Origin of the sequence: Bartonella sp. MR30HLJHH, assembly GCF_042194195.1 — a bacterium.
GTDB lineage: Bacteria > Pseudomonadota > Alphaproteobacteria > Rhizobiales > Rhizobiaceae > Bartonella > Bartonella grahamii.
Genome location: NZ_JBHIMO010000004.1, coordinates 1 through 57671 on the forward strand (window position 1 = coordinate 1; position 57671 = coordinate 57671).

Consider the following 57671-nt stretch of genomic DNA (forward strand, 5'->3'; position numbering starts at 1 on the left):
CTCTACCGTATTAAAGCATTAAAAGATTTTGCTGATATCAAAGCAGGTACCTTAGGCGGCTTTATTGAAAAGGAAGATAACCTCTCTCATGAGGGAAATTGCTAGGTGTATGATGAGGCTCTTGTGTTTAAAAATGGTCACGTTTATGAACATGCAAGGGTTTTTGGCAAGGCTGTCACTTGTGGTCATATCTATGGTCATGCGCGGGTTTATGACAATGCTATCGTTGCTGGCTATGTTTATGATAATGCCTATGTTTATGACAATGCTAGGGTTTATGAAAACGCTCGTATAGCAAATAACGTACATGTTTATGAAAATGCCAATATTCATGGAATTGCTGTTATTCGTGAAAATGTCGGCGGGTCTACTAAAATAAAAACCTATACTGAACGTCTCTCTCCTTATGGTGAATTAGAGATTGTCTGGGTCTAATCTAAAGCAGTGTAAATGAAAGCACGGGCGCGGCGGAGGCGCCCCTCTTTCAAATTTTCCCATTCCAAATTTTAGCAAACGTTTATCACATTAGATTGTGAGGATCTTCTATGTGCAAAAAATACGAATTAACCAGTGAAATCAAAAAAATCAAACATGCTCTTACTCGAAATATTATAAACCTTTATCGCATTAAAGCTTTAAAAGATTTCGATGATATAAAGGCAGGGTCTTTAGGCGGCTTTATTGAAAAGGAAGTTAACCTATCCCATGATGGCAATTGCTGGGTCTATGATGAGGCTTGTGTCTACGGTCATGCAAGAGTGTATGATGATGCAAAAATACGCCATTTTTCTCAAGTCTGTGGTCAAGTTTATGGCAATGCTGAAGTCTATGGAAAAGCTTTTATCTCTCAATATGCTAAAGTTTATGACCATGCTTTTGTCTATGGCAATGCTCATGTTTATGGCAATATTTATGGGTATGCTCATGTGAATGGTAGTGCCCGCGTTCTTGCTGATGCTCATATTTATGACCATGCGCATGTTTCTTATGATGCTACGGTTTTTAGTTATGCACGCGTTTATGGTCATGCCAAGGTTTCTGGCTTGGCCTGTATTTATAGCCATGCAAAAATTTATAATTATGCTGTTATTAATGGTCGTGCAAAAATTTATGGCAAGGTTTATGGGAATGCTTGTGTGAGTGGCTCTTGTGAGATTTATGGCTCTGTTTATGGCAATGCTAAAATCTCATATTGTGCAACGATCTGGGGGCGTGCTTATGGCAATGCAAAAATCAATAAAAAAAGCAAAGTAAGGTTGGTTCCAAAAAATTGTGAGGTGTATGAAGGCGATAAGCTTGTCAATATACCTGATAAAACAGAATAAAAACACGCATGGGGCGTGCCTTCTTTATGGTTATAAACGCATATAAAATGCATTGCTATAAACATATCATAAAAGAGAGAGTAAAATAAAAGAAAGCCGTGCCAAGTGATATGACGCGGCTTTCAAATGTCTATTCTAATGATTAAAATGAATCATCCACATGGAGTAATGAATACATATATACAAAACGTATCATATTGCAAGCGCTCTATGAGAGATATGAAAACTTATCAAAAGAAACGTAAATAAAGCAAATGTGTATTAAGTGAAAGTTTGTAACAAAGTCCATTTTTACATTTACGAGCATTGGTTTTCAAAACAATCTCTCATAAGAAAAATAAACAAACGCTTTTATAAAATGTAAGGTTTTCAAAATTTTTCTCTGCTGTGAAAGCTAAATCTTAGTTTTTTCATAAATGAAACGTTCTTAAGAGCAAATGATAACTAAGTTATAGCTGTTATAAAAAAGTTTTAAACACTTATAAAGATCTCATTTTATGTTTCAAACGTTTAAACGTTCATTTAAAGAGATTCTTATAAGTATCTTTTCATTTTGCTCTAAATATAACTTCTTTATAAATTAGCCGGCTCAAATTTGGGCCCGCTAAAATCAACCGGTCCATATTTGGACTCGTTAACTTTAAAATAGAGCCTTCTTTAAACATTGTCGCTTTTCACTCAAAATTTAGAAAAATTCTATGCCTTATGATGTTACAATGATTTTAAATTTTGCTTGCTTATCTTTGTCTCAATAGCTGCCCCCAATTTTGGGGTGAGTAAATCACTCAGTCCATATTTGGGCTCTGTGCTTTTAAACGGTAACTTTCAAAACGTTTTTTAGTACCATATCTAAGTAGATAGTATTCTACTGCTATTGCATTGTTCGTTTCCATTTTTTTGTGGAAGCGAATACAGTTTCATTTTTTAAAATTAGCATAGCTGTTGTGATGATACTATATTTATGCTTCTTACTTATCGTTCTAAATTTTTAGAAAGCGTTTTTAAAAGCGATCTTGTCTTTAAAATATATTATCCAATAAAATTAATATAGATTATAGAAATATTATTTATTAGATCAATTTTTTATTATAATTACAGCTTGCAATAAATACATATTGACATTTTTAATAATTTTATTTATATACCATAATTAATATTATTCTATATTAAAATAAAACTAAATGAAGCTTATAAATTTACGTTTTATGCTAATGTGGGAAAGAAGTAATTAATATGTTATATTTTTATATATAGGAGGGAAAAATGCTCACAGCATTATTTATATCTATTTTTTCTATATCAACAGTTGTTTTACCTTTAATATCAGCGCTTGTTCCTTTTTATCCATAGAATGAGCTTTTAATAAAATAAGTAAAAGATGTATGCAATGTTATTAGTGTTTTTTTTGTGTTTATTATTATTAAGATTTTTGCGTTAAATATTATTGTAGTTACTGAGTATTTTCTGTGATTTTATAGAGGAGCTTTTTGATCTTTTCTATTTAACTTTAACTGTCAACATATTTGTAAAATATATAATTATGCTCCTCTATAAAAAGACTTTCTTTTTCTGAAAGCAGTATAGCATATTGCTTTCATTGCTTAAAAACATCTATATTTACTAAACTCTTGCGTGTAATATCTTTGATTGTCTGAGTACCGGTCAGTGTCATAGCTACCCGCATTTCATTGGCAAAAAGATCAAGGAGATGCATAACACCTTTCTTACCTGCTGCTGCAAGCGCATAAACAAAAGCACGGCCAATCATAACAGCATCCGCACCTTGTGCTATCATGCGTACAACATCAAGACCAGAACGAACACCTGAGTCCGCTAAAATAGTCAAATGATCCTTTACAGCATCCGCAATAGCAGGCAACGCTCGTGTTGTTGATAATACACCATCAAGCTGACGTCCGCCGTGATTAGAAACAACAATACCATCCGCACCAAATTTTACTGCTTCTCGTGCATCTTCTGGATCAAGAATACCTTTCAAAATCATTTTTCCTTTCCAAAAATCGCGAATCCATTGTAAATCATGCCAACCAATTGATGGATCAAAATTTGCACCAAGCCAACCAACGTAATCATCCAATGCAATTTTCTTTTTGAGATAAGTGGAGACATTTCCAAGATCATGGGGGCGCCCCATAACACCAACGTTCCAAGCCCAATATGGATGAGTAAACGCTTGTAAAAAACGACGTAATCCAGCATAAGGACCAGACATCCCCGAATGCGAATCACGATAACGTGCACCAGGAACTGGCATATCAACTGTAAAAACCAACGTGCGTACACCAGCTAACCAAGCCCGTTCTAGTGCATCACGCATGAAACCGCGATCTTTGAGAACATAAAGTTGAAACCAAAATGCACCTCCAACCGCTTCTTGCACTTCCGCAATGGGACAAACTGAAACAGAGGATAGAGTAAAAGGAATCCCTTTTGCCGCTGCGGCACGCGCTGCTTTTACCTCTCCACGACGTGTATACATGCCCGTTAGCCCAACAGGTGCAAGTACAATCGGTAAATCAAGTGTCTGATCAAAAAGCTTGATTGAAAGATCAACTTCACCAACTTGCCTTAGAATCCTTTGACGCAGTACAAGAGCTTGAAGATCTGTACAGTTACGTCGCATCGTTTCTTCAGCATAAGCCCCACCATCAATATAGTGAAAAAGAAAGGGAGGAAGACGACGCTTTGCCGCCTTACGATAATCAAGTGTTGAAGAAATAATCATTGATGGCACCATTGTTCCTAAATAAAAAGAGAAGACATACTAAAACGCATAAAAACGAACCCGTGTACCTTCCTACTCGATATTCTCCCAAAACGCTCTATTGAATAGATAGAAGCAACAGAGATTGCAACTTTCTAAAAAAACTAATTGATAAAAACAATGTCTTTATTTCTCCTATCCAAATTTAAAATCTCACAGTATGGGGTATCATTAATAACGTATCCTCTCATATATTGTTCATGTACAACTGAAACTTTCTTTAAACGAATACCTCTTCGAAAGCGATTGCTCCGCAGCTTAATTAGTTATAATTTAAAGTCGTTTCTCCCTCCAAAGATCCTTAAATTATCGGTTATAAGAATATAAATCCTGTAGTCATTAAGTATAAAACATAATCTCCCCCAAAAGATAAAAAAATACTTTATTAATACTGGAAATAAAGCTGTCGCATACATCCAGAAATCTTCTTATATCAATACTCAAAACTGAGACCTGTTACTTATTCATGAAAGTTTATAAAAATATACAGTGCCTAATTCACATAAAGCATAAAAAATTTTTTTTAATGTTCATACTAGTAGAAGCTTTCCATATTGAATTGAATAATTTTCTAGCAATATTTTATATCTTGAAGCTATAAATGAGTTACTAAAAGTAGAACAATGTTTATTAAAAAAATTGTTACTAAACTGTAGTGCAAAACTTCTTTATTGGCTCTTAAGGATAATTTTTATACGAAATAAAATATACTGGTCATTCAAGCTCTAGAAAAATGGAGCAATAGCAGCATCCAATCTCGCATGTTTACTTTGAAAAACAAATACGTTACTGTTATATTGAATATTAGTAACTTATTGATTTATTATATTCAATAAATACGAATAACATATTGAATATAGTAAAATTCTTTCATTTTAGATTTTTTCATGATGAAATAATCAAAACTATTCTTTTGCACATCATAAACGAAGTTCGTATAGATAAAACCTCTTGAAAAAAGAAGTAAAAATGCCTCTCAAATGCAAGGGATGCAATAACTTTGGAAACTAAAAATAGAATGAATAGCGCCAATTTTGCGAAGAACAAAATTTTCTTTTATCCAAAATACACTTTCTGCATACATGTTATCAAAACTCGTAGTTTCCAACTCATTTAAAATGCTTGGACAACTTTAAACCCTGTGCTTGATAATGTGATCCAACATCATGTCCATAAAGGGTTGATGGTCGATTAAGCATATGCTCATAGACCAAACGGCCAATCATTTGACCATGCTCTAAGATAAAAGGAACTTCATGGCTCCGCACTTCTAAAACCGCTCTTGCTCCTTTTCCACCCGCTTCCATATGCCCAAATCCTGGATCAAAAAAGCCTGCATAATGCACCCTAAACTCACCAACTAAAGGATCAAAAGGAGTCATTTCGGCGGCATAAAGCGGAGGCACATGAACAGACTCTCGTGAAACTAAAATATAAAATTCATCAGGATCAAGAACCAACTCCCTTTGACCACGATCAAAAAGAGGTTCCCAAAAATCTAAAACGTGGGCAACAGCACGTTTATCAATATCAATAACACTTGTATGATGTTTACCACGATAACCTATAAGCCCTTTTTCGTCTCCCTTTAAATTAATGGAAAGACCAATACCACCAGCGCTAATATTAGGAAGATCCTCCGATATCAATGTTTCTTGCTTTTGCAAAGTATGTAACTCAACTTCATTCAAATAACTTTGCCCTTTTCTAAACCGAAGCTGTGATAAATGTGAGCCTTTATGCACCAAAATTGGAAATGTGCGTGGACTAATTTCCAAATAAAGTGGACCATGATAACCAGCACAAATTTTATCAAACTCCTGAGCATTATCCGTAATGACACGCGTAAAAATATCTAATCGGCCTGTAGAACTTTTGGGATTGGCAACAGCAGATAAAAATTTTGGTAAAGCTAAACTTTCCAAAAGAGGAACAATATAAACACACCCCGTTTCCAAAACGGCTCCATCTTGTAAATCAAACTCATGCAACTTTAACCGTTCAAGCTTATCCAAAACTTTTGTATCAGGGCCTGGCATAAAAGAAGCACGTATACGATAAGCTTTCTCCCCTAAACGAAGATCAAGGCTTGCTGGTTGTATTTGAAATCTATCAAATGGATACTGAGCCTTGAGAAAGTTATTCTCAATCAAAGCTTGTATATCACTATCTGCTAAAATACCGCTTATACGCGCCATATATATTGCCTTTCCTTTTTACATTATTTCTTTTTTGACCTAGATGATAAATTGGTGCAAGCTATTTTAAGGTGATAAAAACTATTTTTTCTGTTTTTTCCAACCGATTTGTTAACATAAAATAAAATAGGAGGTATTGTAAAAATAATACCTTCCATTCTCTCTTATTCTTGAATGTTGCGCAAATGATGTTATCATAATTTTCTATAGAAGCCTTAAGATTCCTGTTAGAATTTATTATGATTATACGCCATCTTAGCGAAAATATTATTAATCAAATCGCCGCTGGTGAAGTTATTGAACGGCCAGCAAATGTTGTCAAAGAACTTGTTGAAAATGCTATTGATGCTGGTGCAACACGCATCGAAATTATTACAGCAAATGGTGGAAAAAATTTTATAAAGGTGAGTGATAATGGTTATGGAATTCCTGCAGATCAGTTAACTTTAGCAGTTTCTCGCCATTGTACCTCAAAGATTACCGATGACGTACACAATATCTGCTTCCTTGGGTTTAGAGGAGAAGCCCTCCCCTCTATTGGTTCTGTTGCTAAACTTAAACTCATTTCACGAACAAAAGATGCTGAGAGCGCTGCTGAAATTTCCGTTACTGCAGGAAAAATTGTAGGACCCAAACCAGCTGCTGCAAACCTTGGAACAATTGTTGAAGTTCGTGATCTTTTCTTTGTCACGCCGGCACGATTAAAATTTATGAAAACTGATCGAGCTGAAACAAATGCTATTAGCGATATGATTAAGCGAATTGCTATCGCATTTCCACATATCCGCTTTTCTCTTTCAGGACTAGACAGAACATCTATGGAACTGTCCGCTACAGAAAATAATATTCAAGGGCAATTACAACGTATTACGCAAATTATGGGAAAAGAATTTGCCCCTAATAGCATCGCACTGAATGCTGAACGCGAAGCAGTGCGCTTAACGGGTTTTGCCTGTTTGCCATCTTTCAACCGAAATAATAGTCTTCATCAATTTGCTTATGTTAATGGGCGTCCTGTGCGTGATAAATTTCTATGGGGCGCTATCCGAGGCGCTTATGCTGATGTCATAACACGAGATCGTTATCCTGTCGCTATTCTTTTTATTGATCTTCCACCTGCTGAGGTAGACGTTAATGTACATCCAGCCAAAGCTGATGTACGATTCCGTGATCCAGGATTAATTCGTGGTTTGATCGTTGGAGCTATTCGTGAGGCATTACAGCAATCTGGTATTCGTCCTACTTCAACCCGTTCTGAAGCAACGCTAGCTGCATTTCAAATACAAAAACCATTGGTACAACAACCGTTAGGCAATTTTAAAAACACGCACCAGTCCGCTTCTTATAGCCCACAACCTCATCATTTTGCCGCTACTTCAATGGTTCACAAACCATTGGATATTACTAGTTCTTTTGGTTTAAAAGAAGATGCTACTCCTATTATGGAGGGCTTAAATATACCAAGTGGGGATACATACATTCCAAACACTACATCTTCATCAGAAGAGTTATCTTATCCTTTAGGAGCGGCCAGAGCACAAATCCATAAAAACTATATTATCGCCCAAACACAAGATAGTTTGATCATTGTCGACCAGCATGCAGCTCACGAACGATTGGTTTATGAAGCACTCAAAAATGCACTTTATTCCAAACCGCTTCCTTCACAGTTATTACTTATTCCTGAAATTGTAGAACTCTCTGAAGAGGATGCAACATGCCTTTTAACGCATAAAGATGCTTTGCAAAAATTTGGATTAGGAATAGAACCATTTGGACCAGGAGCAATTGTTGTGCGTGAAACACCTTCCATGTTAGGAGAGATCAACGTCCAAGCCCTTATTAAAGATCTTGCAGATGAAGCCGCTGAGTATGATACAACAAACAATTTAAAAGCAATGCTTGATTATGTTGCAGCAACGATGGCTTGTCACGGTTCAATACGGTCAGGGCGCCTTTTACGCCCCGAAGAAATGAACACACTGTTACGACAAATGGAGGCAATACCCAATACAAGTACATGTAATCATGGACGCCCTACTTATATTGAACTCAAATTGGCAGATATAGAACGGCTATTTGGCAGAAAATAAACTCTTAACTATTTTGACAAGAAAAATATTTTTAAATTAACTCTCGACTCTATAATATATCTTATGGCACTTTTCTTGAATCTCTTGTATCAGTAAAAAGGAATTATAATGTTTTCCGATAGTGAACGCGAAGCAAAAATTCATTATTCTAATAATGGATATGACATTATAGAATATGGTTCCTATACCATTTGTGCTGTTAGCGGACAAAAAATCCCTATAGATGATTTAAAATATTGGAATCATCACCGTCAAGAAGCATATGCTAGTTGTGAAATCTCCTATCAACGCGAACTTGAGTGCAACCCATATCTCAAGCAATTGTTAAAAACAAAAGAAAAATAAACCCTCGAAAGCTATAAATTTAGCCTTTACCTTTTAGACAAGAAAATTCAAGGGAACGTTTTCTAAAGCGGGTCATGACCTCCTCAAGGACCATACGACAGAAATCTTTTTGAACAAAATCAACATTCACATCAAAGACAATAAGATTTTTCAAATCTTTTTGCGTGTGAATTGTCTGTATACGGATATAATCTTTAGCTGTTGTTGCTAGCCATAAATTGTGCATTTTAGCCTTTTGTATAAGGCTTTTTAAATTTTTATCTGTGAAAAAATAGTGGTCTGGATACATGTAAGTTTGCACCACATGACCAGATAATTCTTTAATAGATTTAAAAAATTTATCTGGATTGCCAATACCGGCAAATGCCAAAAATGATTTCCCTGAAACCTCATCAGAGGCAATGGCTTTAAGATGAGCACGATATAAAGGCTTTCCAGTACGAGAAACAAGAAAAAAAACATTATCAGGTGCATCGGAATGACCAATCAATAAAACACTATCCATAAAAGAAAACTGCGTTTTTAATGGTACGCGCAAAGGTCCTGCTGGAAAGACAGCTCCATTACCAAAACCGCGCATCGCATCAACAACGAGTAACGTATAATCCATATAAAGACGGCGACTTTGAAATCCGTCATCCATTAAAATAAGATTACATCCCTCTTGCTTAAGCCGTTGTGCCGCTGCATAACGATTAGGTGATACAGCTACAAAAGCATGCCGTGCAAGTAAAAGTGCCTCATCTCCAACATTGTGTGGAGTATCATATTTCTCATTTACAAGATGTACCCCTTTAACTGATCCACCATAACCACGTGATACAATACCAGGTACGAAACCAAGTTCTTTAGCCACTTTGGTAAAAGCAATAACAACCGGCGTTTTACCCGCACCGCCACATGTAAAATTTCCAATACACAAAACTGGCAAATCAATCACGGGAGGCTGTCTTGCCATAAAACGACTTGAAAAATAACCATACCCCCATGAAACTGGAGCTAATACAAAACGCAAAAAGCTTTTATTTTTCCACCAAAAATGGGGGGCGCTAATATGCATATCTACCCTGACGCTGACGTAAACCCGTTTGTATTACAAGGGGTTGTAAAAATGGATCTAAAGTCTTTAATGTGCGCTCAAGTGCACCTGCCATATCTGTCGCCACTTCATGAGCCTTATCAACCATTTCTTGTCGCAATGTTTCATTTGTTAAAAGCTTATACACCTGAATAGCAAGCTGTTTTGTATCTTGAACTATATATGCTGCATCATGCATTAAAAATTGTTCGAACATCTCTTGAAAATTTGAAACATGGGGCCCTGTCAAAATAGCGGAACCAAGCAAAGCCAATTCCAATGGATTGTGTCCACCATTTCCACATAACGACTTACCAACGAAAGAAACTTTCGATAAGCGAAGAAAAAGCCCCATTTCTCCAATTGTATCTCCCCATAAAATATCGGTATTCATGTTTGGAACAGCATCTCTACTCCTCCGAATAAAACGCAACCCCTTATTATCGCATTTTCGGATAAGATCTTCTGAACGTTCAGGATGACGAGGCACAATAATTGTTAATAAATCTGGCAAATAATTTTTAACAATCTTATGGACCTCAAAAGCAATCTCCTCTTCCCCTTCATGCGTTGAAACAGCTGCCCAAACTGGGCGATTGCCGATTGCATTACGATAACGTGCAAGTAATGCTTGATTTTCAACCAGAACAACATCAGCCTTGAGATTACCAGAAAACGTAACAGATTTTACGCCAAGTGTATGGTAATAAGCTACATCTCTTTCGTTTTGACCAATCGCCAAATCAATATCCTTAAAAATATGTTTGGCAAGAACGCGTCGTTTTTGCCAAGCTTTAAAAGAATGTTCAGACATATGGGCATTAACCAAAATCTGCGGAATACGCATTTTTGCAAGTTCTTTAATACGAAGAGGCCAAATTTCTGATTCACAAATCAAGGCGAGATCAGGCTTCCAATGACTAATAAAACGGCGCACTGCAAAATCTAAATCCAAAGGAGCATATTGATGAATCAACCTATTACCAAAATGTTTTTTCACAAGAGTAGAAGATGTCACAGTCCCTGTCGTCATTAATACATTGATTTTCAATGATAAAATATAATTTATAAGTGGAACAAGTGCAAGTGTTTCTCCAACACTTGCTGCATGCAACCAAACTAACGAACCTTGGGGGCGTACATGAGAACTTTTACCTAAACGCTCTTTTTTGCGACACCACTCTTCTTTTCCACGAATAGCACGAAAGAACAAATAAAAAGGAATAATAGGACATAAGCAAAAACCAATCATCCGATAGCTTAAAAGAGCCGTATGTGCCTTTAATTCTACCATTTAAATCACCTCATCCAGCTATTTTAAGATATCTATATGCTTATTTTGTTAAAAAATTCATACTATTAGTTGCATCCATATTTTTTTAATATCATCCATATATTAAATAAAAAACGCTTCACCCATGAGAAAATTCAATACATAAAGGACAAAAAAACGTAATTTTATCGCCATATTTTTTAAAAAATTTTCCTATAAAGATAACATATACACGTTATTTAAATCTCTTTTAATGAAATTTTGTCACTTATATTGATTTTATCACTTCATTCTGCACCCTATAAAAAATCTTACTCAAAAAATAACAAAGCTACATTTCAGTCGATTATAATTTTGAAAATATAAATGATAAATATCATACAACCTATAACATAGATTGTATCAATTTTTTTAAGCTCACTGAATAAATACTTCTTATGATTTTAGTAAAACTTTGAATTTTGCACGTTGGTATTTTAGAGAAAAAACTTATTTTTACATATATTATGTATTATCAATTTTTCAAAAAATAATCCATATAAATATTACAACCTATATAAATACAACAAATAAAATATGTTTAAAAGAAAGCCCAATCTCTATGATTTCATTTCAATAAAATGAATATGTAAAACTAATCTTAAAAAACTTTTGAACGGTATAAAGTTCTCATTTAAAATTGTGATATAATCTCTTAAAGGTAATCCAGAAAAATCTAACCTTGTTTAATAGAAAATTTCTTAAAAGACTTAAAGCAATTTAAATAAGAGTTTTCAAAATTCTAAATCCTCTCTTTTCAGGAGATCGCATAGTATATTATTCCTTTTAAGAGTGTATATAATCAACACAAAATGATTAATTTATAGATTGTAGTTTTAAACGAATACTCAAGAACCCCTTATGAGGTAAGTTAACTTCATCAATCTATTCAGTTTCTCTAAACTTCTAATTTTGGTAAGTTTCTAGCGACTTTCATGGTTTCTAAGCTTATAGTGATAACTTGTTGAAAACAATTCCAATAGATAAGTAGGGAGTGCTAATAATTTCAACGGAGTAGTAATTGGTATCATTAATAATGCTACTCTTTTTATTAATCTTAACGCATTAATGTCTCATACGCCATTCAAGAGAAGAGTGACTATTCACAATATAGTCATAAACTTCGAGTGATCGCTCGTCATGATCATATTGCTGTTGCAAATAGGTTGATAGAACTGTCTTGCATTTTTATTAAGCGTAAAGATGGTGATGCAACAATGGATTTTATACCTTGTACGGACACCATTATGAAATGGGCTTTAGTGCCTTGAGAGATGTTTTCTTAAGAAAACATATGAATTTTAAACAACAAGCATACTCTTTTTTACGGCATTCTATTTTACCCGAAGAACGTACCTATGAAAAGGGACGACGAAACAAAAGCGTGAAGCAATCTACAGGCTATAATGACCAAATATTCAAGCTTTATTCTGCATCGCCTAACTCAGCTTCAAGAAACTGATGCAAATCTACAATGTAATAACGTTGTAATGCATTATCTACACTGCTTTGTGCTTTTGCCTGCCATGCTTCTTGCGCCGATTGATAATCTGGGAAAATACCAACCACATCTAAAGCATCAGGATTCTTAAATTGATTACTGTTAAGATTTTTTAATTCCCCACCAAATACAAGATGTAAATATTGTTTTTTTTCGTTGGTTTCAGTCATATGTGCCTCCATATCATTTAGATTATTTTAGCGCGCTTTTACGTGATTAAACTAACTTTGTTTGACGAACAACATCTATCATATCTTGACAGCAATTATTTTTACCAGCAATTAAAAGTCCATATTGATAAGGTTCAATTCCATAAGATAGTAAAGGGGCATCAAGCGATAAAAAACACCCTCCACACTCCTGCAAAATAAGATCAGCAGCGGCAATATCCCATTCATGACAATTCGGACGAACTAATACGATATCAATTTCATCTTGAGCAACAAGAACAATACGATAAGCAAGAGAAGGAAGATAATGGTAAAGACTGACTCGATTGAGAAAATCCTCTGGTAATTTTTGTGCGAGCGATTTATCAAGCGAAATTTTATATTTTCGATGCCCCCCCGAGGCTAAACGAGGAAGTTTTATCCCATTTAATGTTGCCCCTCCATCCGTTACAGCTGCATAAATATCTCCTTGAGCCGGACATTGTAAAACGCCCACAATAGGACGCCCATTCTCAATAATGGCAACCGAAATACACCAATAAGGACTGCCAGAAAGAAAACCTCGTGTTCCATCAATAGGATCAACCACAAAGGAGCGTTTATAATCTTGTTGTTTTCGATTATCTTTTGTTTCTTCTGAAATCCATCCATAATTTGGACGCGCTCCAAGAAGCTTCTCTTTCAAAAAATGATCAACAGCAAAATCAGCCTCACTGACCGGTGAATTACCCTCTTTAATCCAAACATCCAACGTGCATCCAAAATACCGCATTGCTAAATTTCCTGCCTCTCGACAAACATCCCGCAAAAGATTTAAATCAGAAGAATGATGCGTGTTATTTTCCTGCAAGTGTCATCCCTTCAATTAACAATGTTGGAGCCGCCGTACCATAACGCCGATCAATATCATTGGCAGGTGTTAAATGTGCTAACATATGAAGCAAATCAGAACCTAGCGTTACTTCACTCACCGGATAAGCAATTTCACCATTTTCAATCCAAAAACCGGAAGCCCCACGACTATACTGACCAGTAATAAAATCAATGCCGTGACCGAATAATTCGGTCACATAAAATCCATTTCGCAAATCTTTTATCATATCGCAAGGCGATACTAAACCCGGTTCAATTGCAAAATTTGTACTTGTCGGCTGCACTAATGATGCCGAACGCACACCGTGTCCATTTGTTTTAAGTCCCAATTCACGTGCTGTAGATGATGAAAGAAGCCAATTTTTTAAAATACCATTTTCAATAATATTGAGTGTTTGCCCCTCTACCCCTTCTCCATCAAAAGGATGAGAAGCATTTCCACGTAATCGCAAAGGTTGATCGGTTACATTAACATTAGGCTTCATCACTTCCTTGCCTAGGAAATCCTGTAAAAGACTCGTTTTACGAGCCACAGAGGCTCCATTGACCATAGATGCGATATGCCCTGCAATTCCGCGAGCCGTACGCGGATTAAAAATAACATCAACGCCCCCAGTCGCCGCACGAACTGCACCCAAACGTCGAACAGCACCAAACCCTGCATTCTTTCCAACAGTTTCTGCTGCCTCTAAATCAGAAAAATGTAAGGCTGTTGTATAATCATAATCCCTCTCCATCTGTGTTCCTTCACCTGCAAGAGCACTACAAGAACGTGAAAAGCAACTGGAGCGATAGGCTCCACAAAAACCATCGCTGGTCACAAGAATAAACCCACTCCGGCCATAAGCTGTTGCAGCGCCACCAGAATTACTTACACCTTTAACATCAAGAGCTGCTGCCTCCGTTTTTAAAGCATCTTCTGTTAAAAAATGACTGCTTGGCACAAAATCATCAAAAAGATCAAGATCTTTAGGAGACTTAACCAAACACTCTTTATCTGCCAAACCTTCAAATAAACTATCGGGAGAAGCTTTAGCCATTGCAACAGCACGTTCCGCAAGTTCTTGCGGATAAGACGCTAAATTAGCAGAAACACTTGCTACTTTTTTTCCAACAAAAACCCTTAGAGTAAAATCATTGCTCTCTGCTGATTCTGTTGATTCGACTTTCCCAAAACGAACTGATACACTGGTAGAATGAGCATGAACAATAACGGCATCAGCAGCATCTGCTCCAGAACGCCTTGCTGCTTCAACCAGTGAAACAGCTTTCTCAATCTGGTTTTTGTCAGTCATTATAGACTCCCTGAAATATTTTATTATTTACATTGATAAGCACTCTGACAAATTTATATAAATCAGAATATAACTCTTGTATGTTTATTCATAAAATTACGCACATTTCATGCATTTTTTCTTTTAATGCATCGAATAATTTCCTTTTTAGCTTCTTTATGAAAAGACGCAATATCTCGTAAAATTTCTTTAGTTTCAAGATTTCTCATTGCCCCTTATCATTTTAGATAACCCAATCTGTACTGATAATCAAATCAACCGAAAATTTGGCAATCAACAAAAGACCTAGCAATAACACTTGAATTTAAGTCAAAATCCTCAAAAATTCGAAAAGCATAAACAACCTAAGTCACAAGTCTTATGTCCTCTGGATAGTCAAATAACTTCCTTCATTCCTATAGCATTCTTTAATTTCCAAGCGAGAATCAAGAAAATGCCTTACATTTGTGTATACTTCTTTGCTTCTATAAACTCTCTCATAATAAGATGGCAATCTTGTAAACAAAAAAACATAAACAGAATAAAAATTTTTCCTTTCATTATGGTTTCAACAAAATGAGCAGTCATAAACTTCTTTACCCTCATGGACGTGGTATCACAAAGAACTCATTTTTTATATTTATCAGAAATAAGTTATAATCATAACATTCTCTCTCGTTTCTAATGCGTCTAATCAAGAGCATCTCATTTTTTCATGCGTCATCCTTAATCGGTTATTTTGTTATTAAACAGGCATAATTTAACAGGCTTCTTTTTCCTGAAACAAAAATTCTAAGATACTGGATAGATTTTGATTTAAGAACTATACTCTTTCCTATTTCCCCTTCATTAAAAAATAAAGAAGTGTAATATTGTCATAAAACGATAATCAATAAAACTTTTATATGAAACTCAACGTTGTATCTATCTTTCAATTCAATCTGCAATAAGCGTATTCTTCCAATTAATTTTGACAAGTTTATCGCTCATAATTGTTTTAACAGATACAAAAATATTTGCAGAAACTAGGATATCTGTATGCATTTTAAAAAATCGCTTTTTTAAACATTTAAACAAAATATATACAGTGACACGAAATTAATTTTACGGAAATTAAGAGTGTGCTTATTTATCCTTTAGAGCCTTTTAAAGCTGTACTCTTTAGAAAGTCATCATCTTTTAATCAAAAAAACACTTTGATTTATAATCATAATTGATCGTTTTGTAATTTTCATAAAAGAATCAATTATCATTAAATTTTCTCCATTTTAAACTTATTTATGTTGAGGAAATCACAACTATTCGCTCTCACATCATGAATAGAGGTAATGTTGATAAAAACTATTTAAGAAGGAGTCAAAATGCCTTTTATAAATGCTCTCAAATCAAAAACTATCGCAATACTAGAAACTGGCAAATATCGTGACAATATCGACCTACAGATTCACAAGAACAAAAATAAGCTTCTACAACTTTCTTTATTTTCAGTAAAAATGCGCACCTTGTAAGCTTTTATATATTGAATAAAATTCAATGACTTTTATAAGATCTTTGGTGCAAAATTAATTTTCTCAGATGATTTGACTCGATTTCAACGACTAACTAAAAACCAAATCATAACTCATCAATTTGCTATATACTCATAACTGATTTCATTCTAACAAGGCTAAGATTTCTGCACCTTTGTAAAGGTATTAATTTCTTTATAAATGCAACCCTTACGAGATGATTTTGTTTTCAATAAGAGCACGTCTGCTCATTTCAATCATTGCATCACGAAGGTGTAGCTTAATTTTTGACCCAATAATCATTCCAAAGAAAGGAGAAAGTAAACCAGACATGATTACAGTATGACGAATTTTGTTATTTGAAGAATCAGATTTTTTTGAACAAATATATTCATGATCAAGACTCATGTGAGTAAGAGGAAGTTTAGCATAATCAGAAAAGAAAACATTTTTTATAACTTTATCAAGTGTAAAAGTTACTGTAGGTCCCTTTTAGGTTTCATGCGTCCTGTAGCCCCTTCTTTGAAAGGACCAGAAAGTTCTACCCACTCAAGTTCACTATCCCAGCAAGGTCATGATGCCACATCTTCCCATATAGCGCAAATTTGCTTAGCACTCGCTTCTGTGTTAATTTCTTCGCTATATATCCATTTAAACATGATAATCTTCCCTGTTTTAGAAATCATTTAGTTTTATTGCTTAAGAATAATATAAAAATTACTCTTAAAAATGTAATAACGATAATACACTTAATACTTTCAGATTTACTTAATATATAATGATTAACTCAACAAGCGATATTAATAAAATAAACACACAAATATTCAGTATAAATGAATACTATTGTCTAGCTTAAATAGAAAATATCTGTTTTAAGTTCATACAATAATAAAGATAAAAGTTACGTACTATTTAGGATATAAATGCAGACTGCATAGTTGAAAGCTTTCAGCTGCTAATGAGATGTTGATGATTAATGTGCAGCCGAAAGAAATTAGACAAAAAGGTATTATAACTGTTGTCGTGAAATATATATCCTATTGGAGAAAAAACATTCATCGGTAGTAAAGCTAATAATACACTAAAGCTTTGACAATGTGTTACACTTTTAATGTAGATGAAATTAACAAATCAGCATATAACTTACAAAAATTAGCAGCAATACATACTGCTAATTTAGGTCCAATAGCATTACACCTCAAAGCAATTTTTGGCTAGACAGAAGAACAGATGGCCCCTCTATATTAAAGGGCGTATATTGTAAAAGACTCACTCTTGGGGCTATAAAAAACTTCAAAAAAATGAGAGATTCAGACAAAAAACATAATGAAATCAAAATTCATCAATTCCTTTAACATTAGAATCTTTTATTTACTTTCTGTTTAACCTTTTAAAAACCATATAAAATGAAGAAAACTGTAAAGAAGCATTTTTTCATCCTACCGGATAAAAACAAGAACTTTCTCAAAATGTAAGCGATCGTAATTTATAGAGACGTATTGCTGTCTCACCATAAAAACGCTCATCGTCTAGATAAAAGACATCAGGTAAATGAATTATTGTATCTTTCTTTTCTTCAAGTATGAAGAGTGTATCAGCTTTTGCCCACCCTCCTCGCAAAGCTTCTACGAAAGCACGTTCACCTAAACAACGGCTATAGGGAGGATCAGCGCAGATAACATCAAATGGAAGCATTGTGCCAATATTGCCAAGTTTGGTCGCATCACGACGCAAAATCCGTCCTATCGACTGTAATTCAAAGGCTTCTATATTTTTTTGAAGCACCCCACGCCCCTCAACCGAGTTTTCAACAAAAACAGCCGCCTTTGCTCCACGTGAAAGTGCTTCAATGCCTAAAGCACCAGTACCAGCAAAAAGATCAAGAATGCGTTTATTGGTCCAAAATTGTTCTTCACGACTAGAAAGAATATTAAAAAGGCTTTCACGTGTACGATCACTCGTTGGGCGAATCGACTGATTAACAGGTGAAAACAAAACACGCCCAGCAAATTTACCGCCTATGATCCGCACGTGAACCTCCAAATCGCTTCGAAGTTTTTGCACCATCCCTATGTGGTTTAGATTTTTTCATAGCACCACCAAACGATTTTACCTTTTTCTTTCTCTCAAAAGAATGCTCCTCATGTCCACTTTTTATCATTTTCTCTTTATCCTTGAAAAAGCGATCTTTCTTACCAGAGGGATGCGTCTCGTCATAAGATGTTTTGCCACGTTTTTGAACAAAACTTCCCCTCTTCTCTTTGTGTGACGGACTTTCTTTTAGTTTTTCCTTGCCTCGATGAAAGGATTTTCTACCATCCAAATCGCTCTTATGATCATGCGATTTCTCCTCACTATAGGAAGGCTTTCTACGTGTACTCTGCGGACGTGCACCAGGAGCCATCCAAACATTAGCACGGCGAGAACGCGGTAGAAAACGCTCTGCTTTTCCTTCCTCACTTTTTTCCTTCTTTACATTCTCATGAGACTTTGTACTTAATCGTGCACGACTATGTTCAACAGAACCATCTCTTGGTCGGCGCCGTATCGCCCTTTCACTTGAGAAAACCCAACCATCATTTGCAACAGAAAGATCTTTTTGGCTTTGCTTTTCTGCAACAACTGCAGAATTTGAAAATGGCTTAAGAATAGGAGCATCAAAATCTGCATTGGCTTGCATAATCAAACGCTCCCCCAACTGATCTCGTAACATCCGCCCTTTTAACTCTTGCACGGCTCCTTCTTCTAAATCAGAGAGATGAAATGGACCATAAGATACACGTATTAATCGATTAACTGATAATCCCAACGCCCCTAAAACATTCTTTATTTCACGATTTTTTCCTTCACGCAAAGCGACAGAAAGCCATATATTAGATCCTTGTTCACGTTCAATTGATGCTTCAATCGAACCATAAAAAATGCCATTAATCGCAATACCATTTTTAAGGTTATCCAGCGCGCTCTTCTTTACTCTTCCATGAGCACGGACGCGATATTTGCGGACCCATCCTGTTACAGGAAGCTCTAATACACGCGCTAAGCCACCATCATTGGTTAAAAGCAAAAGCCCTTCCGTGTTAATGTCAAGCCTTCCAACAGAAAGAACACGCGGCATTCCTTTTGGTAAATTACTAAATACTGTAGGTCTGCCTTCAGGATCACGGTTCGTGGTGACAAGGCCTGCTGGCTTATGGTAAAGCCATAAACGCGTTCGTTCTATAGGAGGTAAAGGTTTGCCATCAACTTTAATAACATCAGAGCGGCTAACATTAAAAGCAGGCGTTGTCACGACCGTACCATTTACAGAAATGCGACCTGCAACAATCATCATTTCTGCATCTCGACGCGAAGCAACACCAGCACGCGCTAACCTTTTAGCAATTCGTTCACTCTCATTATTTTCATTCATTTGCGTTTCAAACCAATCTTTGCCAGTATGTTCAGAAAATTATTCACATGCACCATACCGCTTATCTTGAAAAAGGAAGTAGCATAATCATTTATCATTTTCTATCCTTTAACGACAATAATGTATTTGTTGACTTGCACGTTTGTTTTAAACACTTTAAAAAATAGAGGTATTCCTTTCATTATAAAAGCGTAATAAATTATTCATTCCATCGCATTTCTTATCGAGATAACCTTTAGATTTTCTATACCTTCAGTAGAAAGAATATGATGACTTTGACGCCCATGGAAATAGCCCTTTTAGAAGCGCAATGGGCTGCAAAAAAAGATGAAGTTCCCGTAGGCGCTGTCATTACACGTGGAAAAGCTATCATTGCACGCGCTGGTAACTTTATAAAATCTGTATATGACCCTACAGGACACGCAGAAATGCGCGCAATCCGTATGGCTTGCGAAACATTGCAAAGCGAAAGGCTTCCTGATTGCGATCTTTATGTAACACTTGAGCCTTGTGCTATGTGTGCTGCTGCCATTTCATTTGCACGCATACGACGTCTCTATTACGCAACAAATGATCCCAAAGGGGGGGCTATAGAAAATGGTCCTCGTTTTTATCAGCAACCAACCTGTCATCACAAACCTGAGATTTATTCTGGTTTTAAAGAAAAAGAAGCTGCTCAATTACTTAAAGATTTTTTTATACAAAAGCGATACTAAAAACAATTTTTCTTCCATAACTTTCACTCTTTAAAAACTATCCTATTTCTCAAAAAAAGACTATTAATTCCTCTGATGTATATAGCAAAAGCCATTTCGAAGCATTTTTTCTCTCTTTTAATGCTGCATATTACTTCTATTAGATGATACATTCATTTATAAGAATAATTCATTATTTTGTATATAAAATATAAAGTCCAAAATATCGTAGATATACTCTCATTTCAAATTACATTGAAGCAATAAAAGTTACTTTCTTGCACATCATAAGCGGGATTATCTTCTGGATAAAAAACGTTTTAGAAAAGACTAAAAATGTCTCTTATGAAGGCTCTCAAATGCAAGAATTGTCGCAACATTGGAGTTTGGAAAATAAAATGATAGTATCAGTTTTCTCCTTCCTAAGCATAAAGATATTGGAGCACAATAGATTTTACGTTATACTATCCACATGAGCGATGTTGTAAAATGAGCTTGAGAAATGTTTCGTGTTAGGAAACGCATGAGGATTCTCTCGATGCTGTTGTCATATTGCTATTTCATGAGAATAACACCCCTCCTACAACAGCATTATAACTGCGCGAGAATGAGAGCTTGGTATCATAAGTAATTAGAAAAATTCTTTACTTTAAATATTTGGTCTTTTCCCTATCGACCAATAGGTGCAGTTTTTGCCGGTTGGCGATAACTTAAAGGTGGTTCAGTGAGATAGCGACGGTATTTTGAACTTCCAACTTGTGCTCTCTGACGACGTAAATATTCCTGTCGTTGCTTCGCATTCAACTGTGAAGGGTTTTCTGAATCAGCGCCATTAACTGACGATCCTTTGTGAGGAAAAGACTTATTTCCTTGATGCTTCTTCGATGCTGCTATTTCATTGACAGATCTATCTTGTTGTGGAATCGGTAAAAATCCGCGCGAACTAGGGCTCGGTATTACAAGTTTTGGATGAGGTTTCATAACAATCTGGCTACTGTTATTTGTTGGTGTTAATGAAGTAATATTAGCAACATCTTCAAAAAACTGTATCGAAACTGGTTTATCGGTACCATAGGTAGGAGCTGATAAATTGCATCCCGTTAAAACAAAGCACATCCCTAAAATTCCTGTTGGAAATATTTTTATTTCACGTTTTCTCACTGCCTATTCCATTTCCTAAGTATATGGCTAATTAACATTCCCGTTATTTATGAGAGAACGTTCCATACACAAATTTCCCCCCTGCAGATAAAACAACGGAATTTTTCTCGTACCACAAAAAACTATATTCATCAATATGAGAAATTTACTTGCATTTCTTTCCTTTGATCTAAAATTTTAAATCTTGCCAAGAATCTGCAATTCCCGCAAAGCAGCTGCATCACGAGCAGATACATCCGGATAGGCAGGATCACTCCCAACATCTTGTGTATAACGCCATGATCGAGCACATTTTTTTCCTAATGCCTTCTCTGGATATACACCAACACCTTCAACATCATTCAAAGTAAAAGCATCGGAAGGTATTGTATCCTGCGTAATTGTGAGTTCACTGGTAATACAGATCTCCGCCATATCCACATTTTCTAATGCTTCTCGTAAAGCTGGATTGGAAATAAAAACAACAGGAGCGGCTTCTAACGAGGATCCAATACGCTTATCAACGCGTTCAAGCTCTAAAGCACCTGTAACAACTTTACGGACCTGCCGAATTTTTTTCCAACGCTCAGACAAAGATTGATTTTGCCATTCTTCTGGTACAGAGCGAAATTGTTCTAAATGCACCGACTGGCTTTCTGGGTAACGCTCTAACCAAGCTTCCTCCATAGTAAAAGGCAACATTGGAGCAAGCCATGTTACCATACGCTCAAAAATCTCACGGACAACCTGCAAGGAAGACTTGCGTTTTTTTGATGAAGGCGCATCACAATAAAGAGAATCCTTGCGGATATCAAAATAAAATGCCGATAACTCAATGATTGAAAAATCCAATAATGCACGCATAATCTTTTTAAAATCAAATTCATCGTAAGCGCGATTAATCAACTGATCAAGTTCAAAAAGTCTATGCAATATAAATTTTTCAAGATCCGGCAGTGCGCCATAAGATATTTCTTCTCCATCATCGTACGCTAAAGTTCCAAGCATCCAACGAATTGCATTGCGTAGTTTACGATATGAATCCACATTTGTTTGAAGGATTTTTTTGCCTAAACGCTGATCTTCCCAATAATCAGTTGTCATAACCCAGAGACGAAAAATATCAGCTCCAGATGTTTTAATGATCTCTTGTGGAACAACCGTATTGCCTAAAGATTTAGACATTTTCTTACCATTCTCATCCAAAGTAAAACCGTGTGTGATCACTGCCTTATAGGGAGAGCAAGCATGCGTACCACAGCTTTCCAAAAGAGAAGATTGGAACCATCCGCGATGTTGATCTGAACCTTCAAAATAAACATCAGCAGGCCATTTCAAATCAGCCCGATCTTCTAACACAAAGCTATGGCTTGCTCCAGAATCAAACCAAACATCCAAAATATCATAAACCTGTACCCAAGGCTCATATGCACGCTCACCTAGAAAACGTTCACGTGCTCCTTCAGCAAACCATGCATCTGCCCCTTCTGCTTCAAAAGCCCGTAAAATACGCTCGTTCACACCTTCATCTTTTAGAATAACACCATCCTCATTCGCAAAAATACAAATAGGAACACCCCAAGAACGCTGACGAGAAAGAACCCAATCAGGACGATCTTCTATCATAGAAGCTAGGCGGTTTTGCCCAGAAGACGGCACAAAACGCGTTTTTGAAACAGCTTCCAAAGCCCGACTACGTAAAGTTGAACCATCCCCAAAATCTTTATCCATTGAAATAAACCATTGCGGTGTATTGCGAAAAATAACGGGTTTTTTTGAACGCCAACTATGGGGATAGGAATGCTTTAAACGCCCCCGTGCAAACAATCGATCTGCTTTAATTAAAGCGTTAATGACCTCTTTATTAGCATCACCCATTTTTCCATTATCATCTATAATACGTGCAGGTCCTCCTTCACGATCTGGCCCCAAACCTGGAACATCTTTCGTATAGAACCCTGCATCATCAACAGGAAACGGTATAGATGAATCAATCCCCGCTTGCTCCAGTAAGGACTTATAATCATTCCAAATTTCAAAGTCCTCACGCCCATGGCTTGGCGCTGTATGAACAAAACCTGTACCAGCACTCTCTGTTACGTGCGAACCATCAAGCAATGGAATTTTAAAGTTATACCCCTCAGCCAAACCTTTGAGTGGATGAGAAAGAACAAGAGCTTTCAATTCTTCAGCAGAAATAACACGCAAACGCTTCAAAACAAGTTTGGCTTTTTCTGCACAACTCATAGCTAACGCATCAGCAAAGAGAAGTTTTTCCCCAGCTTGAGGACCAAAATCATTTTCAGTACTTTCAACTTCGTAAATACCATAAGAAATCTGCGAAGAATAACTCACTGCACGGTTAGCAGGAATTGTCCACGGTGTTGTTGTCCAAATGACGACATAAGCACCATATAAATCATCAGAATTTGCTTCAAAAACAGGAAACTTAACCCAAAGCACCTCTGATTCATGATCATGATATTCAATCTCAGCCTCTGCTAAAGCCGTACGCTCCACAACAGACCACATCACCGGCTTAGAACCACGGTAAATCTGATCTGACATAGCAAATTTTATCAATTCACTGGCAATGCGTGCTTCTGCATGAAAAGCCATTGTAGTATAAGGCGTGTTAAAATCTCCCACAACACCAAGGCGTTTAAATTCTTCACTTTGAACGGTTACCCAATGCTGTGCAAATTCACGGCATTCTTGACGAAACTCGTGAAGAGGTACCTCATCCTTATTTTTTCCTTGTGCTCGATATTTTTCTTCAATTTTCCATTCAATTGGAAGCCCATGGCAATCCCAACCAGGTACATAATTTGCATTAAAACCGCGCATTTGGAATGAACGGACAACCACATCCTTTAGAACTTTATTTAAAGCATGCCCGATATGAATATGACCATTTGCATAAGGTGGACCATCATGAAGAATATAAAATGGACGATCTTTTGCTTGTTGGCGCAATTGCGCATAAAGCCCCATATTTTCCCAACGCGCCATCAATTCAAGCTCTTTTTGCGGAAGCCCTGCACGCATAGGAAAATTTGTCTGTGGGAGATAAAGAGTTTTTGAATAATCTATTGTTTCATTTTTCACAGCCATTGTGAAATATTCCTGTCCACTTTTACGATTTCATTTTTACATAACTTCCCTGAACCCTGCAACTCTGGTTTTTATCTATAGGGAAAGCCGAGCTTATCATTCGTATTAAGCAGCGATCAGGAAAATATATCATCACACTCTATGGGCTTTATCATGAAATTCACAAGAAAAGAAACCAAAAAGTGATCTTTTAAAAAATAAAGGCTCCACTGTCAGTGGAGCCTTTTAGAAATTTACTCTTTAAAAAATTAGAATTTATAAGCTACACCAACACGGAAATCATTGGTTTTGTAGTTAACCTCAAGTTTTTCCTTTGCAAATTTCTTTTTACCAAAATCAGAGTAACGATATTCTGCACGTACAATCACATTATCCAGCACCGAGAAATCAACGCCACCACCAAGTGTGTAACCAATCATGGTTTTTGTTTCATCAGCTAAGTTCTTAGAAGAAACGACGCTTCCATCCTCATCCTTAACGGATATTGATACAGTGTCTTGGAACTGCCCATAAGCAATACCACCAGCAAGATAAGGCATAAAACGATCAGCAGCAAAACCAATACGTACCCGTGTAGCACCACCCCAATTTTGTTTGAAAGTATGATTTAAAGTTTCAACTTCATCCTCTTGATCAAGACCAAGTTCAGAAGCCACCCTTTTCATTTGTTCTATACCATATACACTGGAATTGTTCTTATCCACCGCTTGTGTAGTTTGTGCACCGTGTCCAGCCATATTCTGTCCACCATGAGAACGAGAAGCATGTGGATTAGCACCATGCGCATGAGCGCCAGAGCCATACCCAGCTGCATGAGATGCACCACGTGAATTAGCACTTCCACTACCATGGGAAGAACTATGATGACCTCCATGCTGGGCTCCGCTTGTTCCATTGGAAGCTTTTGCTGGTTCAGAGGATGATCCTGATCTCGCGAGTACAAGTGGTGCGCTCGGTACTGTTCTTTCTACTGCTGATGGTTGCGATGATGGTTGTACCGATATAGGTGCTTTTGCTGCTGGCTGACTTGCGCCTGATACTGTTGATGATTGATCTCCTTGAGATGATCTTGCCAATAAGAGCGTTGACCGCTCTGGTGAGCTTGCTCTTGTGGTAGAGGATATTGATTTAGGTGCAGGTGATTTTAATCCATTTACCCCGCTTACCGATGTCCCTCCTGTATCTGATCTTCCCAATGAGGACGATGGCGATTGCACTGATCTCACCTCCTGTCTGGAAGAGACTGATTGTGCTACTGGCGATGCAGCTGGCGTTTGTGATGGTGAAGTTGAAACTCCTGGATTTTTTACCTCCACAGCCACTGTTTGTGTTGCATTAGCATTGCTAGAACTTCTAGTTGTTGCTGCTTGATTTGATTGTGCAGCTCCTACTTGTGACGGTTGAACTGCAGTTACTGGTTTAGCTGGTGCTTGACTAGATCGCGTTCCAGCAGATTTTTCTAAAGTGGACACTGCTGTTGGAGTCCCTCCTGTTGTAGTTCCTGCACCTGCGGCAGCTTTCTGTGTTTGTGTTCCTGTTGATGTTACTGCTTGTGGGATTGGAGACGCTGATGGATTTGCGGATCTGCGGGATCTTACGACTGCATTTTCTACTGTAGTGTTATCAGCTGCACCTATGGTAATTGTCTTTGTGTGCTTTTTACCAGATATCATTAAATCCGTATCGACACCAAAAATAAAGTTATCACCGAGATCAATATTAGAACCTGCATAAAAACCACCTACAAAACCTGAAAGTTTAGGAGAGAACTCTTTATCTAATGGCAAATTCTTTTCTTGATCAACAAGAGCCATATCAGCTTTGCTCGAAAAACCACCAGCTTGGACACCTAAATAAAGACCTGTCCATGAAAAAGTAGGCGCAACAATGGTAGAAGATGTCGATGGTGCTGGTTGATGAGGAATCATAACATCAGCAGCTAGCGCTGTAGACGCTGAAATTAAAGAAAAAATAGATGCTGTTATTAAACGTTTTGTATTCATAAAATCTCTCCAAATATCCAAAATGAGATGTATATAGAGCATCTTTTTTGAAAGATCTGTAGCAAAAATGACACACTCACAAAAAAATAAAGATTTTTTGAAAATAAGGCTTCTTTAACTTTCAATTTTGCATTCAATGAGAATTTATAAACTAAATCACACTAGAATTATGTGTCTTAAAGTTGGATTCATTTTCATTAAATTTTCGCATAACTGTTAATGACAATATTCTTTATAAATTTCTTTTTACCGAAATTTGAATAACAGTATTCTGCATGCAATAAACTATCATCTGTCATTGCAACATCAATGCCAGCGCAAACAGTGAAATCAAATATTGCCTTTTTTAAAACCAAGCGCCATCAGAGTTTCATCTATTTATCAGCATGATCTACTTTTGGTGCTTTAGCGATAATATTTTGTATCTAAAATTAAGAAAAACAAAGGACTTATTCAAACACTCGCAAAAAAACTTTTAGATTCTTTGCATAAACATCTTCATCCTGACACATCGGTTTGATTTATAAGGATAATTTATTGTTTTCATATTGAATGAAAAAACTAATACTTTAGGATTCTATCATTTAAAACCTGTTCCATGTTGTATTAATCAAAACCATGTCTCTCGATAGCGGAAACAGTCTGTGGATAAAAAACATTAAAAGAATTTTAAATGCCTCTTATGAACGATTTTAACAGCCAAGGTCTGACCCCCACAACATTGGTGGCTGGCAAAGTGTATGATGATGCTAGCTTACTCTTTTTATTAAGCGTGTAAAGATAGTGGTGCTTTATAGATTTTATATTATTTCATTGGAAGGTTTTACCATCTTATATCACTCACGGATACTGACATGAAGTGGGCTTGATGTACTTTGAAAAATATTTTTTTAAAACAAATGTGTGAATACACAACAACAAGTGTATTCCGTTTGGGGCGTTCCATTTTGCATGAGGAGTGTGATCCCATAAAAAGAATGTAATAAACAAAAACGTAAGACAATGCGTCATCTTCATTTTCATTATTTAGAAGACATTGCCCTAAATACTTTTGAAAATCGTAAAGCTAAATTAAAAGAAAATGGTAAAGTTGGAAACTGGTTTCTATCTTCACATCTTCATATTCTTCCCCAATGAGACTGTATTTCCCAAAGCTTACTCCAACAGATATACGCAATATGCTCGCTCTAATCTGGCATATGCAGAATAAAGTTAGTCACTGGTTATGATCTTTTCCTATTTCTGAGATTAATTGAATACTTTTCTCTTAGGCGTAAAATGATAGCCGTAATATAAGATTTTATGTAATCAGTAGCTATAAAATCCATATATACCACCAATCCGCCCTCTATAATATAAAACTTTTTTCTTTAAAGTCTTATAGCACAAAATGATACAAATAAAAATAGAAGGGATTAAGAGATATAGAATAGAGAGCTAATAAAATAAAGGCCCCGTTAAATGAGGCCTTAATATTATTTATGCTTCTAATTTCATTTTTACGAAATTAGAATTTGTAAGCGACACCTACACGAAAGTCATTGGTTTTGTAATTGAATTCACGTGTATCATTTGCAAACTTCTTTTTACCAAAATCGGAGTAACGGTATTCTGCACGTAAAAGAACGTTGTCTGTCATTGCAAAGTCAACTCCACCACCAATAGTGAAACCAAGCATTGTCTTCGTGTCATCAGCCCAAGTACCACCAGTCAAATCTATGCTTTGCTTAGCTCCTGCTTCTGGCACAATTTCATCCCCGCCAGCTTTCTGCTCAACTTTAGCTCTCTTTCCTTTTCCTGCAACGGATTGAATGCCCTGTACCTGCGCATAGGCAATACCCCCAGCAACATAAGGCATAATACGGTCAACAGCAGTAAAACCGATACGGACGCGTGTAGCACCAGACCATTTTTCTTTGTAACTGTGCGTTTCTGTTAGCTTGTCGCCTTCTTCAAACTGTTGCTGATCTTTTAGTTCAACTTTAGCTTTTTCAAGGACACCATTAAAATATGTGGCCTCTTCTTCAGTAAGAGTCAATTCACGGGCTTTTTTTGATTCTTCACGGTCTGCCCAAACTGCATCGGTTTCAACACCGAGAATGAGACCATTTCCGAGGTCTACGTTAGACCCTGCATAAATACCACCCATGAAACCAGAAGGACTAGGTATGTTATCTTTTTTGAAAAGCTCTTTATCTGCTCCTGGAATAGTTACTTTGGTTTTACTCGAAAAGTTGCCAACTTGACCACCAAGATAAAAACCCGTCCAAGAAAACGAAGGGGCTGCTGCGATAACTGCTGGTGCGACTTCATGAGGGATCATCACATCAGCAGCTTGTGCTGCAGAAGCTGAAATTAAAGCGGCAACAGAAGTTGCTATTAAATATTTTGTATTCATAATTTTGCTCCTAAATTAACTATAAAATGACCTTACAAGATTATAGATAGAAAAGCTGTAGTAAAAATGTCACAGTCATGCAAATAAAAGCCCAGAAATCAGTAGTTTTGTCCAAGTCAAGATCTCTTGAAAATTTAATTTTTTATTAATACTTTTTATTCATAATCGCACTTTTGATTAAATTAAACCTTGTAAGCTACACCTACATGAAAGTCATTGGTTTTGTAGCCTAGTTTAGGGTAACCCTTTTTAAATTCCTTCTTACCAAAGTCTGAGTAACAGTATTCTGCACGAAGCAGAATATGATTTGTCATCGTGAAATCTATACCACCACCAAAGGTGAAACCCACCATCGCTTTTGTTTTATCAAATACCATAACAGAAACTTCTTTACTTGATTTACCATTTGCCGACTTTTTTGTTTCTGAAACTTTATCGACACCTTGTATTTACGCATAGGCAATACCATTGGCAACATAAGGCATAATGCGGTCAGCGACGGAAAAACCTACACAAACCCGTGTTGCACCAGACTATTTTTCTTTGAAACCAATACGATACACTGCTGTGTCACCTTTTTGAAACTTTTTATTTTCATCCAATACAATAATACCAATGCAACACCAGCATCTTCAAACTCATCATTAAAATCATTAAATTCATCAATCGCAAGAATCTTTGAGACCGTCTTCGTTTCTCCTCGGTCTATCCAGACTGCATCGGTTTCAACACCTAGAATGAGGACATTTCCAAAATCTACGTTGGAACCTAAATAAATACCACCTATGAAACCTCAAGGCTTAGGTAGTCCATCTTTATCTGAAGTTTTTTCTTTTGTCTCTAAATCAAATACATCAATTTTGACTTGAAAAGTTACCAACTTGACCACCGAAATAAAAATCTGTCCAAGAAAATGAAGGGGCTGTGATAACTGCTGGAGCTTTTTCACGAAGAACGATAATATCAGCAGCTTGTGCCGCAGAAGCTGTAGTCATAGCGATAACAAAAGTTGTTATTAAAGATTTTGTATTCGTAAACTTTGCTCCTAAATAAATTAGGAGCAAAGTATTATACGACTACATAAAAAACGCTGTAGTAAAATGATACAATCATAGGAAACGAAAGCTGACGTAAGATAAAGTCATTTCATAACTTCACTTTTCACAAGAAATTGTAAGTTATGAGTACGTATAATTCATTGATTTTACCGCGTAATTATTGCCTGTCGTTTATAAAAATTTTTTTATATCCCCAATAAATATGGAGTGAGTAATAATATAACAACAGAAAATAATAGAGGCTCTGTCTTTGACAGAGCCTCTTGGAAGTTTATTTCGTTTTTTACGAAATTAGAATTTGTATGCAACACCAACACGGAAATCATTGGTTTTATAAGCGAATTTATCCCCATCCTTTACAAATGCTTTTTTACCAAAGTCTGAGTAACGGTATTCTGCACGCAACAGAACATTGTCTGTCATTGCAAAGTCAATACCACCACCTACAGTGAAACCAACCATTGTTTTTGATTGATCAAACATTTTAGCAGAAGCGATTTCGGCACCTTCAGCTGTCGCTGCCTTAAGAAAATCGACTACTTGCAGCTGCGTATAAGCAATACCACCAGCGAAATAAGGCAAAATGCGATCAACTGCTGCAAAACCAATGCGAACGCGTGTTGCACCAGACCATTTTTCTTTTATAGAGGTGCTATCTATACGTTTGCCATCCTTCGTGACATTATCAATATTTTTTCCTGGAGCAAATGTAGCTTCAGCAGCTGTAAGCTTATCTTTGAAAGCTTCAAGGCCTGTTTCTCCAATAACTGCTGAATGCGCTTTTGAATCTTCGCGATCTGCCCAGACTGCATCGGTTTCAACACCTAAAATGAGGCCATTACCAAGATCCACGTTGGAACCTACATAAATACCACCCATGAAACCAGAAGGCTTAGGTGTCCAGTCTTTATCTGTAATTTTCTTTTTTGTTTCTGAATCAACTACATCAACTTTACCTGAAAAGTTACCAACTTGACCACCGATATAAAAGCCTGTCCAAGAAAATGAAGGGGCTGCGATGACTGCTGGGGCTGTTTCACGAGGGATGATAACATCAGCAGCTTGTGCTGCAGAAGCTGCTGCTATAGCGATAACAGAAGTTGTTACTAAAGATTTTATATTCATAAACTTTGCTCCTAATTTATTTATGAGCACAGTGCTACAAGATTACAGAAAGAAAAGCTGTAGTAAAAATGATACAGTCACAGAAAATGGAGGGCACATCCAAGACAAAACCACTTTATAGCTTCGTTTTGCACGAAAAACCTAAAAATTATATATAAATAACTTATTGATTTTTAAATGTAATTATTGTTTATTTCTTATGATTTTTTTAAGAAAATCTGAATAATATCTTTCCACATCCACAATAAATTATGTATTGTGTGACAATATAGCAACAGAGAATAACAGAGGCGCTGTTAAAGACAGCGCCTCTGTTATTTAACTTATCATCTGTTAAAATTTGTAAGCAACACCAACACGGAAATCATTGGTTTTGTAAGATGTCTCATATTTATCATTTGAGAATTTCTTTTTACCAAAATCAGAGTAACGATATTCCGCACGGACAATAACGTTATTGGTCATTGCTAAATCAACACCAGCACCCAGAGTGTAACCAACAAGGGTCTTTGTTTCATCAGACAAGGTACCAGAAGCTATTACTTTATCTGAATCTTTGCCTGTTATTGAAATCGATGCAGTATCTTGAAGCTGCGTATAGGCGATACCACCAGCAACATAAGGCATAATGCGTTCAGCTGCAAAACCAATACGTACACGTGTCGCACCAGCCCACTTTTCTTTAAAAGTGAAACTGTGGGTTCGTTTAGCACCAGCTTCAAGCGCATCTTTACCAATATTAATTCCAGATTCTGTTAATATCTTCTTAATATAATTTATGTGATCTGGAAGAATAACATATGTGTTTCCTGTTTTCGTATCATCTTTATTAGACCACATGATATCTGTATCAACACCTAGAATAAGGCCATTACCGAGATCAACGTTGGAACCTGCGTAAAGACCACCCATGAAACCAGATAGTTTAGGCAAAAGGACATCAGGCGCTGGAATCTTTTTTCCGTTACTGAGAATATCCATTTTCGTTTTACCCGAAAAACCACCAAGTTGCCCACCAAGGTAGAAACCTGTCCAAGAAAAAGTTGGAGCAACAATAACGGGAGCAACAGGTGTTGGACTTGGGGGAACAATAACATCTGCTGCTTGCGCCGCTGAAACTGAAACAAAAGCGAAAGCAGAAGCTGTTATTAACCATTTCATATTCATATTTTCTCTCCATAGCTGAATATTTATTTGAACACATCATTTCATATAGAGCCCAAACTTCAGATATCTGTAGCAAAAATGATACACTCATAAAAAAAACAAAAAGCCAATGAAAGCATCCTGAATTGCTTGATCTCTTAATAAATAAGAATTGAACTATGCCAATGCACAAATGATTTTCTCTTGTCACATTTGCTCTTCTTTATAAATTTTTCAAAAATATCTGCGTTATCACCGTGGAAAGCATGTGCTCTTGTCTAATGAAAAATTATCCTTTTATATTAAATTCAAATGCTCTCATCTTAAACCATTGTATATTCAAGCAACAAAAATCATCCCTCTATACATTACAAACGAGCAAGTATGTGAAACCGTTAAAAAATTAAAAATGTCACTTATTAATGTTTTCAATATCAAGAACAGTCAAATGCAATCGTTCTATTTAAATTTATACAAATAACGTTTTTACCTTCATCCTTAGCATGACAAAATGTGAAGTCTATGTATTTGTTTTTTTTCATAAACAGGATGCTTATATTACAAATAAACTTGTATCGCACATAAACAAGACTTCCAATAATCCACGGATTGAAACAAGATCATATGCAACTTACCTGCTCTTTGTTTTTACTTTAGGCATTTATTGTTTTTAAATATTTACCATTTTTTGCTTATCTCAACCTCATAGAAAGTCTTTTTCAGAGTTTTATCTTATTTGTAGGCTATCTATTTCATACTCTTTTATAAACGAAACTGTAAAAAATGCCTCTTATGAATCGTCTCACATACCAGAGGCTGTCACAGCATTGAGAGCTAGCAAAGTGTGTGATGAAGGCCGTCTTGCCCCCTTCATAAGCATAAAGATGGTGGTACTCAATGGGTTTACCATTATACCCTTCATAAATGTCGTCGCGAAATGGGCTTGGAAGCATTGAGAAATGTTTCTTTAAAACAAGCGCACGTAGGTATGCAACTCAATGGCGTTTTATTCTTTGAAACACACCAAGATCAAAAGTTTAACATTAAAATAAATACTTGGCTTTCTTCTCGATTTGGACAAAGCGTCCTATCAGACCCTGTCTGCAAATAGTCCAGATTTTTGTCGAGTGGGTTTCATTTAGCTTCCCATTCATGTAATTCACTTAATCAAAGGTTCTATAGACAAGTCCTTCACTAATCCCACCACGTATTCTAAAAACACTTAATCGAAGCATTTTATATGCCTTATATAATCACACTTAAAATGATGATATTTACGGCACAACAAAACAACCCCAAATCTCTAGGTTATATTCATCTAAACCCATGAATTTTGTAATGACTGATTGCTATTATACAGTGTTATTCGTTCCCTGAAATCTTCCTGTTCGTATCTTTTCCGAACAGTCCTCTTCATTCTCACCGTGCATAATCATAACACCCTTTAAACAAATAGCTCCCCCCCTGTTTTCAAGTGATAATATCTCCTCTCTTCAATTCTCGAGCATACGTTACACCTCTCAATGTTGTTTTCTCACTTTTTAAAAACTCATTGGACTTCGTGTAAATAGGTTTGGCCGTCCTCTTTTCCCTGATCTTTTTTTAGGATTATATCCTCTTTTTTTACCAGAATGTGACACAAGTACTAACTTAGCTGCTGTTATGTATTCACTGTTATTTGTGCAAGAAAGTTCTATTTGAAAAACTTCAGATAAGACCTTGCGAAGCGGTTCACCAGAAAAAAAACCTATTGGAGGAACAGCCGAAGATGCTCTCTGTATAAGGTTTTGAGACGCTAAAAAACTCGCCCCCTGAGCGATAGAGATTGAAGCAAAAGTAGCAAAAGCTGTAATAAAATATTTTATGTTCATAAATTAACCTCATTAAATATCCATAATGGATTTTACCTAGTGCCTTCATTGCAAATTTCTAGAGAAAAATAATATGTTTATAGATAAAAAGTGAAAATCCCTAAAAATAAAGCTTTGGAACATTTTTATTTTAAAATAAAAGCAAATTTCCCTGCTCTGCCAACATAGAAATCACTTATTGAGTAATAAAAGACACAACGTATCATCTGAAAATAATAAACTATACAAGCTTCACATCAACACATTGATTTATATAATTTATATTTCCTCACATAAAATGAGTCACTCGAATATCAGAATATTCTCTCATTCCCAATCTTTTTCATGTTGAATCCCTCAAAACCATTTGATTGCATGTTACAAGTGGGGAAAGCCGTGTAAACCAAAAACACTAAAAATGCCTCTTATGAACCGTCTCAAGTGCCAAGGACTATACAACATTGGAAATTGGCAAAATTGTGTAATGCTACAGCTTGTTACTCCATAAGCGTAAAGATGGGAGTGCTTAACAAATTTTATATCATATTTTAGGGCTTTATCGTTATACCACTCATAAGCGCCGCCGTGACATGGGCTTGGGTGCTGATTTCTTAAACAAAAAGCACATGAATTAGCAACACAAATATATTCCGTTTAAGGCGTTCTGTTTTACATGAAGAACGTAAATCCATTAAAAACGTGAGAAACAAAAGCGTGAGGCAATGCGTAATCTCTATTATTTAACAGACATTGCTTTAGATGCTTTTGAAAGTCGTAAAGCAGAATTTAAAATGATGGTAAAAAGGAGATTTGGTTTTTATATTTACGCCTTCGTATTCTCCCCCAATTAGGCTGTATACCGGTTTCAGAGATTTAAGTCTTCCAACCTACCATATGTTTCCAGACTCTCCTCAAAATTTCTTTTTTCAAATAAAAGCTGTTACAAAAATAAAAAATATGAATTTGCAAAAGTACTTTGATTACCTAAACTTCAAATGAAATAGCACTTAAGAATTTACTATAGCTCTTATCAGAAAAGATGAGAGGATAAAATGTCCATAATGTACAAGCATTTTGTCCTCTCACATCAATAATTTGACTCCATTTAAAAGCCAATTTTAAAGTTAGCTATGCGCAAAAATATCAACTTCCGCCCATCCTAAAAGATCAAGCCTAGCTCTCATAGGCAAAAATTGAAAGCATGCCTTGGCAACATTTTCTCGCTCTTCACGTCTTAAACGTTCTTCAAATATAACCTTTAAACGATGCAAATATAACACATCCGACGCAGCATATTCAATTTGCGCCTGTGATAACGTTTCTGCCGCCCAATCCGAAGATTGTTGCTGTTTAGAAATATTCACATTTAGCAATTCATTACAAATTTCTTTCAAGCCATGACGATCCGTATAAGTACGCGTGAGTTTAGAAGCGATCTTTGTACAAAAGATAGCTTCTGGCATAACACCAAATGTATGTGCTAAAATCGCAAGATCAAAACGCCCAAAATGGAATATTTTGATGACTGCGTTATCTCCAAGAAGCTTGACCAAATTAGGTGCACTCTTTTGTCCTTTAGCAATCTGTATAACGTCAGCAGTACCATCTCCAGAAGAAAGCTGAACAACACATAAACGATCACGATGAGGTTGTAACCCTAAAGTTTCGGTATCAATCGCAATGGCATCAGTTTTATAATTGTCTAAGTTTGGTAAATCACCTTGATGAACGCGAATCTCAGCCATTTACCCTCCTACTTGCTAAAGCAGCAAGAATACGCGCCCAAGACCGCTGCCCCTTATGAAACGATTTTAAATTATACTTTTCATTGGGAGAATGAATACGATCATTATATAATGCAAATCCAACCAGAACAGATTCCATACCAAGAATTGACTGAAAATCTCCCACAACCGGAATTGATCCCCCCATAGCATCGAGTATAGCAGGATTGCTCCATTCTTGCGACAAAGCTTCTTTTGCGGCTTTGATAAAAGGTGAATCATAAGGAATTTGAATTGCAGAAGAACCACCATGCCCCTTAAATTCAACAGTACAATCAGCAGGAATAAGACTGCACACATAATGACGGAAAGCTTGGCGTATCTTCTCTGGATCTTGCTTATGTACTAAACGAAAAGATACTTTCGCATTCGCTTGAGAAGCAATAACCGTTTTCATTCCTGCTCCTTCATAACCACCACTAATCCCGTTAACTTCTGCTGTAGGACGTGCCCATACAAGTTCTAAAATGCTCCGTCCTTTTTCACCAACAGGAATGGAAAGTCCTACGGGACCAAGAAAATTTTCAGCAGTACAATTCAATGCATTCCATGACTGCAAAATCTCTGAAGGTGTTTCTTCAATCCCATCATAAAAACCTGGAAGCGTTACCCGACCATTGTCATCATGAAGTCCTGATAAGATTTTCGTTAAAATATGAATGGGATTAGCTGCTGCCCCTCCATAAGCACCAGAGTGCAAATCACGATCGGCTGCTGTAATCGTAACCTCTTCTCCTAAAATGCCCCGAAGAGCAATACAAACAGATGGTGTATCTGCGTTCCACATTGCTGTATCACAAACCAATGCACAATCAGCCTTAAGTTCATCCCTATTTTCTTTTAAAAAAGGAACAAGAGAAGGAGAACCACTTTCTTCTTCTCCCTCAAATAAAACAGTAACCTTAATGGGTAGCTGCCCCGTTTCTTTCTTAAATGCACGACATGCTTCAATAAAAGTCATCAACTGACCTTTGTCATCTGAAGCTCCACGAGCACAAATAACTTTCTCTCCATCTCTTTCTTTTAAAGAAGGTGTAAATGGATCATCCTCCCATAAACTCAAAGGATCAACAGGTTGAACATCATAATGTCCGTAAAACAACACATGCAAACAATCATCCGAAGGTCCTGGATGATGCCCAACAACCATTGGATGACCCGGTGTATCACGACGTGAAGCCTTAAAACCGATGCTTTTTAAATCCTCTACTAACCAATCAGCTGCTTTACGACATGCATCCTTGTAAGCTGAGTCCGTAGAAATCGATTGAAAACGTAAAAGAGAAAAAAGGCGTTCAAGGCTCTTTTCTATATTTCCATCAAGATGTGTTAGTACTTTATTCAGCATAAAAAAACCTCTCAAGCCTTGTGTAATTATATTATAGATACGACGACTTTAAGCCTCTTGTAAGATTTTGCAAGACACCTTATTCATTTTTGGCATTGTGAGCAGTAAAAACTTGAACGTCCAGCCTGTAAAATACGCACAATAGGCGTTCCACATTCCAAACATTGCTTACCTTCTCGTCCATAAACTGAAAAAGCATGTTGAAAATAACCAAGTGAACCATCTATATGCATATAATCACGTAAAGAAGAGCCACCAGACAAAATGGCTTCAGAAATCACATTGCGTATATTTTGTGCTAAAGAATCTGCAAATTCACATGCACGTGCCGTTTTTGATGCCAATGTAAATGCACCACGTTGTGGCGACAAACGACTCCGCCAAAGTGCTTCACAAACATAAATATTCCCAAGACCTGCAACAATAGACTGATCAAGTAAAACGCTCTTGAGAGACATTTTTTTATTAACAAAAGCCTTTTGTAAATAACGACCAGAAAACGAATTACTCATAGGTTCAAGCCCTAGCTTATTTAAAAGTGGATGTTCATAAAGCTTGTCCGTATTGACTAAAAGCATAAATCCAAAGCGACGCACATCATTATAAATAAGATGATAAACTTCACCATCCCTTGTTTGAATATCCATGACAAAATGATCATGCTTAACTAATTTACTTGTCGTTGAAAAAACTGTTCTTAAAAGATCATTCTCTATACGCCATGAACCAGACATTCCTAAATGGCTTAAAATCGTTTCATCCTGAGAAAGATGAAATAATAAATATTTCGCACGCCGACCAAGTTCTATAATTGTTCTGCCAATAAGGCGCTCAGAAAAAGCCTCAGGAAAAGGAAAGCGCAAATCTCTACGATTAAGTCTGACAGATACTATCTTTGCATCAGTTACAACAGGCTCAAGTCCACGACGAACTGTCTCTACTTCAGGAAGTTCAGGCATCTCTCTTCTTTAATAATTATACACGTTCCAATTGTATCACCAATAAATTGACTTCTTTTCCCCCCTCAAAGAACGAAGGTTTCCTCTACATCTGCTCTATAAGAAACAAATTTTTGATGAGTGGATTTCTCTTGGCGTCCTACTCATATGAGTCACTTAACTAAAGGCTTTATAGCCAAGCCCTGCCTTGAATATTCACCAGACACTCTAAAATACTTAACGTATCAATGAGGCTTACATCCCACTCCACATCGAATGCGGCATAACAGGATTAAGCCCATTCACCCTTACGAAATACAGGAACTCTTACACCATCTTGGGTAATGCCATCTATATCAATTTCGCCAGAACCAATCATCCAGTCAATATGAATGACACTTTTATTACCACCACGTGCTGCAATCTCTTCTGACGTCAATGATGCCCCATCTAAAAAGCATTTGGAATAACATTGCCCTAAAGCAATATGACATGCAGCATTTTCATCAAATAAGGTATTATAAAAAAGGAGGTCACTCTTAGAAATTGGTGAAGAATGGGGCACAAGAGCAACTTCGCCCAATCGGCTTGCACCCTCATCACTTTGCAAAACCTGTTGCAAAACTTCCTGACCCGTTGATGCACGAGACTCGACAATACGCCCTGCTTCAAAACGTACTTCAATATTATCAACCAGTGTTCCTTGATAGGAAAGTGGCTTTGTTGAGCGAACAAAACCTTCAACCTTATGAGCATGAGGAGTCGTGAAAACTTCTTCTGTCGGAATATTCGGATTGCAAATAACACCATTTTGAGCAACGGATGCACCACCATGCCATTCATGATCATCTGCCAAACCAACAGTTAAATCAGTCCCCGGCCCTGTAAAGTGTAAGGCAGAGAAACGCTGCTCATTAAGCCAAGATGATCGTTTCTTTAAATTCTCGTTATGGACAACCCACGCGCGTACCGGATCTTCTTCTGTAACACGTGAAGCAGAAAAAATTGCATCAGCTAATTTTTTAATCGCCTCATTCAGTGGTAAAGAAGGAAACATTGCCTCGGCCCATCCTGCTGTTGGATAAGCAACAATTGACCAATTTATAGAAAAATTCGATATTTTTTTGAGAGCAGGCTGGTAAGCTAGTGAAGTCGCCTTATTCAAACGCGCAACCTTATCAAAATCTTGATTGGAAAGAAGCAAAGGATTATCACCAACAATTGCTAAACGCGCTGCCCCATTTTCAAAAGCCTTTGCCATTCCCTCATAAAGCCAAGAAGGGGCACAATCAAAACTAGCTGTATGGGCATTTTCAAAACGTGTAAGCGATAACATATCATCACTAAAAATTGGTATAATGACACCAGCACCAACCTTATAAGCATGGTATGCAATACGCCGAACAAAAGGTAATGCTGAAACTGGAGAAGTCAAAACAAGATCCTGCCCCTCTTGTAAATTCAACCCCACTTTTACTGTAATTTCTGCAAGACGATTAAGCATTTCAGGCGAAATTGTCTCATGAATATCAAAGTACATTACCAATACCCTTCTTTAAATAAAATGCGTTCTTTACGTCGTCATATTATAAATTGTTTTTTAGATCCTTTGAGTTTACTTTCTCTACGTATATTGATGCGTGTCATTATCGCTAAAGGATCACTTAATTCATAAACCGCAATGGGTGTATAACCCTTCTTTGGTCGTGAAAAATTTACCAATTTCTGTGTCGTTTTTCTAACATTGCAACAATTGCATTTAACTGATCTGATGAAGGCAAAGCCATAATCGTTTTATTTTCCTCTTTCCTAGCTAGATGTTGAGGTGCATAGGCAGGAATAGGAACTTTATCAAGCTGTACCATAGCAAAATGCGCAGGATGTGCCGTTTTGGACTGTGCTACTTCTATCGAAGGAGATGCACTTCTCTCTACCTTTACTCCCCTACTTTCTGTGCCTTCATCTATAAAGCTTGGCGCATGACCAGAACGTTCTTGAGCAAAAGCATAAGCAACATCATAAGGGCGATTATTTGTAGGAACTTGAAGTTCCCCATCACGTGATCGTTTTTCATAAAAAGCATTTCCCCCTGCAACCTGAACATAATGCATGTTTTTATACGGAAAAGACAAACCAGCGGTATGAAAAAACTTAGCGTGTTTAACTTTCTTATCTCGTTCACCCCGTAAAACAGCATCAGCCGCCTCTCTTACACGAGCAACAGATGCTTTCTCCGTCATAGGACGCGTTAAAACACCAGGAGCAAACTGCTTATATTGACCAACAACACCACAAATCGTCTTAGGATAGGCGGTTGAATTAACACGATTCATAACAACCGTCCCAACGGCAATCATTCCTTCACGGCTTGTGCGATTTGATTCAAAATACATCGCTCGCATAAGACATTGACGCTCTGTCAATGGATACGTAACTGTTTTTGTCTTATTATTATTTACTTTTCCAGCATCTAAACGATTTGAAGCACACCCCACAACAACTAACGGCGCTACACAACAGGTAACAAAAACATTCCAACGATTTTTTTTCATCTTATGCAACACATTCCTATAATCTCTGAGCTATTCAAATTTTGAAATGAGCTTTAAATGTATCTCTTAATAAAGTACATAGCCGATTGTTACCACTCAGTAAAATTTTAATACAAGAGGTAATAAAAAAATATCTATGCAAAATAAAAAATAAAAAACTCTTAATTTACAGATTAATATTGTTATTCTTCATGGTCCAATATAGGCTATAATAACCCACACGTTTCAATTACAATAAAGCAACACTATCCACTTCTTCTACATCCGAAAAAATTTGGATACCAAAACTTTTTGCATCGATATTGAAAAAAATAATACAGATATCCCTTTTAATATAAAAACATAAAATTTTAACAAAATGATCTGGAAGAAAATTCCCCTAGAAAACTCCCCTCCGGCCATAATACGAGTGATGATATCATCCAATATATAAATATGTCAAACCAAGAGTTAGCAATCTGCCATGCTTCTCTGAAAAAACTCTTTGTTGCTTCTTTGTACTTTTCCATAATATGGCTATCTTATTCTTTCTATAGCCGCACTGTAAGAAAATACTCATAGTATCTAAAAACTTATTTTATACATATAAGAAAAATTTTAATCTATTTTCTTCTCACCTACCCCAACTTTATAAGTAAGGTCATCGCGAGGACGATCAGAAGACATATGGTAACCCGTTATGATATAATGCAGCATTTCAGCAATATTCGTAACATGATCACCAATTCGTTCAATATTCTTTAAACAAAACAGCAAGTGTGTACAAACCGTAATATTGCGCATATCTTCCATCATATATGTCAAAAGTTCACGAAAAAGAGAAGTATACAAAGCATCAATCTTCTCATCACGCTCACGCACAGCGTCAATACGCTCTAATAGGCGACTCGTATAAGCATTTAAGACTTCTTTTAATTGATTGAGTGCTAAAGCTGTAATTGTTTCAAGCCCATGATAAACAGAAGCAGATTGACGTATTTCTGAAAGTGCAACTGTCCTTTTAGCAATGTTTTTAGCCATATCCCCAATCCGCTCAAGATCAGAAGAAATACGAATGGCTCCAATAATTTCACGCAAATCAACAGCCATCGGTTGGCGTTTGCAAATAATAGCAACCGCTTTTTCATCAATGTCACGTTCTGCTTCATCTAGAAACACATCATCGGCAATCACTGTCGTTGCAAGTTGAAGATCACTACACACAACCGATGCGACAGAACGTTCAATCATCCTTTCTGCATGGCTCCCCATTTCTGTAATCCTTGCTTTTAAATATTTTAGTTCTGCATCATAAGAACGGACAGTATGGTTCATAGACATATCTTACACTCCTCAATTCACCTATCCAAAACGCCCCGTAATATAATCTTGCGTCCGTTGCTCTTTTGGTGAGGTAAAGATCATTTCAGTCGCACCAACTTCTACCAAATGCCCTAAATGAAACATAGCCGTATATTGAGAAACACGTGCAGCCTGTTGCATGGAATGCGTTACGATAACAATTGTATAATTTTGCCGTAATGCATCGATAAGCTCTTCAATCCGTGCCGTCGCGATGGGATCAAGAGCTGAACAGGGCTCATCCATCAAAATAACTTCAGGACTAACCGCAATAGCACGTGCAATACACAAACGCTGTTGTTGTCCCCCTGATAAACTTGTTCCAAGATCATGAAGACGGTCTTTTACTTCTTCAAATAAACCTGCCTGCCTCAAACTCTTTTCAACTATATCATGCAATTCAGAGCGCGTTTTAACTAAACCATGAATGCGTGGACCATACGCAACATTTTCAAATATAGATTTTGGAAAAGGACTAGGCTTTTGAAAAACCATTCCAACACGAGCGCGCAATTCTACAACATCAATCCTCTGGTCATAAATATTTTCCCCATCTAAAGTAATAAGACCGGTTGTTTTAGCGCCTTCAATCGTATCATTCATACGGTTAAAACAACGCAAAAAAGTCGACTTTCCGCATCCTGATGGACCAATCAAAGCTGTTACTTGATGTTCAGGAATATCAAGTGTAATACCGTGGAGTGCTTCTTTGTCTCCATAAGAAACCTTCACATCCTGACCTCGCATTTTAATCTTCATTACAAAAATTCACCTTACAAAAATCTTATCAAAACTGTTATTTTATTAAAATTACTGGCGGCGTTCAAATCGTCGACGTAAAAAAACCGCAGAAATATTCATGATTGCAAGAAAAATCATTAATACAATAATAGCACCTGACGTCTTTTCAACAAAAGCGCGCTCTGCTTCACCCGCCCACATAAAAATTTGAACAGGCAAAGCCGTTGCTGGATCCATGGGGGTTGTAGGAATATTAACAACAAAAGCAACCATTCCAATCAGAAGCAAAGGCGCTGTTTCACCCAAAGCCTGTGCGACTCCAATAATTGTGCCTGTCAAAATACCAGGCGCAGCTAAAGGAACAACATGATGAAAAATCATTTGTGTTTTTGATGCTCCCAGTCCTAAAGCTGCTGCACGAATAGAGAGAGGAACTGCACGCAGAGCAGAACGTGTTGCAATAATAATCGTGGGAAGAGTCATGAGCGCTAAAACAAGACCACCAACAAAAGAGGCTGAACGTGGTAATCCTAAAAAATTAACAAAAAACGAGAGTCCTAAAAGACCAAACACAATTGAAGGAACAGCTGCAAGATTATTGATATTAACCTCTATAAAATCTGTAAATTTATTTTTGCGTGCATATTCTTCCAAATAAAGAGCCGTTGCTATGCCTATCGGAAGTGAAACTAATAAAACGATGCCTATCATATAAAGAGAACCAATAATCGCAACACCTAATCCCGCAGTCTCAGGACGACTTGAAGCGCCAAATGTAAAAAAACCAATATTAAATGTTTTATAAAGCGTACCATCATGCGCTAAACGCTTTATCCATTCTACTTGTCGATTAGAAACTTTACGGTTTTTTTCTGCTACACGCAGATCAATCTGTCCCTTATAAGCAGAATCAATATCCGCAGATGCCAAAACCTTAACTTTTTGCATTGTGCCAATCAGTTTTGGATTCTTTGTTACCATTTCACGCAGCTGAACGCGGACACCATTTGAAAACATACGGTTAACTTCTCGAAGAGAGGCGCGGTCATTTTGATCTATATTAAGTTTCTTTGCTAAAGCATTGCGTACAAGAAGTGGATAATTCGCCGTCATGAGCACTCGCGGTTTTGTTTTATGTTGACCACTTGGATCAATGATCTTTTCATCCAAATAAATCAATAATGTCATTTCACTTTGAAAAAAAGCTGTATAACCCTGACTAATGATAGACCATAAAAGCGTAAATAAAAAAAACAAACCAATAAAAATAGCAATCAAACCATAGGCACGAAAACGACGTTCAGCCCAATACCGACGCTTGAGGCTAATATTGCAACGAGGGAAAAAATCTTCATTCATTCATATTGTTCCCGATATTTACGCACAATATAAAGAGCCAGAATATTCATCAAAAGTGTCATAACAAAGAGCGTCATCCCTAAGGCAAAAGCCACCAGAGTTTGTGGAGAATTAAACTCAAAATCACCGGTCAATTGATTAACAATCTTAACAGTCATCGTAGTCATTGCTTCGAAAGGATTGAGTGTTAAGTTTGCTGCAACACCTGCCGCCAAAACCACAATCATTGTTTCTCCAATTGCACGCGATGCCGTTAACAAAATGGCCCCCATAATCCCTGGAAGCGCTGCTGGTATAACAACTTTTTTAATTGTTTCAGATTGCGTTGCGCCTAAACCATAAGAACCTTCACGTAAAATGCGTGGAACAGCCGTAATAACATCATCCGATAAAGAGGAAACAAAAGGTATCAACATAATTCCCATCACAACTCCAGCGGTCAAAACACTTTGTGCCATAATAAACCCAACCCCATCTGAGAGAGAAACAGAGAGATCACGTAAAAATGGTCCTACAACCTTCAAAGCAAAAAAACCATAAACAATGGTTGGAATGCCAGCAAGAACTTCTAATAATGGTTTTACAATTGCTCGCAATCGCGCAGAAGCATACTCAGCCATATAAAGAGCTGAAAATAGCCCTATAGGTACAGCAAAAAGCATGGCGACAAATGCAATATAAAGCGTACCAGCAAGAAGCGGTATTAAACCAAATTGTCCTACTTCATCGCTTGAGCCGCTCGCGGAAAAACGCGGATCCCAAACTGTTCCTAAAAAGAAATTTGAAAATGATACAGACTGAAAAAAGCTTACTGTCTGAAAAAGCATAGAAAGCGCAATGGCTATTGTTGTCAAGACTGCAACAATAGATGCACAAATTAATCCAATAATAATAAAAGATTCAACCTTATTGCGCGCACGCTGATGAGGCGCAATTTGCACCATTCCACAGATAAAACCCAAAGACGCAATAACAAAAAGGAAACCATAGCCTATAAACTTAAGCTTTTCAGAAAAGAATACCCACGACTGTGCTATTTTGAACACATCATCCGATGCTTCACTAGGTAAAATCAATCCCTTCGCGAATAACTGTGCCTGCACTTCCGTATAGGAAGCGGTAGAAAGATTCCCTTCAAAGCGATGAATCATTTTGACGAGACTTCGAAGTGTCTCCCAAAGTAGATCATGATTTACAGACTTTGTTACATGCGCACTATACGTCCCAAGCTCTCGAGAGGCATTATATTCTAAATAAATTGTACTCCCAGCATCCCAAACAATTAAAAAAATAAAAGCTGGAATAACAGTAATCAAAAATGTCCACCAGCCATAATAATACGCACGAGAATGCATCTTATGTTGTTTGTATTCAAGAATGCGTGCTCGCATATAAGAAATACAAAAGCCACAAAATCCAAAAATCAATAATAGAAAAATAATGAAGGAAATGCGCATTTTATCTTTCAGTTTTTATAAAAAATAGCACCTAAATTTCCTATCCCAGAAATCCAACCAATTATTCCCTGCAAATTATTTCAATGTCATTACTCTACCAGTAGAAAAATCAGAACGCTGTGCTTGACGCTCCTTTTCAGGAGAAACAATCAAACCATATTCAGCCAAAGGACCATCTGGACCAATCATTTGATCAGAAAGAAAAAAGTCAACATACTCTCGCAAACCTGAAACAATATCTAAATGTGCTTTCTTAATATAGAAAAAAAGCGGTCGAGAAACTGGATATTGTCCACTAGAAATCGTCTCAACTGTTGGCGCAAAACCGTTAATATCGGCAACCTTTAGCCTATCAGCATTATTTTGATAAAAAGACAAACCAAAAATACCAACCCCTGTTTTATTAGAAGTTAGACGCGCAAATGTTTCAGAATAATCACCATCAATATCAACCGCTTTTCCATCCTTACGTACCGCAATACAAGCAGTGTGTATCTCCTTATCATCCATTCCTAAAGACTTCATCACCTCAACTGCCCCACTCTCTTTACACCCCTCAGTAAGTAATTTTTCCTCAAAAACTTCACGCGTCCCATGCTTCTCTCCAGGAATATACGCTGCTATCGTCCAATCAGGAAGAGCACTATTAACTGCACTCCATTTCAAAACATTATTCGGTTGCAACTTTCCATCTATAATAATTCGAGCAGCAAGAGCTTTATAAACATCTACTGGCTTTAATTTCCAATCAGGACCTTTAATATCTGTTGCAAAAACAATACCATCATACCCAATACGTATTTCCTCAACATCTTTTACACCAGCATCAACACAAGACTGTAATTCACTCGGTTTCATGGCTCGCGAAGCATTAACAATATCAACGGTGTTCTCCCCAATACCACGGCAGAATTCCTTAATACCAGCTCCTGTTCCACCCGATTCGATAACAGGAACCTTAAAATGGGGATAAATTTCTCCAAATGTCTCAGCAACAATCTTTTGATAAGGTAAAACTGTAGATGAACCAGTAATCTGTATTTGATCGCGCGCATTGCCTCCATTTGCTGACAGCAGTAGCGCAAAAATCAATCCCACTCCAATTGACAATACCCTGCTCATCTATAAACTCCCTAAAAATTGAGGACAAAGCCTCTTAATTTATATCATACGGTCATTCTAGTTCACATTTGCAACATAACAAATATAAAAAACAACATGGATCATTTTTTTAAAACCATGTTTTTGTCCTCTGTCAAATAAATTAATTTGAACGCCTGCACTCTATAACATCCCAAAACAAATGAGCAACATCTGTACCGCAGAAGCGTTTAATTTCACGAATTCCTGTAGGAGACGTCACATTAATTTCTGTTATATAATCTCCGATCACATCAATCCCCACAAAAAGAAGACCACGTTCCTTTAAGGCTGGAGCAATGCGTTCACAAATCTCATAATCACGTTTTGTTAACTCAACATTTTCCGCGCGACCTCCAACATGCATATTAGAGCGCACATCTGTTTTTGTCGGAATTCGATTAATAGCTCCAACGGGTGTACCATCAAGCAAAACAATCCTTTTATCTCCTTTTCGTACTGCCTCTAAATAGCGCTGAACAATAAAAGGTTCATGATAAATTTCTGCAAACATTTCCAACAATGATGCTAAATTGCGATCATCTTGTTTTAAATAAAAAACACCAGCACCCCCATTTCCATAAAGTGGTTTAACAATAATATCGCCAAATGTCTCTCTAAAAGCTGTTATTTCTTCAATATCTTTGGTAATTAATGTTTCTGGCATCAGATCAGAAAATTCAGTAACAAAAATTTTTTCTGGACTGTTGCGTACCCATGCTGGATCATTCACAATGAGTGTTTTAGGATGAATACGTTCTAACAAATGAGTCGTCGTGATATAATTGAGATCAAAAGGTGGATCTTGGCGTAAAAGAACCACATCCATATCTGTTAATTCCGTGCGAACAGGCTTTTCTAATTGATAGTAGTTTTCCTCTTTATCATGCACAATCAATGGCTCTAGTCGTGCAATCACACAACCATCGCACAGAGATAAACGATCTGGTGTATAATGGAAGAGAGAATGTCCACGTTCTTGTGCTGCTAAAGCGAGTGCAAATGTCGTATCTCCTTGAATCCGAACTGTTGAAATATGATCCATCTGAATAGCAATTTTCATAAATAAATCCTCCCTATCCTAAAAGCAGACTGGTCTATGCACCATAAACTTAGTAAACAATAAAAGAACTATGACAAGAGAAAATTTATGACACAAGAAACAGATACAAAATTAAACAACAAAGAAATCGAACGCTATGCACGCCACATCATTTTGCCTGAGATTGGTGGTGCAGGGCAACAAAAGCTAAAAAAAGCACGTGTTCTTGTTGTGGGCGCTGGTGGTCTTGGTGCTCCTGTCTTAACCTATTTGGCTGCCGCAGGTGTTGGAACCCTTGGAATTGTCGATAACGACATCGTTTCACTTTCCAATTTACAACGCCAAGTTATTCATAAAACAAATGCAATAAACAAAAGAAAAACAGACAGTGCTGAAACCACTATAAAAGCAATAAATCCCCATGTTGTAGTTGAAAAACACACCCTACGCTTAGATAAAAGTAATGTGGATAAACTGCTCAATGCTTACCACATCATTGTTGATGGAAGTGATAATTTTACGACACGCTATCTTCTTGCTGATCACGCTGCCCAATGCAAAAAACCTTTAATAAGTGGTGCTGTAGAACGTTTTAATGGCTCATTAACCGTCCTTATGCCGTATAAAGACAATAATCCTCACTATCGCGATTTATTTCCCACGCCTCCGGCTCACGGAACTATCCCAACATGCGCTGAAACTGGAATCATCGGTGTTTTACCTGGCGTTATTGGGACCCTACAAGCAATGGAAGTTATTAAAATGATCACAAATATTGGTGAACCCTTAGTGGGAAAAATTCTTCTCTACAATGGATTATTAGCGCAATTTAATATTATTACTTATAAACGCTCAAATTATAAGGAAAATGCCATAGTTATTAAGAAGCTTGGGGAATCATGATTATGTCTCCTCCCGCATTAATTTTTAGCACTCTCGCAATATGTATTGAAATACTGATGTTTTATCGTAAGTCATCGAAACACTGTAACCAATGGAAACTATTAAATTTATCACAAATATGGAAGACCTTTTGTGAAAACATAATTCTCTATAATAGCTTATCAGCATAATTTCATGTCATCGTCTATAAATGAACAAAGACTCGTGCAAACTTAGCTGCCATCAGTATTTTTGTGTAAAAAATTTTCGAAGTAGATAAAAATATAATCAGCAGAACTCTATTTTACTATTTACACATAAAAATTGCTTCACATGAAAGTGCTTACTTCAAACCATAACCTGTAAATAAATAATCTAAATCATAGTTTAGTTATCGATACTATAAAAGATCAATGATCTGTCCCTACACCTCTAACCTCAAGAGAAAACGTCTATTCATCAAGCATCATAGAACGCAGCTTAGGATTATTGCACGTATAAGAATAATCAATTGTCTCTGTCCATCAGAAAAATACATGGGTATTGATGTGTACAGAAAGATTAAGATAAACCTCATGGAGAACTTTAATTACATAATTATTGCATTCAGAAGAAGAAAGCTGCGGCTCATGAATTTATAATCCTTCAGCAATAATTTCACAGACAAGCATATGTAGAAAAAGTGAAGAAAACGAATCTTGAAAATCAATCTGCAGATGACAGCGTAAAGAGTGCATTTTTATAAAAGATCTCTTTAAAACAAGCGAGTAAATATGTAACATTAAATGTGTTCTGTTTTGAATGAGGGACGTTCCCCCTAACAAAACATCGATAAGAGCTCTTTTGATAAAACCGTGAAACTAAAATTACAAAAAATCAGACTTCTTTCTAAAATTAACATCTATGATATAAGTTAATTTGGCTCGTTCGCTTTATTATTATCCATTGGTAAAGGAACAGGATGATCGGATAAACTGCGTAAATAAAGCAAAAGATCGGCACGATCTTGATCATTTTTAATTCCACGAAAAGACATAATAGTCCCAGGAAAAGCTTCACGTGGAGAATGTAAATAACGATCCAAAGTGATAAAATCCCATTTTTGATCAGAATGAGAACGCAATGCCCGTGAATAAGCAAAACCTGCTGCTGATGCCAAAGGGCGATTAACAATCTCCCAGAGAACTGGACCAACACGCCCTGCTTCATTGCGTCCAGAAGTATGGCATATGGCACATTGGCGAAAAAGTTTACGGCCATTTTCAAAATTGCCTTGTCGAAGACGGCTATTTAGTGATAGAGAAACATCAGGTGCTTTTTGTTTTTCTTGAAATGTATCATTCTTGGCAACTGTATGATAATATTGGACTGATGTAGGATGATCGTAAACTATATTGCTGAGTGTAGAAATCCCCACAATAATGACCAGCACGCATAAACAAGCACAAATAAAATAAATAAATCTCGGGCGATTCATAAAAACTCAAATGTTCACGGTTTCATTACCATTTTTAGTTTAAGCTTTTTCTTTATAACACACAACATCATAAATGCATCACAGATGACATTTGGAATCTTACAATGGCTCTTGAACCAATTATTCTTATTCCTGCTCGTATAGGCTCAACCCGTCTTCCTCAAAAAGCTCTCGCTGAAATTAGCGGAAAGCCGATGATTGTACATGTCGCAGAACAAGCCAAAAAAGCTGCAATAGGGCGTACGATCGTTGCAACAGATCATAATGATATTGCTAAAGCTGTTGCAGATTATGGGCATGAATGTATCATAACACAAGGTGATCATAAGTCTGGATCTGATCGTATTTATGAAGCTTTAATGCGTATTGATCCTGAACAACGTTACAATACCATTTTAAATATACAAGGTGACTTACCAACAATAATGCCTCGTGAAATCATTCATGCGCTACGCCCTTTAGAAAATAGCTTTACTGATATTGCAACCTTGGGTGCTCGAATCATTGAAGAAAATGAAAAAAGAGATCCCAATGTCGTCAAAATCATTGGTACACCTCTTTCTCAAAATCGCCTTCGTGCTCTTTATTTTACGCGCACCACAGCACCTTATGGAGATGGTCCTCTTTATCATCATATTGGAATATACGCTTATCGGCGCGAAGCACTTGAGAAATTTATATCATTCAAACCCTCTACACTCGAGCAACGCGAAAAACTTGAACAATTACGTGCATTAGAACATAATATGCGCATCGATGTGGAGATAGTTGATACAATTCCCTTAGGCGTAGACACACAACGTGATCTCGATAAAGTGCGCGAGATTTTAGCATGAAAATACTTAAAAAAAACAATAAAATTTCTTTCCAAGGAGAATACGGCGCTAATTCCCATATTGCTTGCTCCAATATGTTCCCCAATATGGATGCTGTTCCCTCTGCTACTTTTGAAGATGCCCTTAATTTAGTGGAAAGTGGGAAAGCTGATCTTGCTATGATCCCTATTGAAAATACTCTTGCGGGACGCGTTGCAGACATTCATCATCTTTTACCGCAATCATCTCTTTATATTATTGATGAATATTTTTTACCTATCCATTTTCAATTAATGGTTTTGCCCGGCGTTACATATGACGAAATTAAAACCGTCCACAGCCATACGCATGCCCTTGCACAATGCCGAAAAATCATACGAAACAACGGTTGGAAACCTGTTGTTTCTGCTGACACCGCTGGAGCTGCAAAATTTATTAAAAAAAATGCTAAACGTTCACAGGCTGCCTTAGCTCCTCTGATCGCAGCAGAACTCTATGGACTTGATATTCTTGAAAGGGATGTTGAAGATACCCCTCATAATATTACCCGTTTTGTCATCCTTTCACGCTCCAAACGACATGTTCCCAAGCCTAAAAATGGCGAAAAAATCATCACCAGTCTTCTTTTTCGAGTGCGCAATGTCCCGGCTGCTCTCTATAAAGCTATGGGAGGATTTGCAACGAATGGTATCAATATGACAAAATTAGAAAGCTATCAAATTGGTGGAAATTTCAATGCAACACAATTCTTTGTTGATATTGAAGGACATCCTGAAGATCCGATGATGAAACTTGCCTTAGAAGAATTATCTTTCTTTTCTGCAGAACTGCGTATTATCGGTACTTATCCGGCACAAAACGATCGAACATCGTATATATAAAAGCAATTAAGCTGCCATCATTTTTTGCTGATATCAAAGAGCATCGTAAAAATTTCATGATGCAACACATCTCGGAAGAGCTTGTTTTTTCTACTCAACACCCTTCATAAACACTGAAGAAGAAAATTTAGCTCTCAAAACAATTCAAATTATTATACATAATAGAGCATTCAAATCTCTTAGACTGATATCATTCTGAACATGGTTTAAAGCTAGAAAATGCAACTTAGCCCTGCTTTTAGCATTAAGTTTGAACTTTCATTTTTATAAAAACTGATTTATGATTCATCTCACTTTAGAAAAAAGGAAAGGATAATGAAAAAAATCTTCGCGCAAGGATTATTAGCCGCAAATATTCTCGCCTACTCTAGTGTTGCATTTGCTGGCTTTGGTGAGAAAAAATGGAATTTTGCGCTGGATGAAAGTGTTGTGATCACCCCATCCGATATTGTCCATCAAGGAGTTGAATACTCTTGTAGTATCTTTAAACCGAATAAAGTATCCTTCACTTTATCGTACTCTACCCCTTCTGATCTAAACAAATTGAGAATTGTTGTTGATGATGAAAAGAAAATAACCCATGATAAAGAAAAGAAGATCTTTACACTAAAAAATATAAAATCTCTTCATATAAGTTTTCCTTCGTCAGGATATTATATTTTTAAAAATATTACGAAGAAAAAAGTTGTTGGAACAAATTGTGATACAGGAGATTATGATTAATAATATTTCTATAACATCTAAATTTGAGTAAAGTTCTTCTTTTTTTCAGGTATTTTTTTCAAAATACGGCATGATAAGCTGTTAAAACTAATCGCTGAAGAGGTATTTTTATACTAATATGGAAAAACCTTAAGCTGCTCAGAACATTAGATATTGAAGAACTTTTGCAAAAACTAAAAGACTAAACTTAAATTGTTCTGTATTTTCTACTATCAGAGCTATTTTTTTTAATAAGAATATGACTTCTATCTTCGTAGCTGCTTCATTTTAAGTGCTATGAAGCACATCTTACCCAAATCACTTAGATAAACAGAAAAGCGAAATTTGCTCTATAGATGCATTCCTCGCTGCATTTTAAATCATACTCATTCAGCTTTTTGTAAAAATTCATCCCGCTTTTCCCTCCTTGTTAAAGAATATAATTATTTGAAACTATAAAATGTCGCTTATATCGAATAAGAATCATTTTTATGCTTATAAAACCAGTACCCCCTATTTCTATAGCATTGAATGTTGCATCTTCTCTTGTATGAGCACAGTCACTTAAAAATATATGAAATTTTTTCTCAAATGATGAAAATTCATATAGTGATCCATCTTGTGATGAACATCAATGTTTTTTAATTAAAAGAACAAGCACGCAAAAAAGAGCAATAACATCTACTCAGTATTTATATTCGTATATGTTAAAAGAAAAAATATTACGTATTTGATATTTTCATTCACTATAGAAATCAGGTGGTGGTCTTATAAGATATTGACTTATCATTATAATACTTTGATTTTTTTATACTGAATTACAACCACGAATAAAGTAAGATCCTCCCATCTTAAATCTTCATATTGAATCAATTAAAATCGTTTCCTTAAAAGTTACAAATGGGACTGGTGTGTGAGAGGAGCAACACCATTAAAGCAATATTTGCTAATTATTTAAATAGCACTCTTCCCCCTAACTTTCGAATGTTAGCCAATTACATGATCTATCTACTTTATTTGCTTCTTTGACTGTTGTAAATTTTTGATGATTCAATTTCGTCGTTTTAGAACAAACGTATCTATCCTAAAACTCTTACATGTTTCAGCGAATGAGAATAATTATACATTCAGATTATCTTAAGCGCAAAATATTTTCATACCAAATAAATATGAAGAGCTACTGCTATGAAAACCGATAAATCCATAATCTCTTTGTTGTTTATATGTCAATAAATTAAACGCAAAGGAAAATTCTTCGTCGTTCTTAGGATATTTTTCGTTTCTGAGCTTGATTTTTCATTCCAAATCGACAATATGAACTTGGGAGGTTGGTGGTGGACGAACAGCTCGCCAACTGGGTCAGGTCTGGAAAGAAGCAGCCCCAACGAGTTCTGGTACGGGTCATCGTGCCAACCTCCTATTTTGCTGAAGAAATTATTTTTTATGCTGTCTTTTAGCGAGGTACTTTTAATCTTCAGAGCGGCATTTGTATGCAGCAAATAAGGGGGTTTTGTTATTTTTTAACAAATTGTCCCATAAATAATTTGATTAAGAAAAAATCCTTTTATATGAGACTACAGTATTGATCTATGCTTTTGTATTATCAAAATGTACGCATAAAGAACTTCGAAGTTGGAAATATTCATGGAAAATATACCGGTAGAAACAGCCTATCGTGTTCTTGCTCGTAAATATCGACCCCAAAACTTCTCTGACCTTATTGGTCAGGAAGCTATGGTGCGTACTCTCACCAACGCCTTTGAAAAAGGTCGTATTGCACAAGCGTGGATGTTAACAGGGATTCGTGGCGTAGGTAAAACCACAACAGCACGTATTTTGGCACGTGCGCTTAATTATAAAACAAAAGATATTGACCAACCGACAACCGTATTGGACTCTCTTGGTGAACATTGCACACAAATTATCGAAGGACGCCATATTGATGTTATAGAAATGGATGCTGCTTCTCATACGGGCATTGATGATATTCGTGAAATTATTGAACAAATACGCTATCGTCCTGTTTCTGCACGTTATAAGGTTTATATTATCGATGAAGTACATATGCTCTCAACACAAGCCTTTAATGGTTTATTGAAAACTCTTGAAGAACCACCGTCCCATGTGAAATTTATTTTTGCCACAACAGAAATTCGCAAAGTTCCTATTACAATCCTTTCGCGTTGCCAACGTTTTGATTTGCGGCGTATTGAATCAAAAGCTTTGAGTGCACATTTGCGCCAAATTGCGAAATATGAAAAGGTAGAAGTAGAAGATCAAGCACTCTCTATGATTGCCCGTGCTGCAGAAGGATCTGCACGTGATGCATTATCCATTTTTGATCAAGCGATTGCCCATAGCAATGGCAATGTTAATGCCATTGCGGTGCGTACAATGTTAGGATTAGCGGATCAAGCACGTATTATTGATCTTTTTGAATTTATCATGAAAGGCGATGTTGTTAATGCATTACATGAATTACGCAGTCAATATGAGGCAGGTGCTGATCCTCTTACTATATTGACAGAACTAGCCGACTTTAATCATTTGGTCACACGTTTACGTTTTACACCAGAAATAGTGGAAGATTTCTCACTGACTGAAGAACAACGTTTAAGAAGTTTAGACTTTTCAAAAAAACTTTCCGTTCCTATTTTATCCCGAAACTGGCAAATGTTACTCAAAGGTTTACAGGAAGTTAATCAAACTGCACGTCCGCTTCAAGCCGCTGAAATGCTTTTAATTCGTCTTGCTCACACGGCTGACTTACCAACTCTTGATGAAGCTTTAAAAAAGCTTACGCAAGAAAAAACACCTCTCACACTGGTTAAAAACTCTTCTCATCAAGAATCTACAAATGCAAATAATATAACAAAAGAAACAATGGTCGAAGCCCATGTTTCCTCGAGCGTTTCAAATACATTACCAGATCAATCAGATTTAAAAACATCCTTGAAAAACCAATTAGATCATTCCTTACAACCGGAAAATTTAGTTAAAAATCAAAACCCTGACAAAATCAACGCCCAAGAAGTAACAGAAACTCTTGAAAATTCTCAATCTATTGATCTTTCTGAAAAGAGTGCAAATTTATCGCATTCTGTCACGCAAACAATAGAAAAGATTACTCAACCTAAAACTCTAGTGATTAATTCTTTGCACGATATTGTTCAATTAGCCGAACAGCATAATGATGCTCCTTTCAAACTCCTTATTAAAGAATTTGTTCATCCTGTTTCTTTTGAAGCTGGGCATATTACCTTAAGACTTTCTGAAAATACCCCACAATTTCTTGCTCATGATATAGAAAAAAAAATATCTCAATGGACTGAAAAACGCTGGACAATAATTTTTGTTAATGAAGGAGGTGGACCAACCTTACAGGAGGAAAGTATAGCGATTCAAAAGACTCTTTTTTCCAATGCAGAAACAGATCCTGATATCGCGAAAATCCTCAACCATTTCCCAGAAGCAAAAATTGTCGATATTCGACTCAATAAAGAAGAAAATGATCTTGATTTACTTCCCAATACCTTTAAAAATGCTGATATTTTTAAAAATAAAAATGATATCAATGATGAATAAGGATACCTATTCCTATGCGTGAAATGATGAGCATGATGAAAAAAGCCAAAGAAATGCAAGAAAAAATGCAGAAGATTCAGGAAGAAATAGCTAATCTGCAAGCTACCGGCACTGCAGGGGGGGGGCTCGTCAATATCACTTTAAATGGCAAAAATATTATAACAGCAATTCAAATAGATCCTTCATTACTCAAACCTGAGGAAGCTGAAATTCTCGAAGATCTCATTATGGCAGCTTATAATGAAGCAAGAACAAAAATCGAAATCGCAATAGAAGAAAAAACCAAAAGTATAACGGCAGGAATACCGCTCCCTTCAGGTTTCAAGCTTCCATTTTAATGAAACGGATTTTTTCCGTGGGACAAAAATATGTCTAAATACATTGCAGGACCTGAGATTGAACGTCTCATTCAGATTTTATCACGTATACCAGGTCTTGGTCCACGTTCAGCGCGTCGTGCTGCGCTTCATCTTATCAAAAAAAAGGAAACATTGCTGGAGCCTTTAGGAGCAGCTATACAAGCAGCTATAGAAAAAGTCGGCATTTGTTCTGTTTGTGGAAATGTCGATACCATTGATCCTTGTTCAATTTGTACAGATTTGCGCCGCGATGATACAACAATCATCGTTGTTGAGGATATTGCTGATCTGTGGGCTCTTGAACGCGCAAAAACTTTAGCCGCACGTTACCATGTATTGGGTGGACGACTCTCCCCCTTAGATGGAATAGGTCCTGACGAACTCAACATTGCCACCTTAATACAACGTGTTGTACAAAATCCTATTACGGAAATTATTCTTGCTGTCAATGCGACTGTCGAAGGTCAAACAACTGCTCACTATATCACCGATCAGCTCTCTAACTTCTCCGTTAAAATTACGCGACTTGCTCATGGTGTGCCTGTAGGAGGTGAGCTTGATTATCTTGATGATGGAACTTTAGCAGCAGCTGTACAAGCACGAACAAATCTTTAAAACTCGCTTCTAATGCCCATTGTCTCTTCTTACTTGCTATTTTTTTATGAGGGAATATTAAAATGTCAAAGAAAAAACTCTCATTTTTGAACGACCTTGGTCCAGGTATTCTATTATGCTTGCTCGTATCTGCCTTAGCTTATGGTTTAGAAGTGATAGAAAAACAGTTTTTCTCAGAAGCGTGGCTTGAAAGCCTTGTTTTGGCAATTCTTTTAGGATCAATTACTCGTAGCTGTTTTAATCTGCCAAA

General features: G+C 36.6%; 40 protein-coding genes, 1 other RNA gene and 3 pseudogenes (1 of these 44 running past the window's edge). 15 read left to right on the forward strand and 29 right to left on the reverse strand.

What is annotated here, in order from left to right:
- Together ACFIKR_RS03655 and ACFIKR_RS03660 are read left to right on the forward strand one after the other, a co-directional pair.
- A pseudogene (locus tag ACFIKR_RS03655) lies at positions 1 to 435 on the forward strand (hypothetical protein); the annotation flags it as partial.
- A gap of 110 nt (positions 436 to 545) precedes the next feature.
- Positions 546 to 1325, forward strand: coding sequence for a hypothetical protein (locus tag ACFIKR_RS03660; protein WP_375658876.1), 780 nt, complete (start codon positions 546 to 548; stop codon positions 1323 to 1325).
- Between the two features lie 1594 nt (positions 1326 to 2919).
- Here ACFIKR_RS03660 and lldD read toward each other — a convergent pair.
- Both lldD and ACFIKR_RS03670 read right to left on the reverse strand, forming a co-directional pair.
- Entirely contained in the window at positions 2920 to 4071 is a 1152-nt protein-coding gene (lldD, locus tag ACFIKR_RS03665; RefSeq protein WP_375658877.1) for an FMN-dependent L-lactate dehydrogenase LldD, read from the reverse strand.
- A gap of 1148 nt (positions 4072 to 5219) precedes the next feature.
- Positions 5220 to 6308 carry a 2'-deoxycytidine 5'-triphosphate deaminase gene (locus tag ACFIKR_RS03670; protein WP_375658878.1) on the reverse strand — a complete coding sequence of 363 codons (1089 nt, stop codon included), beginning with the start codon at positions 6306 to 6308 and terminating at the stop codon, positions 5220 to 5222.
- Positions 6309 to 6547: 239 nt separating this feature from the next.
- Between ACFIKR_RS03670 and mutL the strand changes: the two genes are divergently transcribed.
- Complete coding sequence (gene mutL / locus ACFIKR_RS03675; RefSeq protein ID WP_375658879.1) at positions 6548 to 8401, forward strand: DNA mismatch repair endonuclease MutL; 1854 nt, start codon at positions 6548 to 6550, stop codon at positions 8399 to 8401.
- 108 nt (positions 8402 to 8509) lie between these two features.
- Positions 8510 to 8746, forward strand: a complete 237-nt coding sequence (locus ACFIKR_RS03680) for a DUF2093 domain-containing protein (protein ID WP_012754677.1) — start codon at positions 8510 to 8512, stop codon at positions 8744 to 8746.
- A gap of 19 nt (positions 8747 to 8765) precedes the next feature.
- Here ACFIKR_RS03680 and lpxK read toward each other — a convergent pair whose 3' ends face one another.
- From lpxK to ACFIKR_RS03715, 7 genes are all read right to left on the reverse strand, one after another.
- Positions 8766 to 9806: a tetraacyldisaccharide 4'-kinase gene (gene lpxK / locus ACFIKR_RS03685; RefSeq protein WP_375658880.1), complete on the reverse strand. Its 1041-nt coding sequence runs from the start codon at positions 9804 to 9806 to the stop codon at positions 8766 to 8768.
- Positions 9796 to 11118: a lipid IV(A) 3-deoxy-D-manno-octulosonic acid transferase gene (gene waaA, locus ACFIKR_RS03690; protein ID WP_375658881.1), complete on the reverse strand. Its 1323-nt coding sequence runs from the start codon at positions 11116 to 11118 to the stop codon at positions 9796 to 9798. Before waaA ends, lpxK begins: the two co-directional genes overlap by 11 nt.
- 1443 nt (positions 11119 to 12561) lie before the next feature.
- On the reverse strand, positions 12562 to 12807 hold the full coding sequence (locus ACFIKR_RS03695; protein ID WP_375658882.1) for a DUF4170 domain-containing protein: 246 nt from the start codon (positions 12805 to 12807) through the stop codon (positions 12562 to 12564).
- A 46-nt stretch (positions 12808 to 12853) separates the two neighbouring features.
- On the reverse strand, positions 12854 to 13657 hold the full coding sequence (locus ACFIKR_RS03700; RefSeq protein ID WP_375658883.1) for a 3'(2'),5'-bisphosphate nucleotidase CysQ: 804 nt from the start codon (positions 13655 to 13657) through the stop codon (positions 12854 to 12856).
- On the reverse strand, positions 13644 to 14975 hold the full coding sequence (locus ACFIKR_RS03705) for a TldD/PmbA family protein (RefSeq protein ID WP_375658884.1): 1332 nt from the start codon (positions 14973 to 14975) through the stop codon (positions 13644 to 13646). Before ACFIKR_RS03705 ends, ACFIKR_RS03700 begins: the two co-directional genes overlap by 14 nt.
- A gap of 2951 nt (positions 14976 to 17926) precedes the next feature.
- Positions 17927 to 18493: a 16S rRNA (guanine(966)-N(2))-methyltransferase RsmD gene (gene rsmD, locus ACFIKR_RS03710; protein ID WP_375658885.1), complete on the reverse strand. Its 567-nt coding sequence runs from the start codon at positions 18491 to 18493 to the stop codon at positions 17927 to 17929.
- Entirely contained in the window at positions 18474 to 19874 is a 1401-nt protein-coding gene (locus ACFIKR_RS03715; protein ID WP_375658886.1) for a pseudouridine synthase, read from the reverse strand. Before ACFIKR_RS03715 ends, rsmD begins: the two co-directional genes overlap by 20 nt.
- Before the next feature lie 269 nt (positions 19875 to 20143).
- On the opposite strand from ACFIKR_RS03715, the gene ACFIKR_RS03720 reads away from it, so the two are divergent.
- Positions 20144 to 20590 carry a nucleoside deaminase gene (locus ACFIKR_RS03720; protein WP_375658961.1) on the forward strand — a complete coding sequence of 149 codons (447 nt, stop codon included), beginning with the start codon at positions 20144 to 20146 and terminating at the stop codon, positions 20588 to 20590.
- 648 nt (positions 20591 to 21238) lie between these two features.
- Here the strand turns inward: ACFIKR_RS03720 and ACFIKR_RS03725 are convergent.
- The 8 genes and pseudogenes from ACFIKR_RS03725 to ACFIKR_RS03760 form a co-directional block, all read right to left on the reverse strand.
- Positions 21239 to 21730: a hypothetical protein gene (locus ACFIKR_RS03725; RefSeq protein ID WP_375658887.1), complete on the reverse strand. Its 492-nt coding sequence runs from the start codon at positions 21728 to 21730 to the stop codon at positions 21239 to 21241.
- 177 nt (positions 21731 to 21907) lie between these two features.
- The gene (ileS, locus tag ACFIKR_RS03730) at positions 21908 to 24823 is read right to left on the reverse strand and encodes an isoleucine--tRNA ligase (RefSeq protein WP_375658888.1); all 2916 of its coding nucleotides are present in this window, start codon (positions 24821 to 24823) and stop codon (positions 21908 to 21910) included.
- A 248-nt stretch (positions 24824 to 25071) separates the two neighbouring features.
- Positions 25072 to 26826, reverse strand: coding sequence for a porin (locus ACFIKR_RS03735; protein ID WP_375658889.1), 1755 nt, complete (start codon positions 26824 to 26826; stop codon positions 25072 to 25074).
- A 1507-nt stretch (positions 26827 to 28333) separates the two neighbouring features.
- Positions 28334 to 29224, reverse strand: coding sequence for an outer membrane protein (locus ACFIKR_RS03740; protein WP_375658890.1), 891 nt, complete (start codon positions 29222 to 29224; stop codon positions 28334 to 28336).
- Positions 29225 to 29406: 182 nt separating this feature from the next.
- Positions 29407 to 30219 (reverse strand): annotated as a pseudogene (locus ACFIKR_RS03745) (outer membrane protein).
- A gap of 354 nt (positions 30220 to 30573) precedes the next feature.
- On the reverse strand, positions 30574 to 31407 hold the full coding sequence (locus ACFIKR_RS03750) for a porin (protein WP_375658891.1): 834 nt from the start codon (positions 31405 to 31407) through the stop codon (positions 30574 to 30576).
- A gap of 333 nt (positions 31408 to 31740) precedes the next feature.
- Positions 31741 to 32574, reverse strand: a complete 834-nt coding sequence (locus ACFIKR_RS03755) for an outer membrane protein (RefSeq protein ID WP_375658892.1) — start codon at positions 32572 to 32574, stop codon at positions 31741 to 31743.
- 1520 nt (positions 32575 to 34094) lie between these two features.
- Positions 34095 to 34424 (reverse strand): hypothetical protein, encoded by a 330-nt coding sequence (locus tag ACFIKR_RS03760; protein ID WP_375658893.1) that lies wholly within the window; start codon positions 34422 to 34424, stop codon positions 34095 to 34097.
- Between the two features lie 569 nt (positions 34425 to 34993).
- On the opposite strand from ACFIKR_RS03760, the pseudogene ACFIKR_RS03765 reads away from it, so the two are divergent.
- Positions 34994 to 35277: pseudogene (locus ACFIKR_RS03765) on the forward strand (integrase); the annotation flags it as partial.
- A gap of 250 nt (positions 35278 to 35527) precedes the next feature.
- Here ACFIKR_RS03765 and ACFIKR_RS03770 read toward each other — a convergent pair.
- The 11 genes from ACFIKR_RS03770 to gshB form a co-directional block, all read right to left on the reverse strand.
- Positions 35528 to 36148, reverse strand: a complete 621-nt coding sequence (locus ACFIKR_RS03770; RefSeq protein ID WP_375658894.1) for a ribonuclease D — start codon at positions 36146 to 36148, stop codon at positions 35528 to 35530.
- Positions 36141 to 37535, reverse strand: a complete 1395-nt coding sequence (locus tag ACFIKR_RS03775) for a M20/M25/M40 family metallo-hydrolase (RefSeq protein ID WP_375658895.1) — start codon at positions 37533 to 37535, stop codon at positions 36141 to 36143. Before ACFIKR_RS03775 ends, ACFIKR_RS03770 begins: the two co-directional genes overlap by 8 nt.
- 83 nt (positions 37536 to 37618) lie before the next feature.
- Positions 37619 to 38494 (reverse strand): bifunctional DNA-formamidopyrimidine glycosylase/DNA-(apurinic or apyrimidinic site) lyase, encoded by an 876-nt coding sequence (gene mutM / locus ACFIKR_RS03780; RefSeq protein ID WP_375644624.1) that lies wholly within the window; start codon positions 38492 to 38494, stop codon positions 37619 to 37621.
- Between the two features lie 271 nt (positions 38495 to 38765).
- Positions 38766 to 40013, reverse strand: a complete 1248-nt coding sequence (locus ACFIKR_RS03785; protein ID WP_375658896.1) for an aminopeptidase — start codon at positions 40011 to 40013, stop codon at positions 38766 to 38768.
- A gap of 175 nt (positions 40014 to 40188) precedes the next feature.
- Positions 40189 to 41025, reverse strand: coding sequence for a cell wall hydrolase (locus tag ACFIKR_RS03790; protein ID WP_375658897.1), 837 nt, complete (start codon positions 41023 to 41025; stop codon positions 40189 to 40191).
- Between the two features lie 597 nt (positions 41026 to 41622).
- Complete coding sequence (gene phoU, locus ACFIKR_RS03795; protein ID WP_375658898.1) at positions 41623 to 42345, reverse strand: phosphate signaling complex protein PhoU; 723 nt, start codon at positions 42343 to 42345, stop codon at positions 41623 to 41625.
- A 21-nt stretch (positions 42346 to 42366) separates the two neighbouring features.
- Positions 42367 to 43125, reverse strand: a complete 759-nt coding sequence (gene pstB / locus ACFIKR_RS03800) for a phosphate ABC transporter ATP-binding protein PstB (protein ID WP_273787813.1) — start codon at positions 43123 to 43125, stop codon at positions 42367 to 42369.
- 51 nt (positions 43126 to 43176) lie between these two features.
- The gene (gene pstA / locus ACFIKR_RS03805; protein WP_375658899.1) at positions 43177 to 44466 is read right to left on the reverse strand and encodes a phosphate ABC transporter permease PstA; all 1290 of its coding nucleotides are present in this window, start codon (positions 44464 to 44466) and stop codon (positions 43177 to 43179) included.
- A complete protein-coding gene (gene pstC, locus ACFIKR_RS03810) occupies positions 44463 to 45923 on the reverse strand; it encodes a phosphate ABC transporter permease subunit PstC (RefSeq protein ID WP_375658900.1) in 1461 nt (486 codons plus the stop codon). Before pstC ends, pstA begins: the two co-directional genes overlap by 4 nt.
- Positions 45924 to 45998: 75 nt before the next feature.
- Complete coding sequence (locus tag ACFIKR_RS03815) at positions 45999 to 47045, reverse strand: PstS family phosphate ABC transporter substrate-binding protein (protein WP_375635972.1); 1047 nt, start codon at positions 47043 to 47045, stop codon at positions 45999 to 46001.
- Between the two features lie 142 nt (positions 47046 to 47187).
- The gene (gene gshB, locus ACFIKR_RS03820; protein WP_375658901.1) at positions 47188 to 48126 is read right to left on the reverse strand and encodes a glutathione synthase; all 939 of its coding nucleotides are present in this window, start codon (positions 48124 to 48126) and stop codon (positions 47188 to 47190) included.
- An 87-nt stretch (positions 48127 to 48213) separates the two neighbouring features.
- On the opposite strand from gshB, the gene ACFIKR_RS03825 reads away from it, so the two are divergent.
- The gene (locus tag ACFIKR_RS03825; protein WP_012754649.1) at positions 48214 to 49008 is read left to right on the forward strand and encodes a molybdopterin-synthase adenylyltransferase MoeB; all 795 of its coding nucleotides are present in this window, start codon (positions 48214 to 48216) and stop codon (positions 49006 to 49008) included.
- A gap of 892 nt (positions 49009 to 49900) precedes the next feature.
- Here ACFIKR_RS03825 and ACFIKR_RS03830 read toward each other — a convergent pair.
- Positions 49901 to 50464: a cytochrome c family protein gene (locus ACFIKR_RS03830; protein WP_026500211.1), complete on the reverse strand. Its 564-nt coding sequence runs from the start codon at positions 50462 to 50464 to the stop codon at positions 49901 to 49903.
- A gap of 104 nt (positions 50465 to 50568) precedes the next feature.
- On the opposite strand from ACFIKR_RS03830, the gene ACFIKR_RS03835 reads away from it, so the two are divergent.
- The 8 genes from ACFIKR_RS03835 to ACFIKR_RS03870 all read left to right on the forward strand — a co-directional run.
- A complete protein-coding gene (locus ACFIKR_RS03835; protein WP_375658902.1) occupies positions 50569 to 51300 on the forward strand; it encodes a 3-deoxy-manno-octulosonate cytidylyltransferase in 732 nt (243 codons plus the stop codon).
- A complete protein-coding gene (locus tag ACFIKR_RS03840; protein ID WP_375652640.1) occupies positions 51297 to 52160 on the forward strand; it encodes a prephenate dehydratase in 864 nt (287 codons plus the stop codon). The genes ACFIKR_RS03835 and ACFIKR_RS03840 overlap by 4 nt, the downstream gene beginning before the upstream one ends.
- A 315-nt stretch (positions 52161 to 52475) precedes the next feature.
- Positions 52476 to 52883 carry a hypothetical protein gene (locus ACFIKR_RS03845; protein WP_375658903.1) on the forward strand — a complete coding sequence of 136 codons (408 nt, stop codon included), beginning with the start codon at positions 52476 to 52478 and terminating at the stop codon, positions 52881 to 52883.
- 1302 nt (positions 52884 to 54185) lie between these two features.
- An RNA gene (gene ffs / locus ACFIKR_RS03850) (signal recognition particle sRNA small type) lies at positions 54186 to 54283 on the forward strand.
- 223 nt (positions 54284 to 54506) lie between these two features.
- Positions 54507 to 56447 carry a DNA polymerase III subunit gamma/tau gene (locus ACFIKR_RS03855; protein WP_375658904.1) on the forward strand — a complete coding sequence of 647 codons (1941 nt, stop codon included), beginning with the start codon at positions 54507 to 54509 and terminating at the stop codon, positions 56445 to 56447.
- 14 nt (positions 56448 to 56461) lie between these two features.
- Complete coding sequence (locus tag ACFIKR_RS03860) at positions 56462 to 56785, forward strand: YbaB/EbfC family nucleoid-associated protein (RefSeq protein ID WP_012754643.1); 324 nt, start codon at positions 56462 to 56464, stop codon at positions 56783 to 56785.
- 30 nt (positions 56786 to 56815) lie between these two features.
- Positions 56816 to 57421 carry a recombination mediator RecR gene (gene recR, locus ACFIKR_RS03865; RefSeq protein WP_012754642.1) on the forward strand — a complete coding sequence of 202 codons (606 nt, stop codon included), beginning with the start codon at positions 56816 to 56818 and terminating at the stop codon, positions 57419 to 57421.
- A gap of 62 nt (positions 57422 to 57483) precedes the next feature.
- Positions 57484 to 57671 carry the 5' portion of a YeiH family protein gene (locus ACFIKR_RS03870; protein ID WP_375658905.1) on the forward strand. Its footprint extends 841 nt past the window's final position, so the window shows 188 of its 1029 coding nt (coding positions 1-188); the start codon lies at positions 57484 to 57486; its stop codon lies off the right edge, out of view.

Coding starts and splice junctions, on each gene's coding strand:
- ACFIKR_RS03695 (WP_375658882.1), bottom strand. CDS start 12,807: ATGACTGAAACCAACGAAAAAAAACAATATTTACATCTTGTATTTGGT.
- ACFIKR_RS03825 (WP_012754649.1), top strand. CDS start 48,214: ATGACACAAGAAACAGATACAAAATTAAACAACAAAGAAATCGAACGC.
- ACFIKR_RS03830 (WP_026500211.1), bottom strand. CDS start 50,464: ATGAATCGCCCGAGATTTATTTATTTTATTTGTGCTTGTTTATGCGTG.
- pstC (WP_375658900.1), bottom strand. CDS start 45,923: ATGCGCATTTCCTTCATTATTTTTCTATTATTGATTTTTGGATTTTGT.
- pstB (WP_273787813.1), bottom strand. CDS start 43,125: ATGAAGATTAAAATGCGAGGTCAGGATGTGAAGGTTTCTTATGGAGAC.
- ACFIKR_RS03770 (WP_375658894.1), bottom strand. CDS start 36,148: ATGGCTGAGATTCGCGTTCATCAAGGTGATTTACCAAACTTAGACAAT.
- ACFIKR_RS03835 (WP_375658902.1), top strand. CDS start 50,569: ATGGCTCTTGAACCAATTATTCTTATTCCTGCTCGTATAGGCTCAACC.
- ACFIKR_RS03860 (WP_012754643.1), top strand. CDS start 56,462: ATGCGTGAAATGATGAGCATGATGAAAAAAGCCAAAGAAATGCAAGAA.
- ACFIKR_RS03680 (WP_012754677.1), top strand. CDS start 8,510: ATGTTTTCCGATAGTGAACGCGAAGCAAAAATTCATTATTCTAATAAT.
- ACFIKR_RS03790 (WP_375658897.1), bottom strand. CDS start 41,025: ATGAAAAAAAATCGTTGGAATGTTTTTGTTACCTGTTGTGTAGCGCCG.
- ACFIKR_RS03840 (WP_375652640.1), top strand. CDS start 51,297: ATGAAAATACTTAAAAAAAACAATAAAATTTCTTTCCAAGGAGAATAC.
- ACFIKR_RS03785 (WP_375658896.1), bottom strand. CDS start 40,013: ATGTACTTTGATATTCATGAGACAATTTCGCCTGAAATGCTTAATCGT.
- pstA (WP_375658899.1), bottom strand. CDS start 44,466: ATGAATGAAGATTTTTTCCCTCGTTGCAATATTAGCCTCAAGCGTCGG.
- ACFIKR_RS03670 (WP_375658878.1), bottom strand. CDS start 6,308: ATGGCGCGTATAAGCGGTATTTTAGCAGATAGTGATATACAAGCTTTG.
- ACFIKR_RS03750 (WP_375658891.1), bottom strand. CDS start 31,407: ATGAATATAAAATCTTTAGTAACAACTTCTGTTATCGCTATAGCAGCA.
- ACFIKR_RS03760 (WP_375658893.1), bottom strand. CDS start 34,424: ATGAACATAAAATATTTTATTACAGCTTTTGCTACTTTTGCTTCAATC.
- ACFIKR_RS03740 (WP_375658890.1), bottom strand. CDS start 29,224: ATGAATACAAAATATTTAATAGCAACTTCTGTTGCCGCTTTAATTTCA.
- ACFIKR_RS03715 (WP_375658886.1), bottom strand. CDS start 19,874: ATGAATGAAAATAATGAGAGTGAACGAATTGCTAAAAGGTTAGCGCGT.
- recR (WP_012754642.1), top strand. CDS start 56,816: ATGTCTAAATACATTGCAGGACCTGAGATTGAACGTCTCATTCAGATT.
- waaA (WP_375658881.1), bottom strand. CDS start 11,118: ATGGTAGAATTAAAGGCACATACGGCTCTTTTAAGCTATCGGATGATT.
- ACFIKR_RS03815 (WP_375635972.1), bottom strand. CDS start 47,045: ATGAGCAGGGTATTGTCAATTGGAGTGGGATTGATTTTTGCGCTACTG.
- gshB (WP_375658901.1), bottom strand. CDS start 48,126: ATGAAAATTGCTATTCAGATGGATCATATTTCAACAGTTCGGATTCAA.
- ACFIKR_RS03735 (WP_375658889.1), bottom strand. CDS start 26,826: ATGAATACAAAACGTTTAATAACAGCATCTATTTTTTCTTTAATTTCA.
- lpxK (WP_375658880.1), bottom strand. CDS start 9,806: ATGCATATTAGCGCCCCCCATTTTTGGTGGAAAAATAAAAGCTTTTTG.
- lldD (WP_375658877.1), bottom strand. CDS start 4,071: ATGATTATTTCTTCAACACTTGATTATCGTAAGGCGGCAAAGCGTCGT.
- ACFIKR_RS03845 (WP_375658903.1), top strand. CDS start 52,476: ATGAAAAAAATCTTCGCGCAAGGATTATTAGCCGCAAATATTCTCGCC.
- mutM (WP_375644624.1), bottom strand. CDS start 38,494: ATGCCTGAACTTCCTGAAGTAGAGACAGTTCGTCGTGGACTTGAGCCT.
- ileS (WP_375658888.1), bottom strand. CDS start 24,823: ATGGCTGTGAAAAATGAAACAATAGATTATTCAAAAACTCTTTATCTC.
- ACFIKR_RS03705 (WP_375658884.1), bottom strand. CDS start 14,975: ATGACTGACAAAAACCAGATTGAGAAAGCTGTTTCACTGGTTGAAGCA.
- ACFIKR_RS03720 (WP_375658961.1), top strand. CDS start 20,144: ATGACTTTGACGCCCATGGAAATAGCCCTTTTAGAAGCGCAATGGGCT.
- ACFIKR_RS03660 (WP_375658876.1), top strand. CDS start 546: ATGTGCAAAAAATACGAATTAACCAGTGAAATCAAAAAAATCAAACAT.
- phoU (WP_375658898.1), bottom strand. CDS start 42,345: ATGTCTATGAACCATACTGTCCGTTCTTATGATGCAGAACTAAAATAT.
- ACFIKR_RS03775 (WP_375658895.1), bottom strand. CDS start 37,535: ATGCTGAATAAAGTACTAACACATCTTGATGGAAATATAGAAAAGAGC.
- mutL (WP_375658879.1), top strand. CDS start 6,548: ATGATTATACGCCATCTTAGCGAAAATATTATTAATCAAATCGCCGCT.
- ACFIKR_RS03855 (WP_375658904.1), top strand. CDS start 54,507: ATGGAAAATATACCGGTAGAAACAGCCTATCGTGTTCTTGCTCGTAAA.
- ACFIKR_RS03755 (WP_375658892.1), bottom strand. CDS start 32,574: ATGAATATGAAATGGTTAATAACAGCTTCTGCTTTCGCTTTTGTTTCA.